This window comes from Rahnella sp. PD4 (assembly GCF_049199325.1).
Taxonomy (GTDB): Bacteria; Pseudomonadota; Gammaproteobacteria; order Enterobacterales; family Enterobacteriaceae; genus Rahnella; species Rahnella perminowiae.
This window is the reverse complement of sequence record NZ_JBLZQF010000002.1, coordinates 230,687-288,357: the sequence shown is the minus strand read 5'-3', so window position 1 is coordinate 288,357 and position 57,671 is coordinate 230,687. Positions and strand designations below refer to the sequence as shown.

The window sequence follows — 57,671 nt, the reverse complement described above, 5'->3', positions numbered from 1 at the left end:
GAAGCGCATGCGGGACTGCTGGATGTGCTTTCTGAACAGCAGGAACAGCATCAGGACTTGTTCAGCAGTAACCGTCTGACTTTCTCGGAGGCGCTGGCGAAACTCTATCAGCGTCTGAACCCGCAAATTGATATGGGTCAGCGTACACCGCAAACTATTGGCGAAGAACTTCTGGATTACCGCAACTATCTCGAAATGGAAGTGGAAGTAAACCGGGGTTCGGATGGCTGGCTGCGCGCAGAAAGCGGGGCGCTGTCAACAGGTGAAGCGATCGGTACCGGTATGTCGATTCTGGTAATGGTTGTTCAGAGCTGGGAAGATGAGTCGAGCCGTATGCGAGGAAAGGATATTTCGCCTTGTCGTCTGCTGTTCCTCGATGAAGCCGCGCGTCTGGATGCGAAATCTATTGCCACACTGTTTGAGCTTTGCGACCGTCTGGAAATGCAACTGATTATCGCAGCACCGGAAAACATCAGCCCGGAAAAAGGGACGACGTATAAACTGGTGCGTAAAGTCTTTGGCAATAATGAGCATGTACACGTCGTTGGTTTGCGTGGATTTGCCGCTGAACAGCCTGCTCTGGTCAATACGGAAGCTGACGTTTCCTGATTATTTTCAGATAAAACAGCTGATTGATTTTAAAAGCCCCGGCCCATGATCGCCGGGGCTTTTTATTAGAATTACCCCCATTTCACTTATATTTGTTTAAAAAACAGTGATGCTCTAAATACCGCGCAAGGCAAAGCTAAAGTGTTGTGTAATTTATAGGCGAATGCTTAAAAACAACTCATAAACACGTAACGGAAGGCTTTATTTAAACTGACAGCTGACTTAGAGTCTTTACGTGACATGCGGGCTCTATTTCATTGAGTTCCTACGCAAAAAAAGAATTCTCTTTATATACTTAATCCAAGAGCTGCAGGCTCAGTTTTGGGGATGAAATTGGGCACCTTATCGGGAGGCAAGGGAAGATGTTAATGAATCAAAGGTCTCTCAGGTTTTTAGTCGCCAGCTGCTTGCTGGCGGGCGGTCTGTCGCCGTGGTTGGCTGCATGGGCTACCGTGCCCACACTGCCATTAGGAAAAACGACACTGTCAAGTGTGCAGAGCATGAGTCAGTTGCAGGCAGAATTATTGCCCAGAGGCATCCGGCCGTTGTATCTGTCTTCTCTGTCTTCGCTTTATGCTGCAAATCATATGCAGCCCATGTGGAACGATCGCCAAACCGTTCAGATATTCCAGCAGCAGCTGGCCGAACTGGCCATATCTGGTATCCAGCCTCAGTTCACGCAATGGGTGAAATGGCTGACGGATCCGCAAGTCACCGGCATGGCCCGTGACGTCGTGTTATCAGATGCGATGCTGGGTTATTTACAGTTTACGAGCAGCGTGGAAGCCAACGGGGATAAGTGGTTATACAGTTCCACGCCTTACAAAATGACGACGCCATCACTGACGGTGATTAATCAATGGCAGCTGGCTGTGCGTCAGGGCAATACGTCACACTATTTGTCGACTCTCGCGCCACAGCATCCTTATTACACCAAGATGCATGATGCGTTGAAGACCATGCTGGCGGATAATCGCCCCTGGCCGGTCATGACAGGATCAGCCAGTTTGCGGCCGGATCAGATCAGTGACGATGTCCCGGCTTTGCGGGAGATCCTGACCCGCACCGGTATGATGGTCGCATCGCCTGAAGAGAACAGGGTGCCTAAACCGACAGATGAAACCATCGCTCCGGACACGCCGGGAAGCGCGGCAAATGACGATCTGTCTGTTGATGAAACCGCCGATAAGGCCCAGCAATCGACGCCAGCCGTCAGCCCTTCTGCAACATCAGTACAAGATGTTCTGCCAACGGTTCAGTCGACAGAAGCGCCAGCAACTCACCCGCCGGTTGCTGTTGCTCACAATCAGTACACGCCGGATTTAGTGGAGGCCGTTAAACGTTTTCAAAAATGGCAGGGACTGGAAGCTGACGGTATTATTGGCGGACGTACCCGTCAGTGGCTGAATGCCTCTCCGCAATTGCGTGCGACCTTACTGGCGCTGAATATTCAGCGCCTGCGCATTCTCCCTGGCAATGTGAACACCGGCATCATGGTGAATATTCCAAACTATCAGCTCACCTATTATCTCAATGGTAATGAAGTGTTGTCGTCACGGGTGATTGTCGGGCGTCCAAGTCGTAAAACGCCATTAATGAGCAGTGCGCTGAATAATGTGGTAGTCAATCCGCCATGGAATGTGCCTACTACGTTAATACGTGAAGATATCGTGCCTAAAGCCATGAATAATCCCGGTTACTTCCAGCAACATGGCTATCAGGTGCTGTCCGGCTGGAGTAATGATGCGGAAGTGATTGATCCTGCAATGATTGACTGGGCAATGGTATCGCCTAACCATTTCCCATATCGCATCCGTCAGGCACCAGGCGTGAGCAATTCCCTCGGTCGGTATAAATTTAATATGCCGAGTTCTGATGCTATTTATCTGCATGACACGCCAAATCATAATCTGTTCAGCAAAGATATTCGTGCGCTGAGTTCAGGTTGTGTGAGGGTGAATAAGGCGTCTGAATTGGCCAATATGTTATTGCAGGATGCGGGCTGGAATGACACGCGGATCTCTTCAACATTGCAGGGGGGGAATACCACGTATGTAGCGATACGCCATCACATACCGGTAAAACTGTTTTATCTGACGGCGTGGGTCGCAGATGACGGTAAGCCTCAGTTCAGAACAGATATTTACAATTATGATTCAACGGTGAGATCCGGCGCACAAATCCTGCCTCAGGCAGAAATTTTGCTTCAATAAATGCAGTAAATCTAATCTGATAAGGGTCAGAGTATTTGGCCATCGGACGAGCGTGAGCCACTGGCACGCTCGTTTTGCTTATATGGGTCCCCTTGACTCGCAGAAAATTGGCAGTTAAGGTTCAAAACGGCTCAGATCAGAGCTTTTTTTTGACTCTCTTACCGGATAGTAAACTGTTCATGAATGAAATCGACACACATCGCCGTAAATGGCTGGCATTAGGCAGTGCCGCTATGGGGATTGCATTACTTCCAGGTCGTGCATTCGCCACTCTTTCCACACCTCGTCCGCGTATTTTAGTGGTTAACAATATAAATACCGGCGAAACCCTCAAAACCGAGTTTTTTGATGGAAAGCGTTACAACAAGGATGAGTTGGCCCGGTTGAATCATCTGTTCAGAGACTATCGTGCGGAAAAGGTAAAATCGATCGATCCCGCGTTGTTCGATCATCTCTATCGTTTGCAGGTGATGCTCGGCGGAACCAATAAACCGGTCCAGCTGATTTCGGGTTACCGCTCACTGGCGACAAACAACAGCATGCGTGAGCCAGGAAGCGGGGTAGCGAAGCACAGTTATCACACCCTCGGGCAGGCAATGGATTTCCACATCCAGGGCATCGAACTGAGCAATATCCGCAAAGCCGCATTAAAAATGCGGATGGGTGGTGTAGGATATTATCCACGAAGTAACTTTGTGCACATCGATACCGGCCCTGCGCGGACCTGGTGATGTGTGTTATTAATGGCCTGCCGGAATGTGCAGGCCATTTTGTGGAGCTCTATGAAAATCCATTTAATTACCGTCACGGCGTTCAGCCAAAACTGTTCACTGATTTGGTGTGTTAAAACCAATCAGGCTGCTATTGTCGATCCGGGCGGTGAAGCCGCAAGGATCATCCAGGAAGTTTCTGCCAAAGGTGTATTGGTTACGCAAATTTTGCTGACTCACGGTCATCTTGATCACGTAGGAGCAGCGGCAGAGCTTGCTGCTCACTATCAGGTACCGGTTATCGGTCCTCAGAAAGAAGATCAATTCTTGCTTGATGCGCTGCCCACCCAAAGCCAGATGTTTGGCCTCGACCATTGTGATCCGTTGACGCCAGATACCTGGCTGGAAGAAGGGGATTCAGTGAATGTCGGCGAGGAAATCTTATCCGTACTCCATTGCCCGGGCCATACGCCGGGGCATATTGTCTTCATCAATGATAAAGCGCGAATTGCCGTTTCCGGTGATGTGATATTTAAAGGTGGCGTAGGCCGCAGTGATTTCCCGCGTGGTGACCATCAGGCGCTTATTCATTCCATCAAAACGAAATTATTGCCGCTCGGCGATGACATGGTATTTATTCCCGGCCATGGCCCGATGTCGGATTTTGGTTATGAGCGTAGAACCAATCCGTTCCTGCAGGATGAAATGCCGGTCTGGTGATGACGTTTGCTGTTTATCAGCAAAAACAAAAAGCCCGTCAGTCCACCTGACGGGCTTTTTTAATTGAGCAACACCACTTATCTTTTAGAGTACCGCGACGATGGCTTCACACAGCGGTGCCATGTTTTCGAGTGTAATGCCAGCAACGTTAATACGGCCAGAGTTGACTGCATACACGCCGAACTCATCGCGTAACCGCAATACCTGCTCTTTGGTCAGGCCGCTGAAAGAGAACATCCCGTTCTGATTGATAATAAAGCTGAAATCTTGCTGAGCGCCTTTTTCCTGCAAGGTACTGACGAACAGCTGACGCATACGATGAATACGCAGACGCATATCGCTCAGCTCCTGCTCCCACAGTGTGCGCAAAGCTTCGTTACCCAAAATCGTGGCTACCACCGCAGCACCGTGTGACGGTGGGTTGGAGTAGTTAGCACGGATAACCGATTTCATTTGACTGAAGGCGCGATCGGCGGTTTCTTCATCGGCCGCAACTAATGTACAAGCACCCACGCGTTCATTGTATAACCCGAAGTTTTTCGAATAAGAGCTGGCGACCAGTAATTCCTTGTGTGTTTCCACGAACAGACGCAGACCGGCCGCATCCTCTTCCAGGCCTTTTGCAAAACCCTGATAAGCGAAATCGAACAACGGTAACCAGCCGTTGCTCACAGACAATTCTGTCAGTTGTGCCCATTGTTCCTGAGTAGGATCGATACCGGTTGGGTTGTGGCAGCAACCGTGGAACAGTACCACGTCGCCTGCTTTAGCTTCGCTCAGACTTTTCAGCATGCCATCGAAATCAAGGCTGTGATTGACGGCATCATAGTAGTGGTATTCCATGACTTCCAGACCTGAAGCAGAGAACACGCCTTTATGGTTCGGCCAGCTTGGATTGCTTACCCACACGCGCCTGGCGCTGGTTTGCGTAGCGATGAAATCTGCTGCGATACGCAGAGCGCCAGTGCCGCCCGGAGTCTGTGCGGTACGTGCCCGTTTATCAGCAATAATCGCGCTGTCCTGGCCAAACAGCAGTTCCTGTGTGCAATGTGCAAAATCAGGCAACCCGTCAATACTCAGATAGGTTTTAGTAGATTCATTTTCCAACAGAAATTGTTCGGCTTTCTTCACGCTGGCCAGAACCGGCGTTTTACCTGTTTCGTCTTTATAAACACCAATCCCCAGATTTATTTTATCTGAGCGATCGTCAGCGCGGAAAAGATCGGTAAGACCCAGAATAGGATCAGCAGGTGCTGCAGTGATTTTTTCAAACATGTCGGAAAATTCCATAGCCTGATATGACGAAAGAGGGCTTCAGGGTAACGCCAGCGCCCCCGTTTGCCAACCGTTTGCGGCAAAAAGAAAGCAGAGTTGTGAGAAGGCGTGGGAGATTAAAATAATTTATGGGCGAGGGTGGAAAAACGATATTTTCAAACATACACAAATGCAAAAGGCAGAGCCGAAGCTCTGCCTTGATATCCACTTCGATGAGCCCGCAGGGGCTCATCGTTAAGCGATATTAGAACTGGTATTGCAGACCAACACCCACAACATCATCGGTAGAAACACCAGCGGTACGGGTATAGCTGTTGTCGTCCAACAGGTTGATTTTGTAGTCAACATAGGTAGACATGTTTTTGTTGAAGTAGTAGTAAGTACCAACTTCTACGTATTTAACCAAGTCAGCATCACCGCCTGCAAAGCCAGTACCCAACGCATTAAGATCTTTACCTTTGGACTGCAGGTAAGCAATGGAAGGACGCAGGCCGAAATCAAACTGGTATTGCGCTACAACTTCAAAGTTTTGAGTTTTGTTAGCAACTTGGTTGAAGTCTCCGCCATAGATGGTGGTGTTCTCGGATTCACCGTAGAATGCTGCCAGGTACAGGTTGTTAGCGTCATATTTCGCGCCCAATGCATATGCGGAAGCTTTGTCACCGTTACCATCAAGTTTCTGAGAGTTAGTACGGTTAGATGAGAAGTAAGCACCACTTACGCTAACGCCAGAGTTGCCGATAGCATAAGCTACCGAAGAACCCCAACCGTCACCATTCTGGTCTTTAGTTGCACTTCCTGGAACACCCAAGTCGGTACCATCAGCAGCAAAGTCATGGCCATCACGATCGTTTTGGTTTTTGCCCTGGTACTGTACTGCGAAGCTCAGGCCGTCAACCAGACCGAAGAAGTTGCTGTTACGGTAAGTTGCCATGCCATTACCACGACCAATCATGAAGTTGTCGTTGTTCTGGTACATAGTGTCATCGCCATAGATTGGCAATTGGTCGGTGTAGGACATTACGTCGTAGATTACGCCGTAGTTACGACCGTAGTCGAAAGAACCTGCATCACCGAATTTCAGACCTGCGAAGCCCAGACGCGTTTTGTTACCTTCGTCGCCAGCGCTTTCTGCGTGGTTAGCCTGAACGTTGTATTCCCACTGGCCGTAACCGGTCAGTTGGTCAGTAATTTGAGTTTCGCCTTTGAAGCCGAAACGGACATAGGTCTGGTCGCCATCGTCGCCAGCATTGTCAGAGAAGGTGTGACGGGCGTCAACTTTACCGTACAGATCCAGTTTGTTGCCGTCTTTGTTATAGATCTCAGCTGCATTAGCTGCACCAGCAACTAACAGAGCAGGGATTACCACTGCAAGAATATTGCGCTTCATCATTATTATTACCCTCATTGGTTTTATTTGGACACCTGCCACTGCCTTAAATAATTCTTTACGGAACTATTCGCGAAAGTTTGGTGTCTCCTGTGTCTGAACGCACTATTCCATCCGTGGTGAGCTTAATCCATAGCGAAAATGCTACTAAATTACTAAATATGTTTCAGTTGGAAAAAATGTATTTCAAAATGTGTATTTTACGGAACTTTGTGACAGGGATCTATCTTTGAAAATGACTAAGGCCAGCAAAGCTGGCCTTAGTTTTGTAACTATTCTGTTAATTAAAAATATTTTAATTAATTAGAAGGTTGCATTACGTGGGGTACGCGGGAACGGGATCACGTCACGCACGTTTTGAACACCGGTCACATAGGCGACTAAACGTTCAAACCCGAGGCCGAAACCTGAATGCGGAACAGTACCGTAGCGACGAAGATCGCGATACCACCAGTAATCTTCTTTATTCAGTCCCATTTCAGCCATACGGGCGTCCAGAACATCCAGACGTTCTTCACGCTGAGAGCCACCAATAATCTCGCCGATGCCCGGAGCCAGAACATCCATTGCTGCGACGGTTTTACCATCTTCATTCATACGCATATAAAAAGCTTTAATATCTTTCGGATAGTTTTTAACCACTACCGGCGCTTTGAAATGCTGTTCTGCAAGATAACGTTCATGCTCAGAAGAAAGATCGACGCCCCATGAAACCGGGTTTTCGAATTTCTGACCACAATTCATTAATATTTCTACTGCGTCGGTATAGTCCACCTGGGCGAAATCGGATGTTACAAATCGCTCCAGGCGCGCAACAGCATCTTTGTCTACACGGTCAGCGAAAAAGGCCATATCATCTGCACGTTCGTCTAAAACGGCTTTGAAAACATATTTAAGCATATTTTCGGCCAGTGCTGCGATGTCATCCAACGTGGCAAATGCGACTTCCGGTTCTACCATCCAGAATTCCGCAAGGTGACGGCTGGTGTTAGAGTTTTCTGCACGGAAAGTCGGACCGAAGGTATAAACTTTTGACAGCGCACAGGCATAAGTTTCGCCGTTCAGCTGGCCGGACACCGTCAGGAATGCTTCTTTGCCGAAGAAATCTTCGCTGAAGTCAATTTCGCCTTTGTCGGTACGCGGCAGGTTTTGCAAGTCCAGGGTGGATACGCGGAACATCTCACCTGCACCTTCGGTATCGGAGGCCGTGATCAGCGGTGTGGATACCCAGAAATAACCGTTTTCATGATAGAAACGGTGAATGGCCTGGGAGAGGGTGTTGCGCACACGGGCAACAGCACCGATCAGGTTGGTGCGCGGGCGAAGGTGAGCCACTTCACGCAGGTATTCGATGCTGTGGCGTTTTGCCGCCATCGGATATGTATCAGGGTCATCCACCCAGCCAACAACTTTGACGGCAGTTGCCTGCAGCTCAAAACTCTGGCCTTCGCCAGGTGAGGCGACAACAGTACCGGTCACTTCTACTGAACAACCCGTCGTCAGACGTAATACATCTTCCTGATAATTGGGCAGAGAATTATTGATGACGGCCTGTAAAGGATTAAAGCAGGAGCCGTCATAAACGGCGACGAATGAGATACCAGCTTTAGAATCTCTCCGGGTACGTACCCAACCGCGTACGGTGACTTCACTGTCAACCGCAGCACGGCCTTGCAGTACGTCGACTACAGGCACAACGCTCATAGATTTCTCTCTTTCTTTATATATGTTGGCTAAGAAATATTGGACACCCTGTAAATAGGGATTTTGCTATGTTACTTAGGCTTTCTCAGGACACAAGCAGAAATCGTCGTCAGCGGCCAAGAATTGTGGCGCAAATGCAGGGAACGGGGGCAAATATTGAGAGGGTGAATAAAAGCCGAGCAGAATTAGATCGCAACTATATAAAGGAAAGAAATCCGAATAAAGCGCCGGATGCATTTCCGGCACTTTAGGGAGAGTCAGGAAGCTTTTTTCACCAGCGGCAGATCGAAAGCTTTACGCAGGGCCTGAACAAAAGCTTTATCCTGACACATTGTTTTGCCCGGGCTGTCCGAAAGTTTCGCGACAGGTTTGCCATTGCACTGCACCAGCTTAATGACAATATTCAGCGGCTTCACGTCCGGAATATTACATGTCAGGCGCGTACCAATTCCGAATATCAGATTCACCCGTTGATGGAAATGGCGATACAGATGTAACGCTTTGTCCAGATCAAGATTGTCGGAGAACACCAGCGTTTTGGTCATCGGGTCGATATCCAGAGACTGATAATGCGCTATCGCTTTTTCGCCCCATTCAAACGGATCCCCGGAATCATGGCGCAGCCCCTGGTAGGCATGAGCGAATTTGCTGCCGAAATCACGCAGGAAAGCATCCATCGTTATGCAGTCGGTGAGGGCAACTCCCAGTTGATCCGGATATTCATCCAGCCAGGCCTGCAACGCCGCACGCTGGCTGTTAGCCAGCACCGGGCTGATTTGCTGATGCGCCTGGAACCATTCATGGGCTTGTGTGCCGACCGGTGTCAGCTGCAATTTATGTGCTAAATCGTAGTTACTGGTGCCGACCAGATAAGGGAATTCATTTTTCAGCGTGCTGACGATGGCTTCCTGAACGTCACCGGAAAAACGTCGACGCGTGCCAAAATCCATCAGACGGAACGCGCGGAGATCAATATCGGCAGCCTGTTGTTTAAAACTGGCGAGGTTTTTACGCAACTGATCCACCGCCATTTGCGCCGTTACGTGTGGTGAGCGCTGGCGATGGACGACCTCACTGATGACCGCGAGCAGCGGCACTTCCCACATGATCACTTCACGCCACGGGCCCTCGATGCGCACATGTAAATGTCCGTTGCGATCGGAAACCATGACATGTTCAGGATTGTAGCGGAAGATTTTCAGCCAGTTCAGGTAATCCTGCGTGAAGAAAGGCAGCCCTGAAAGGTAGGTGAACTCGTCGTCCGTCAGCGCCAGCTGACTCATCATCTGAATTTGCTGGCGGATCTCGCTGGCGTATTCGCCCAGCAGTTCATCACCACGACAACGGAACTCGGCCACGACGCTGATATTGTGGTAGCGATGGTAGACTGCTTGCTGCATATGAAGCTTGTAGGCATCGGTATCTAACAGCGAAGTCAAAATCGGGGAGGCGTATGAAGTCATAGCGCGTTTACAGCATCCTCGTCAGAAACTGAGTGTTTGAACACAAACAACCGTTCCGTAAAAAAAACGTTCGGGATAAAACAGCAAAGTCTGTGAAGTATACCGTATTATCCCGTCAAAGAACCCTCATCACATCATAATTGTCAGGGACTGGTCGAGGCTTAAATGTGCTTAACCATAGGTAATATGGGCAATCTGGTGATTCCCCGGCTTAAAAAAAGCACAAATTGATTACAGAAATTTAATCAACCTGACATTAAGAAAGAAAAAACCGGGGCGATTAAACCCCGTTTTTCTTATGAGTTTTTTGCTACGTTTGTTCACGATAGTAAACGGCCGGAGGTTTTCCGGATAGGTATCGCGGGTTTTAGACCAGAAAATACCGGGGATCAGCATGACGATCGGCATGCTGAATATAATGAAGCTATACGAAAAATGTGCATGACAGTTGTGTCTCTGCGGGATGTGCCAAAACCACAGTTTTAGAGAAATTTCTGTGTTTTGGTTGAAAGGTGCGCATACGCACTCACAAACTGGCAACAATCTGGGATTTCCCGATGCCTGTGTTAGAGTTTAAAGATAAAAAAGTATGAAGGTCGTCCGGTGCGCTGTGCAGCCATTTGCTGGCTGACAGAACCTGCTTCATCAACTTATATCGTCATCACTCTTAACAACAGAAACGTCAAAAGGTTTTTTATGACTCAACTGCCACAAGCCAAATTCCGCCACGATTATCGTGCACCGGACTATACCATCACGGACATTGACCTTAATTTCGAGCTTGATGCACAGAAGACCCTTGTGACCGCCATCAGTCAGATTAAACGACAGGGCGCAGAAGGGGCTCCGCTGGTGCTCAACGGCGAAGATCTGACGCTTGTCAGCCTGAAAATTAACGGTCAGGACTGGCCGAAATATCAGCTCAAAGAAGGCGCGCTGGAAATCACCGGCCTGCCGGAAGCCTTTGAACTGGCGATTGTTAACGAAATTCATCCGGCGAAAAACACCGCACTCGAAGGATTGTATCTTTCCGGCGAAGCACTTTGTACGCAATGTGAAGCCGAAGGTTTCCGCCACATTACTTATTATCTGGATCGCCCGGATGTTCTCGCGCGTTTTACCACCCGCATTGTGGCGGATAAAGCCCGTTATCCGTATCTGTTGTCCAACGGCAACCGTATTGAACAGGGGGAGCTGGAAGGCGGTAAACACTGGATCAAATGGCAGGATCCGTTCCCGAAACCTTGTTACCTGTTCGCGCTGGTAGCCGGTGATTTTGATGTTTTGCGCGATTCCTTCAAAACCCGCTCCGGCCGCGATGTGGCACTGGAACTGTTTGTCGATCGCGGTAATCTGGATCGTGCGGACTGGGCGATGGAATCCCTCAAGCAATCCATGAAATGGGACGAAACCCGTTTCAATCTCGAATACGATCTCGACATCTTTATGATTGTCGCCGTTGATTTCTTCAACATGGGCGCGATGGAAAACAAAGGACTGAACGTCTTTAACTCCAAATACGTGCTGGCGAAAGCGGAAACCGCGACCGACAAAGATTACCTCGGTATCGAAGCAGTGATCGGCCACGAATATTTCCATAACTGGACCGGCAACCGCGTCACCTGCCGCGACTGGTTCCAGCTGAGCCTGAAAGAAGGCCTGACCGTATTCCGTGATCAGGAATTCAGTTCCGACCTGGGATCGCGCTCGGTTAACCGTATTGACAACGTCCGCGTAATGCGTGGCGCACAATTCTCCGAAGATGCCAGCCCGATGGCTCACCCGATTCGTCCGGAAAAAGTTATCGAAATGAACAACTTCTACACCCTGACGGTGTATGAGAAAGGTTCAGAAGTTATCCGTATGCTTCACACCCTGCTGGGCGAAGAGAAATTCCAGGCCGGGATGCAGCTGTATTTTGAGCGTCATGATGGCAGCGCGGCAACCTGTGACGATTTTGTGCAGGCGATGGAAGATGCCTCAAACGTTGATCTTTCTCTGTTCCGCCGCTGGTACAGCCAGTCCGGTACACCCGTACTGACCGTGCGTGACGATTATGACGTGGAAAAACAGCAGTACACCCTGACAGTCAGCCAGAACACCCCGGCAACGCCTGATCAGAGTGAAAAACTGCCTCTGCATATTCCGCTGGATATTGAATTGTATGACCCGCAGGGCAACGTCATTGCGCTCAAGCAAAACGGTCAGACGGTCAGTAACGTGCTGAATGTCACTGAAGCGGAGCAAACGTTCATCTTTGACGACGTGGCATACCCGCCGGTGCCTTCTTTACTGCGTGAATTCTCTGCGCCGGTGAAGCTTGATTACAAATGGGGCGATCATCAGCTGACTTTCCTGATGAAATATGCGCGTAACGATTTTGCGCGATGGGACGCTGCACAAAGCCTGCTGGCAACCTACATCAAATTGAACGTGGCACGTCACCAGCAGAAACAGCCATTGTCTCTGCCGCTGCATGTCGCGGATGCGTTCCGTGCAGTATTGCTGGATGAGAATATCGATCCGGCGCTGGCGGCGCAGATCCTGACCCTGCCGTCTGAAAATGAAATCGCTGAACTGTTCGACATTATCGATCCGCAAGCGATCAGCGCCGTTCACGATGCCATCACCCGTTGTCTGGCCACCGAAATGGCGGATGAATTCCTGGCGGTTTACAACGCTAACCGTCTGCCTGCGTACCGCGTGGTGCATGAAGATATCGGTAAGCGTTCGCTGCGCAATACCTGTCTGCATTATCTGGCCTTTGCCGATGTGGCACTGGCTGACCAACTGATTAAAACTCAGTTTGAGCAGGCTGATAACATGACAGATTCGCTGGCGGCGATGTCTGCGGCAGTTTCCGCACAGTTGCCTTGCCGTGAATCACTGATGGCGGCTTACGATGAGCGCTGGCATCACGACGGTCTGGTCATGGATAAATGGTTTATCCAGCAGGCGACCAGCCCGGCAGCCGATGTACTGGAGAAAGTCCGTTCACTGCTTAACCACCGTTCATTCAGCATGGGCAATCCGAACCGGGTTCGTTCATTAATCGGTGCGTTTGCCTCGGCGAATCCTCATGCATTCCACGCCACAGACGGCAGTGGCTATCAGTTCCTGACTGAAATGCTCACCGATCTTAATACCCGTAACCCGCAGGTGGCGGCGCGTATGATTGAGCCGTTGATCCGTCTGAAGCGTTACGATCAGCACCGTCAGGCGCTGATGCGTCAGGCACTTGAACAACTGAAAGGGCTGGAAAATCTGTCCGGTGATTTATTCGAAAAAATCACCAAAGCGCTAGAGGCGTAATTGCCTGTTATGGCAAGCCTGTCAGAATAAACAGCAGCAAAGCAAAAGGGCGATGGAAACATCGCCCTTTTTTCGTTTTAGATCCACTGAAAGCTGAAATCAGTTCTGCGCGCGTTTCGCTTCCTGAGCCATATTTTGCGCAGTCTGTGGCGTCAGTACGCGTTCCAGCACTTCGGCCTCCAGTTCTGCCAGTCGTGCAGAACCTTTACGGCGCGGACGCGGTAAATCAACCGTTAAATCCATGCCAATCTGCCCCTGATCGATAAGGATCACGCGGTCAGCAACGGTCACGGCTTCGCTGACATCGTGCGTCACCAGCAGCACGGTGAAATCATGTTGCTGCCATAAGCGTTCAATCAGGCTTTGCATTTCGATGCGCGTTAGCGCATCCAGTGCACCCAGCGGTTCATCCAGCAATAACAGCCGGGGACGATGGATAAGTGCACGTGCCAGTGCCACACGTTGTTTCTGTCCGCCGGATAATGCTGACGGCCAGTCGTTGGCGCGATCTGCCAGCCCGACTTCTTCCAGCGCAGCCTGTGCGGCTTCACGCCACGGGCCTTTCAGGCCTAATCCTACGTTATCAATCACCTTCTTCCAGGGCAGCAGGCGGTCATCCTGAAACATCAGACGCGTATCTTCTCGCACCTGACTCAGCGGTGCGCTGGCACTGAGCAATTCGCCTTGCGTGGTTTTCTCCAGTCCGGCCAGCAACCGCAACAGGGTGCTTTTGCCACAGCCGCTGCGCCCGACGACGGCGACAAACTGGCCGGGTGGTATGCGCAGATTGATATCGTTCAGCACGGCGCGGTTGCCGTATTTTTTTGTGATGCCGGACAGTGTCACCGGCGTGCCTTGCGGGATACGAGCGGGGGCATTCATGCGGCATCTCCTTGTTTCTTCTGATAAGCAGGGTGCCAGCGCAGCCAGACACTTTCCAGCAGGCGGGCAAGGACATCGGCCAGTTTGCCAAGAATGGCGTAAAGCACGATGGCGACAACCACGACGTCAGTTTGTAAAAACTCGCGGGCATTCATCGCCAGATAACCAATCCCGGAGTTCGCGGAAATGGTTTCAGCCACAATCAGCGTCAGCCACATAAACCCCAGCGCAAATCGTACGCCAACCATAATTGACGGTAACGCGCCCGGTAATACCACCTGAATAAACAATGGAAAACCGGAAAGCCCGTAGCTGCGCGACATCTCAAGCAGACCACGGTCAATATTGCGGATGCCGTGGTAGGTATTGAGATAAATCGGGAACAGCGTCCCCAGCGCCACCAGGAAAATCTTCGCGGACTCGTCAATGCCGAACCATAGGATCACCAACGGGATCAGCGCCAGATGTGGAATGTTTCGCAGCATTTGCAAAGAGCTGTCGAGCAGGCGCTCACCCCAGCGGGAAAGCCCGGTAATAAAGCCGAGCAGCAACCCGAGGCTGCCACCGATGGCGAAACCAGTCAGTGCGCGAAAGGTACTGATTTTCAGGTTCTGCCAAAGGTCACCGCTTTTGGCCAGCGTCCAGAAAGCTTCCACCACTGCGCTCGGTGCGGGCAGAATGCGGTTGGATAACCAGCCTGCTTCGACAGCCAGCTGCCAGCCACCGATCAAAACCACCGGCACCACCCACGGCGCTGCACGGTTCAGCCAGCGTTGTGTCGTTGTCATTTCTGCTCTCCTCAGTGCTGGCTGGCAGTGCGCTTGGTCGCAAAGTCATGAGCAACCAGTTCGCCACGCGGCAAGATGGCTTTCTTCACGGTACTGTCGTCTTCAGGTTTTGCCAGATCCAGATGCGGGAAAAGCAATTCACTGACGCGATACGCTTCTTCCAGATGCGGATAACCGGAGAAAATAAAGGTATCGATACCCAGATCTGCATATTCCTGCATACGTGCGGCGACTGTCGGCCCATCACCTACCAGCGCCGTTCCTGCTCCGGTACGGACCAGACCGATGCCGGCCCAGAGATTCGGGCTGATTTCCAGTTTGTTGCGGTCGCCGCCGTGCAATGCTGCCATCCGGTGCTGGCCGACGGAATCGGTTTTAGCGAAAGCTGCCTGGGCGCGTTGAATAGTTTCGTCATCCACGTTGGCGATCAGTTTGTCGGCAGCACGCCAGGCTTCTTCGGTAGTTTCACGTACAATTACGTGCAGTCGAATGCCGAAACGCACGGTGCGGCCTTTTGCAGCCGCTTTGGCGCGGACCTGCTCAATTTTTTCTTTCACCAGCGCCGGAGGCTCGCCCCAGGTCAGATACAGTTCAACCTGCTCGGCAGCCAGATCCTGCGCTTCGTCAGAAGACCCGCCGAAATACAGTGGCGGACGAGGGTATTGGACCGGTGGATGCATCAGACTCGCGCCCTTTACCTGAATGTGTTTGCCTTCGTAATCGACGGTTTCGCCTTCCAGAACACGACGCCAGATACGGGTAAATTCCGCTGACGCTTCATAACGTTCCTTATGGTTGAGGTGTAAACCTTCTGCGGCCAGTTCAGCCGGATCACCACCCGTCACCAGATTAAACAGGGCACGCCCCCCTGAAAGCCGGTCGAGCGTCGCGGCCTGACGGGCTGCCAGGGTAGGGGAAATAATGCCCGGGCGCAGTGCGACCAGAAATTTCAGCCGCTGCGTGACGGAGATCAGCGAGGCGGCTACCAGCCATGAATCTTCGCATGAACGGCCGGTCGGTAGCAGCACACCGCCGAAACCTAAGCGATCAGCCGCTTGCGCGATCTGTTGAAGATAACCGTGGTCGACGACGCGGGCTCCTTCTTCAGTGCCTAAATAGCGGCCATCGCCATGGGTAGGTAAAAACCAGAATACGTTCAGACTCATCTTTATGTTCCTCTCAAAGTTTGCGATTCGTTACCGCTCAGCGGCGGCTATATAGCTATTCAGTTAGCTTGTACGGCCGGTTTCCAGATGCGATCTTTAATCTCAACCGGCTTAGGTAAAATGTGGTTCTGATAGAACAAATCGGCGGTTTGTTGCTGGCGTTTCTCTGTTTCGTTGCTGACCGGCGTGATAGGCATATCCGGCAGATGATCCAAATAGGACGCCACTACCTTTTCCGGCAGTCCCATTGACAGGGAAAGCAGTTTGATACTTTGCTCACGGTCGGTTTTGGTCAGCGCATTCGCCTGCGTCAACACCTCCAGAACCTGGCTGATAAACTGAGGATTGGCTTCGGTATATTTTTTCGGTGCCAGATAGAAGGAGCCGGTCTGATGCAGTGTCGAGCCGTCGGTCAGAACACGGACATCACCCTCAACAAGGGCAGCCGAATAGTACGGATCCCAGATGGCCCAGGCATCCACGTCATGTTGCTGGAAGGCGGCGCGCGCATCAGCAGGCGTCAGATACACCGGCTGGATATCGCTGAATTTCAGGCCTGCCTGTTGCAGGGCGCGCAGCAAAAGGTTGTGAGAGCTGGAACCTTTCTGGAAAGCGACTTTATGGCCTTTAAGATCTGCCACGGTTTTGATCGGGCTGTTGCTGTCGACCAGAATGACTTCCGCTTTCGGTTTCGGCGGTTCAGAGCCGATATACAGCAAATCCGCGCCCGCGGCCTGCGCGAACAACGGCGGCAAATCACCGGTACCGCCCAGATCAATACTCCCGACGTTCAGGGCTTCAAGGATTTGGGGGCCGGCAGGAAATTCTACCCAGCTGATTTTGGTGTCCGGGAAACGTTTTTCCAGCAACTGATGAGATTTCGCCAGCACCAGTCCGACAGATCCTTTCTGGTAGGCAATACGCAATTGCGCCGGATCCTTTTCCTGAGCCGTGGCGATACCGCTGAGCAAAAGGCTGGCCAGCAGGCTGATCACAACAGGGAAGCGGCGTAATAAAGAGACAGAAGCAGGCATGATTAAGTCCTTTTTAACTCAGACACGCAGGGCTTGCGCAGAAAGTGATGCAACAGAGGGTTGCTGCGGACGCCGGCGGCTCAGCGCCAGATAGAAATTTTCCAGAGATTCAATCAGACGCTCTTCCAGTGCGGGGGCCAGCGTGGCGGGGAATGTCTGATAGTCAGTAATCAGGCTGTCATCGGCGAAAACGCCCTGCAAAACTTCCTGTGCTTTCAGCGAGGCAAGAACCGGTTTCAATGCGTAATCGACGGCCAGCATATGGCCGATGGATCCGGCGGTGGCCAGCGGCAGCACTACCTTATGATCAAGTGCGCGTTCAGGCAGTAAATCGAGCAGAGTTTTCAGTGCTCCGGAAAAAGAAGCTTTATATACCGGTGTGGCGACGATCAGGCCATCTGCTTGTGCCAGTTCCGCATTCAACTGCTTCAGCTGCGGGCTGCCAAAATTAGCGAACAGCAGATCGTCAGCTGAGAAATCCTGAATATTATAGGTGAAGACTTCAACACCACGACTTGCCAGCCACTGGTGGCTGAGCGCCAGCAGCGAAGAGGAGCGGGAGGGTTGTCGCGGGCTACCGGCCAGGGTGACTACACGCATTTGCTTATTCCTTATAACAATCTGTTATAGAACTATCATTTTTATTAACGAAGTGAGGTAAACCTAGCAGGCAGAGGCGGCGGAGCGGAAATCTCAATTTTGGCTATAGAAAGTTTTAAATCAGATAAAGTGCGTGTTAAGTGCGCTGCGCAGCGATGGCGGGAAAGAGAAGAAAAGTGAAGTAAAGGTAACTAAAAAGTAATCGTTTGCTTAACGGAGCAATTATTTAGCCAATATGCCGGTTATCATTTCCAATTGTCCGGCGCTTAGTCAATAATACCGCCCCGTCTAGCCACCGGGAATCCAGGAGTCTCCATGTATTATCCTCTTGTCAGGAAAGCACTGTTTCAGCTCGATCCAGAGCGAGCCCACGAGTTAACCTTTCGTCAGCTGAGCCGTATTTCCGGCACCCCCTTTGAATTTTTAATCCGCCAGTCAGTGCCGGCCAGGCCCGTGACCTGCATGGGATTATCCTTTAAGAACCCTCTGGGGCTGGCTGCTGGCCTGGATAAAGACGGCGAATGTATTGACGCGCTCGGGGCAATGGGCTTTGGATTTATTGAAGTCGGTACCGTGACTCCGCGTGCGCAGGCCGGAAATGATAAGCCACGTTTATTCCGTATTGTTGAAGCTGAAGGCCTGATTAATCGCATGGGTTTCAATAATCATGGCGTGGATAATCTGGTGAATAACGTCAAAAAATCACACTTTGGCGGCGTCCTGGGGATTAATATTGGCAAGAATAAAGATACACCGGTCGAGCAGGGTAAAGAGGATTATCTGACCTGTATGGAAAAGGTATATCCGTACGCAGGTTATATTGCGGTGAATATTTCATCACCTAACACCCCCGGATTACGCTCACTGCAATACGGTGAAGCGCTGGATGATTTGCTGGCAGCGATTAAGAATAAACAGCTTGAGCTACAGCAACGCCACCAAAAATATGTGCCTGTTGCCGTAAAGATCGCGCCGGATCTTTCTGAGGAAGAACTGATCCAAATAGCTGACAGTTTAGTCCGTCATAATATGGATGGCGTCATTGCGACGAATACCACACTCGATCGTAAACTCATTCAGGGGCTGAATCATTGCGACCAGGTCGGTGGCCTGAGCGGGCGCCCGGTACAACTTCGCAGTACAGAAATCATCCGCATGCTCTCTAATGAATTACAAGGACGCCTGCCTGTTATTGGTGTTGGCGGTATTGATTCATTAACTGCGGCGCGTGAAAAAATGGCGGCAGGCGCTTCCTTAATTCAAATCTATTCCGGCTTTATCTTTAAAGGCCCGGGCCTGATCAAAGATATTGTTACCCATCTCTAATATTTTTTATCCTGAAGACGAGTCAGGGGTTTATTTATTAACCCGGCTCGTCTATATTTTGTCCACTGACCGTAATTCAGGCTCAGGATTTGTCTGATATCGTTTCAGTACTGAAAAATCTATTCTTACAGATTAGGCGGTAATGAACCCAGACAGAAGGCACGAGGGCAAACAGGATGACGAAATGAAGATTAAACCCGATGATAATTGGCGTTGGTATTTTGATACGCAACATGACCGGCTTATGCTGGATCTCGCCAATGGTATGATTTTCCGTTCCCGTTTCCCCGCTAAAATGCTAACCCCTGATGCCTTTGGAAATATGTCATTTTGTGTCGATGATGCGGCGCTCTATTTTGATTTTGAAGAACAGTGCAAACATATTCGTCTCGCGGCTGAACAACGTGCTGAATTAGTGTTGAATGCTTTAGTCGCTTACCGTTTTTTAAAACCGCTGATGCCAAAGAGCTGGCATTTTAGTCAGCAGATGCGTCCTTTCCAGCCCGCTAACGGTCAGCTTGCTCAGGTGCAGGTGATGGAAAGCGGTGAACAGGCCACGTTGCTGGTAGTGGAATCGGGTGATAATGCCAGTCTGTGCCTGCTGGCGCAGGAGCGACTGACGGTGGCAGGGCGTGGCATGGTGCTGGGTGACGCAATCAAAGTGATGCATGACCGGTTAATGCCAGCGGCATTCCGGGTCGACAGTGATGTCTACGATCAGGCAGTATAAATTACCCTTCATATTTCAAGTTGCAGATGCGTTGGCTGCGCACAGTCACCCGAATCACTTACCTGTGTAAGCTCATCGGGATTCCTTCTCTTGCCGTTTTCCTGTCACCCGACCTGTTTTGGGTAATTGCGGAATATTTTTAGCCGAGCACGATATCCGAGGCCGGAATACAGCTGCACGACAATATCGTTCCGTCTTTTCCCACCGCACTCTCTTTCAGCGGCGAGACTTTCCCTGCTTTCAATGTCATTCTGCATGCGCCACAAATTCCGGCACGACAGGAATAGGGGATACGTAATCCTTGTAATTCCAGCTGTTCGAGCAAAATCTGCTGATTATTGCCGGTAAACTGCGTTCCCTGATAATCAATACTGATGTTCTGCGCGGTGGTTTTTGGTGCTTGCACATTTTCAATAACGTCGCCTGCGCTATACGGACGTGGCGGCTTGGTTGCCAGCACCTGAACACTGTCGCCTGTGCGTATCACGCCACCGTTGCGGGCGATCATGTTTTGACCAAAATCCACATCGCCGTCGCTGGCTGTACGGTAGCCCTGCAAGGTTCTCAGGGGTTCGCCACGCGGATGTTTGCGACCTTTTTCGATGCTGACAGTGGTCAGGATACAACGGCTGCATGGTTTCACCAGATCAAAAACAACGTCCCCGATGCGTATCGTCTGCCAGGTGTCTTCGGCATAGGCTGGCGCGTCGCTGACCACGATGTTTGGGCGGAACTGTTCAATCCTGACCCCGCCCGGGCAGCGGTGCTGTAAATCCTGCATCGAGGCTTCATTGATGAGCAAATACGGGAATCCGTCAGCGAACGACAGCGGCACTTCCGGATGTTTTTTCACCCGGCGTGTGGGTTCTTCGCCAACCCAGCGCAACTGTACGTCATGATTTAAATAACCCGTTAACCAGCGATTTACAGGTTCCGGCGCGATGAGTGAGGTAAACTGATTGCCCCAGACTTCTGTCGGCGAACTAACGCCTGCGAAATCTCGAAATTTGACGGTGATACTTTCGCCTTCCGGGGCTGAAATCATCAGACCATCGGGTAATAAAACCGGCGTGAACAGGACCAGATTCGGATACTGGCGGGCTGTAATGAACATGCCTTGCGGATCGGTAATCATGAACTGGCGATCAAACGCCAGACCGGTTGCCGTAACCAGCGAGTGTGAAACCTGCAGGCCACGCATTGACTTGACCGGATGAACAAATAAACGTGAAAGAATGGGCACTGAAGACTGCCTCTCAGCATGTAAAGTCTTATGAACAACCAGAGACTTTATGACAAGAGGCGGGGATTAGCTATAATGCGCAACAATTTTATTTTTGGTGATATGTCGATATGAACTCTTTGTTTGCCAGCACGGCGCGTGGACTGGAAGAACTGTTAAAAAGCGAACTGGAAACGCTGGGTGCGCAAGCCTGCAAAGTTGTGCAGGGAGGGGTGCATTTTGAAGGTGACGATCGCCTGCTATACCGCAGCTTACTTTGGAGCCGTCTGGCTTCGCGCATCCTGTTACCGCTGAACGAATTTAAGGTTCACAGCGATCTGGATCTGTATCTCGGCGTGATGGCGATTGACTGGCCGTCCGTCTTTGGCGTGGAAAAAACCTTCGCCGTGCATTTCAGCGGTCTGAATGACGAAATCCGTAACAGCCAGTACGGCGCATTGAAAGTGAAAGACGCCATCGTCGACAGCTTTACCCGCAAAATGGATGAACGGCCGAATGTGGCGAAACAGCAACCGGATATCCGCGTAAACGTCTTCCTGCAACGTGATACTGCCAGCGTCGCACTGGATCTCAGCGGCGAAGGCCTGCATCAGCGTGGCTACCGTGACCTGACCGGCCAGGCACCGCTGAAAGAAAACCTGGCGGCGGCTATTGTTATGCGTTCCGGCTGGCAGGCAGGTACGCCGATGGTCGATCCGATGTGCGGTTCCGGTACGTTACTGATCGAAGCGGCAATGATCGCTGCCGATCGCGCGCCGGGTTTGCATCGCCAGCACTGGGGGTTTACCGGCTGGAACAAATTTGACGCAGAATTGTGGCGCGAACTGACGGCGGAAGCGCAGGTGCGTACCCGCCGTGCCGTGCAGGAAACGACATCCCGTTTCTTCGGTTCTGATATCGACCGTCGTGTAATCGAAATGGCGCGTGCCAACGCCCGCCGTGCCGGTGTTGCCGAGCTGATTAGCTTCGAAGCGGCAGAAGTCGGGAAACTGGTGAATCCGCTGCCGGAAGGCCCGGCAGGTACTGTAATCAGTAATCCGCCATACGGCGAGCGTCTGGAAAGCGAACCTGCCTTGATTGCGCTGCATAATATGCTTGGCCGCATTATGAAGACTCAGTTCGGTGGCTGGCAGCTGTCGCTGTTCAGTGCGTCACCGGAATTGCTGAGCTGTTTGCAACTGCGTGCTGAACGCCAGTTCAAAGCTAAAAATGGCCCGCTGGAATGTGTGCAGAAAAACTATCAGCTGGCAGAAAACCCGACGGGTGCGGCCGGTACGCAAATGGCGGAAGATTACGCTAACCGCCTGCGTAAGAACGTCAAAAAACTGGAAAAATGGGCCAAACAGCAGGGGATTGAATGTTATCGCCTGTATGACGCTGATTTGCCAGATTACAACGTCGCGGTTGACCGTTACGGCAGCAAAGTTGTGGTGCAGGAGTACGCGCCACCAAAAACCGTCGACGCGCAAAAAGCCCGTCAGCGCTTGTTCGATGTGATAAACGCCACCCTTTCTGTGCTGGATATTTCATCCAGCCAGTTGATCCTGAAAACCCGTGAGCGCCAGAAAGGCACCAGTCAGTATGAAAAACTCGCGCAAAAGGGCGAGTTCCTGCTGGTCGAAGAATTCAACGCTAAACTGTGGGTTAACCTCACGGATTACCTCGATACGGGTTTATTCCTTGATCACCGCATCGCACGTAAAATGTTGGGTGAAATGAGCAAAGGTAAAGATTTCCTTAACCTGTTTGCTTATACCGGCACCGCGAGTGTTCATGCCGGTTTGGGCGGCGCGCGCAGCACAACCACGGTAGATATGTCCCGCACTTATCTGGAATGGGCAGAAAAGAATCTGCGTGCTAACGGTCTGACTGGCCGTCAGCATCGTCTGATCCAGGCGGATTGCCTCTCTTATCTGGGCATGTGTGACGAACAGTTCGATGTGATCTTTATCGATCCACCGACCTTCTCTAACTCGAAACGTATGGCCGACAGTTTTGACGTACAGCGTGATCATCTGGCTCTGATGAAAGATCTGAAACGCATTTTACGTCGCAACGGCACTATTATGTTCTCCAACAACAAGCGCGGTTTCCAGATGGATCTCGAAGGACTGAGTAAACTGGGGCTGAGCGCGAAAGAAATCACCAGCCAAACCCTGTCACAGGATTTTGCCCGTAATCGTCAAATTCATAACTGCTGGCTGCTCTCCCATGCCGGCGAGGAAAAATAAAGTTTATGTCGTTAATTAGTATGTCAGGTGCCTGGCTGTCATTCAGTGACTCGCCGCTGTTGGATAACACCGAATTACACATCGAGCCGAATGAGCGTGTCTGTCTGGTCGGCCGTAACGGCGCCGGTAAATCGACGCTGATGAAAATTCTGAACCGCGAAGTACCGCTTGATGACGGGCGTATCGTGTACGAGCAGGATTTGATTGTGGCGCGTCTGCAACAAGATCCGCCACGCAATGTAGAAGGCACCGTGTTTGATTTCGTCTCAGAAGGCGTATTCGAGCAGGCTGAACATCTGAAGGCGTATCACGCCATTTCGCATCTGGTCGAAACCGACCCGAGCGAAAAGAATATGAATAAACTGGCCCAGGTCATGGAGATCCTTGATCACCAGGGTCTGTGGCAACTGGACAGCCGTATCAACGAAGTGCTGTTGAAACTGGGTCTGGATGCGGATACTGAGCTGAAATCGCTCTCAGGCGGCTGGCTGCGTAAAGCAGCGCTTGGCCGTGCGCTGGTCAGTGCGCCGCATATTTTGTTGCTCGACGAACCCACGAACCACCTGGATATCGAAAGCATTGCGTGGCTGGAAGATTTCCTGAAAGAATTCCAGGGCAGCATTATCTTCATTTCCCATGACCGTTCCTTTATCCGCAATATGGCCACGCGCATTGTCGATCTCGATCGTGGCAAACTGGTGTCTTATCCGGGCAATTATGAAGCCTATCTGCTGGCCAAAGAAGAAGCGTTACGCGTTGAAGAGCTACAGAATGCTGAGTTTGATAAAAAACTGGCGCAGGAAGAAGTGTGGATCCGTCAGGGGATCAAAGCCCGTCGTACCCGCAACGAAGGCCGTGTCCGTGCATTGAAAGCCCTGCGCCGTGAGCGTTCAGAACGCCGCGAAGTGATGGGCACAGCGAAAATGCAGGTGGTCGAAGCCGCAAGTTCCGGCAAGATTGTCTTTGAAATGGAAGACGTTTATTACAGTGTCGCTGGCAAACAACTGGTGAGCAACTTCTCTGCGCAGGTCATGCGCGGTGATAAAATTGCGCTGATTGGCCCGAACGGCTGTGGTAAAACCACATTGCTGAAACTGATGTTAAGTAAGATTCAGGCAGACAGCGGCCGTGTTCACTGTGGCACGAAACTGGAAGTGGCGTATTTCGATCAGCATCGTGCTGAACTTGATCCTGAACGGACCGTGATGGATAACCTGGCTGAAGGTAAGCAGGAAGTGATGGTGAATGGCCGTGCACGCCACGTGCTGGGCTACTTGCAGGACTTCCTGTTCCACCCGAAACGCGCCATGACACCGGTGAAAGCGCTGTCAGGCGGTGAACGTAACCGTCTGCTGCTGGCAAAATTATTCCTGCGCCCAAGTAACCTGTTGATCCTCGATGAACCGACCAACGACCTGGATGTGGAAACCCTCGAGCTCCTGGAAGAGATGATCGACAGCTATCAGGGCACGGTCATGCTGGTGAGCCATGACCGTGAATTCGTGGATAACTCGGCAACAGAATGCTGGATTTATGAAGGCGACGGCGTGATCAACAGCTATGTGGGCGGTTACCATGATGCGCAGCATCAGCGCCGTCACCAGAAGCCAATCCGTCAGGCGGTTGCTACGGAAAATAAACCCGCGGCACAACCTAAGGCAGAACAGGCCAAACGTGTTGCGAATAAGCTCAGCTATAATCAACAACGCGAGCTTGAACAATTGCCTGCGCAAATCAGCACGCTGGAAGAAAGAATTGAAGCGCTGCAACAGAAAATGAGTGATGCGAATTTCTTCACACTTCCTCATGAAGAAACTCAGCAGGTTATCACCGCTTTAGCTGCCGCAGAGCAGGAGTTAGAGCAGGCGTTTGAACGTTGGGAAGCGCTGGAAGCACAGAAGAACGCTTAATACTGCATCATGATGGGCAGCCGGACAAAGGGAAGACCGGCTGCCGATATTCGTTGTCTTTTCGCTGTTGAGGAGCTGATAGTGTGTTCTGACGCCCATGCCCATGGCCCGCACATTTTATGCCCCCAATGCGACATGCTGGTGGCAATACCTGGCCTGAACATCGGGCAAAAAGCGGTGTGTCCCCGTTGCCACACTACGCTGACATCCCGCTGGAATGAGCCCCGCAGACGTCCGGTCGGTTACGCCATCAGTGCATTATTCATGCTTTTGCTGGCCAACCTCTTTCCTTTCGTCAATATGAATGTCGCCGGGCTGAGCAGTGAAGTCACTCTGGTGCAAATCCCCCAGGTTCTGGTTTCAGAAGACTACGCCAGTATGGCCTCGTTATTCATGATCGTGGTGCAACTGCTCCCGGCGATCTGCATGCTGTCAATTATCGTGCTTTGTCAGGGCATTAATATTCCGGTTCATTGGAAAGTCAGTATTGCCCGTACATTGTTCCGGCTGAAAAGCTGGTGCATGGTGGAAATTTTCCTTGCCGGCGTGCTGGTCAGTTTTGTGAAACTCATGGCTTATGGCGACGTCGGCGTGGGCACCAGCTTTTATCCTTACGTCCTGTTTTGCCTTCTGCAATTACGTGCCTTTCAGTGCACTGATCGCCTGTGGATGTGGCAGCATATCGAACCAGCCCCGGCGGTCATTCAGCCAGTGCGCGTTGGCGAAAGCGGGCTGCGTCAGGGGCTGCGATCCTGTCATTGTTGTATGGCGATTTTACCGGTTGATCAGAAAGAATGTGATCGCTGTAAAACCCGTGGATATGCACGGCGTAAAAACAGTCTGCAGTGGACAATGGCACTGCTGGTGACCTCTGTTTTGCTCTATATTCCGGCAAATCTGCTGCCTATCATGATCACTCAGGTACTGGGTAATCCGATGCCGTCTACGATTATGGCCGGTGTGGTGCTCTTATGGAGTGATGGTTCCTATCCCGTGGCGCTGGTGATTTTGATCGCCAGTATTATGGTGCCCACGCTCAAAATGATCGCTATTGCCTGGCTATGCTGGGATGCGAACAGTAATAAAGAGATCGACAGGGAACGATTGCATGTCATTTACGAGGTGGTGGAGTTCGTTGGCCGCTGGTCAATGATCGACGTGTTTGTTATTGCGGTACTGGCGGCGCTGGTGAGAATGGGGCAACTGATGAGTATTTACCCCGATATTGGCGCGCTGCTTTTCGCCAGTGTAGTTATTCTCACCATGTTTGCCGCAACGACATTTGACCCAAGGCTCATTTGGGATCGTGCTGGAATGAAGTCTACAAAGGAGCCACAAGATGGCAGGAAATAACATGGCAGAGCACGACGGAACTGCCAAGGTAGAAAAAATTAAACGCTGGTCGCCGGTGTGGATCGTACCGATCGTCACTGCGCTGATTGGTGCGTGGATCCTGTTTTATCATTACAGCCATCAGGGCCCGGAAGTCACACTGATCACCACCACCGCTGAAGGCATCGAAGGTGGCAAAACTACCATCAAAAGCCGTAACGTTGATGTCGGTAAAGTAGAATCGGTAACGCTGAGCGATGATTTACAACAAGTCATCATTAAAGCGCGGCTGAATACCGGTATGGAAAAAATGCTGCGTGAAGACTCTGTCTTCTGGGTAGTGAAACCGCAGATAGGGCGCGAAGGCATTTCCGGACTGGGCACGTTATTATCCGGCGCTTATATCCAGTTGCAGCCAGGTAACAAAGGTGGAGAAAAAACAGAATATAAACTGGATGATTCACCGCCGCTGGCTTCGCCGGATGCGAAAGGGATCCGCGTGATCCTGGAAAGCGAACGTTCAGGCCAACTGAATCCCGGTGACCCGGTGCTGTTCCGGGGGTTCCAGGTTGGTACAGTGGAAACCAGCCATTTTGATCCGAAAGCACGTAACATTAAATACCAGCTTTTCATCCGTGCGCCTTACGACACACTGGTGACTGACAATGTCCGTTTCTGGAAAGACAGCGGCGTAAACTTTGACATGTCTGCCGCCGGCATGCGTGTCGAAATGGGCTCCCTGACGACCTTATTCAGCGGCGGCGTCAGCTTTGATATTCCAAATGGCTGGACGCAGGGCAATGAAGCCAAAGATGGCGACAATTATAAGCTCTTCGATGATCAAAAAAGCATTCAGGAATCACTGTATACCCGTCACATGGATTACGTGATGTTCTTCTCAGATTCTGTTCGTGGTCTGCAACCCGGTGCACCGGTTGAATTCCGCGGTATTCGTCTGGGGACGGTGGCCGAAGTGCCTTATCCGATGAATGTTCTTAACCAGCAGATGTCGGATGATTACCGTATTCCGGTGCTGATCCGCATTGAGCCAGATCGCTTTGCTCAACTGTTGGGCAGTAATTTCAATATTGAAGATCATATCCGTGACGGTATTGCGCATGGCCTGCGTGGCTCAATGAAATCCGCCAACCTGTTAACGGGGGCGATGTATATCGATCTGGATTTCTATCCGAATGAGAAACCGTGGAAAGGGCCGCTGGAAATCGCCGGGAATAAATTATTGCCGACCGTGAGCGGAGGCTTTGCGCAGATTCAGCAGAAGCTGATGACCACGCTCGATAAGATCAATAATCTGCCAATCGAACCGATGATGCGTGAAGCGACAAGTACGCTGGCGGAAAGTCAGAGAACAATGAAGGCAACGCAAAAAACGATTGAATCTCTGAACGCGATTGTCAGCAGTAAAGAAATGAAAAATCTGCCACAGGATATGCAGCAGACACTTATCCAGCTGAACCGCAGCCTGAAAGGCTTCCAGCCAGGTTCACCGGCGTACGGCAATCTGGTCGGTGATATGCAGAGCCTGGATAAAACTCTGCGTGAGCTGCAACCGGTATTGAAAACGCTGAACCAGAAAAGTAATGCACTGATTTTCGCCGCCCCAGGGCAAGATGATCCTCAGCCGAAGAAGGCCAAATAATGATGAAATGGATACCTGTCGTCTTAGCATTATTCCTGACTGCCTGTAGCAGCAGTGATCAGAAAACTTACTACCAGTTGCCCGTGCTAAACAGCACTGCGACAACCGGCAGCGCGATGTCAACGGGCGCCGTACAACGGCACCTGTGGGTTGAGCGGGTGAGTGTTGCTGATTATCTTGCAGGTTCCGGGCTGGTGTATCAGACCAATGATGTGCAGTACACACTGACCCAGAATAATCTCTGGGCCAGTCCGCTGGATCAACAGCTTCACCAGGCGCTGGTTACCTATTTACGCCGTGACTTGCCGGGCTCGCTGGTTTCCTCACAGGCGGCCAATACCGATGATCAGGATGTACTGAATGTTAATGTGACCGGTTTCCATGGTCGTTACGATGGGATTGTCGTGGTCAGCGGCAGCTGGAGCCTGACACGAGACGGCCAGGTCATTCAGCGTGATTTCGCCCTGAATCTCAGGCAAACCGAAGATGGATATGATGCACTGGTCAGAACGCTGGCAGCGGGGTGGCAGCAAGAAGCGGGCCAGATCGCCGCGCAAATAAGATGACGTTTTTTTAAACTTAATATTTTTTAAGCTAAACGTAAAAAATCCCGGTTTCTGATTTAACAGAGGCCGGGATTTTTTTATGGTGATCAGCCAGATGGGAAACCGACCGGCACGATTAGCTCGCGCGCAATCCAATAATATAGCTCACCAATGTGACATTGGCGTGAATTTTGCGCATTGACCTCCCTACATAATGCAGCTATTTGTTAGATGTGGACGCAGAAGCGGACCACTGTTTTCTTTCCACCTGACCTGAATAATGAGGGATACAAGGCATGAAGAGACAAAAACGCGATCGCCTGGAACGGGCACAATCACGTGGATATCAAGCAGGTATTGGCGGGCGCTCAAAAGAGATTTGTCCGTACCAATCGTTAGATGCCCGATCACATTGGCTCGGGGGTTGGCGACAAGCCATGGAGGACAGGGCTGTTACCGCTTAAGCGGCTCCCCCTGTCAGAATAAGGAATAACCTCCGCTGCGCGCGGAGGTTTTTGTTTCTGCGAAAAATAAAGGTTTTTCATCTTTGCCACAGACGTAAAAAAGGCGAGCCCTGAGGCTCACCCTTTCTTCAGACGTTGTATCGGACTTTTTAGAAAGCCGCAGCGTCTTTGAACAAACCCACTTTGAGGTCAGTTGCGGTATAAATCACAACGCCGTCAACCAGCACTTCACCATCAGCGACGCCCATGATCAGTTTACGGTTGATAACACGTTTGAAATTGAGGCGGTAGGTGACCAGTTTTGCCGTTGGCAGAACCTGACCCGTGAATTTAACTTCACCCACACCCAATGCGCGGCCTTTGCCTTCACCACCGAGCCAGCCCAGATAGAATCCGACCAACTGCCACATGGCGTCCAGGCCCAGACAACCCGGCATTACCGGGTCGCCGATAAAGTGACAACCAAAGAACCACAGATCAGGGTTGATATCTAATTCAGCTTCAACATAGCCTTTGCCATGGGTGCCGCCGTCTTCTTGCATCTTTACGATACGATCCATCATCAGCATATTGCCTGATGGTAATGGAGGGCCGCCAGCACCGAACAGTTCACTGCGGCCAGAAGCTACGAGGTCTTCTTTCGTATAGGAATCGCGTTTATCTACCATGTTCTCTGTAAGCCTTATTTTGATGAAGGGCGAAGTTTAGCGAACAGCTGTAAGCTGAACAACTCCGATCAGCTGCGGTTGAACCAGTTCAACCAGCGAAGAGGCCACGGATAACGCGGGCTGCCTTGCGATGTTACCAGCGCAATACGCTGCTGAATTAATCCCAGCAGACTCGGACGCTCTTCTTCAGCTTCTTCTTCGTTTGTGTAAATCAATCCGGTCAGGATAGGCAGCGCTTCGGCTGCGTTATCAACTGCCCATAAGTGAAACTGGCCTTCGCGAACGGCGTCCAGAACCTGCGGATGCAGACAAAGGTTGCGCACGTTGCTGGTTGGCAGAATGACCCCTTGCTTGCCGGTCAAACCGCGACGCTGACAAACTTCGAAGAAACCTTCGATCTTCTCGTTTACGCCACCAATAGGTTGCACATTCCCAAACTGATCGACTGAGCCCGTGACCGCAATTTGCTGGCTGATCGGCTGCATCGACAACGCACTGATGAGTGCGCACAGTTCAGCAAGGGAAGCGCTGTCGCCGTCCACTTCTCCGTAGGATTGTTCAAAGACAATTGATGCGGAGAAGGGCAGAGGCTGGTCGAGTTCTAACTCGGAAATCAGAAAGGCCTGCATAATCATCATGCCTTTAGCATGCAAATTACCGCCTAACTCGGCTTTACGTTCAACGTCGGTAAATTCACCGTCGCCGGTGTGTACGACACAACTAATTCGGGAAGGTTCACCCAGCGCACGTGGATGCCCAGGATATTCCAGCACTGACAGACCGTTAATCTGTCCGACAACTTCACCTTCTGTTTCAATGCGAATTTGTCCAAGCTCGATTTCATCCTGCATACGTTCCTGCAGATAACTCTCACGCCATGCACGGGCATTGGACGCCGCTTCAAGAGACTTGACGCTCAGCAACTCATCTTCATTATAGAGTGCCGCTTCGCTCAGCTGCGCATTCAGCCATACCGGATCGAGGGTCAGACTGCCCTGATCGGTGCTGTGGCGAATAGCCATCTTCAGAAATTCGGGCCATGCATCGGCGGCCAGACGTGGGATCTCAAGCTCATCGGCCAGTGTATTGATATAACCACACCAGGTTTCCATATCGCTTTCTTCCGTCAGCGGCAGGTCGGCTTCGAATTCACCATAAATAGCAGAATCCACCAACTCAGGCTCCATCTCACTGAGATCGCCAAGCGACAAACGGTCACCAACCAGAATCAGGCGGATATCCAACGGCATCGGAGGAACTGTAACAGGCAAAGGCGTGGTCTCATCCGGTGAGACCCAATGATATTGACCTTCGGTGATCATCTGTTTCAGACGTAACCACATCAGAGGTTGTGCAATGAGGGTACGGATGGAAAGCACCAGCACACCGCCATTGACCTGATGTACTAATCCCGGCTCGAGCTGGATCTGGTCTTTATAAATACGTACGCACCCGAACAGCTGTTCAGGCTCAATCCATTCACGATACAGGCAGGTCGATTTCGCTGCGAATGCATCTTCAGCAGATTTCGCTGCCAGCAGCGTGACCTTATTGCCTTCAATATGATAACGGTTACCCGTGACTTCAGCCGTTTCAGGCATTAAGTCGCTGACTACCTGCGCAATACGTGACAAGTATTCGCGATTTTCCTGCGCCTTGAGCGTCATAAAACGCGGGCGTGAGCGGGGGTGACAAAACAGTGTTAAACCATTTTCCAGCCGAGGCTGAGTTCCTGCGAAATCTACAGGGGCTAACTGGGCAGCCGTTGCAAAGATTGCCTCGTAAGGCGCGGAGTCGGGCAGTAAAAGCTGCCAGTCAAGTCGGTTATTGGTCAATGTGTTAGCTGTTTTCTATAAAAAGGGAAAGTGCGATTATACAAGAATAAATCCGGCTGCATACAATGAGAGTCGTAGCGGAATTGGTCTTAGTGCACATTGCTGTACGGGTGGGCAAAAAACAATCAAAATAAGCGTCTTTATTTGGGGTGAAAATTGAATTAAAGCTGTTATGCTTAGTAAAGTTACGTGGTCACCGAAGAGTTCACGATGAAATATCAGCAACTGGAAAATCTCGAAAGCGGTTGGAAATGGAAGTACCTGGTGAAAAAACACCGCGAAGGTGAGCGGATCACCCGCCATTTGGAAAACAGCGCTGCCCAGGAATCCGTGAATCAACTTCTCAGCCTGGAAAACGAGCCGGTCAAAGTATCCGACTGGATTGTGAATAATATGCACCCGGCTTTGGAAAACCGTCTTAAGCAAACTATCCGTGCCCGCCGTAAGCGGCATTTCAATGCCGAGCATCAGCACACGCGTAAAAAATCCATCGATTTAGAATTTCTCGTCTGGCAGCGTTTAGCGGGACTCGCGCAACGCCGTGGTGCAACACTTTCTGACACTATCATTCAGCTTCTTGAAGATGCTGAGCGTAAAGAGAAATATGCGAATCAGATGTCTTCACTGAAAGAAGATTTAGAACAAATCCTTGGCAAGAAAGATTTCGGATAAATTTGGTTTCGTGCCTCAGTGAGTCATCTGTTTTGCCTGACTGAAGACATAAAAAAACCCCGCCAAAGCGGGGTTTTCAGTATCTGTAGTAAAGCTAAAGAGTGTTATTAAGCCTGTGGCTGAGTAACAGTATCTTTGTAGCCTTTAACTTCGATTTCTACACGACGGTCTGGTGCCAGGCAGTCGATCAGAGCAGCACGGCCTTTAACGGTGTCACAGGTAGAACCAGTAACCGGGTTAGATTTACCCTGGCCTTGTGCAGAGATCTTGTTAGCAGGGATACCTTTAGATACCAGGTAATCTACTACGCTCTGAGCACGTTGCTCAGACAGTTTCTGGTTGTATTGTTCTGAACCGATACGGTCGGTGTAACCCAGAACGATAACAGAACCGTCTTTAGGATCGATGGAGCTCAACTGGCTGTACAGCTGATCCAGAGCCTGTTGGCCTTCTGGTTTCAGAGTCGCTTTGTTGAAGTTGAAGAGAACGTCAGATTTCAGAGTGAATTTCTTAGTCTCTACAACTGGAGCCGGAGCTGGTGCTGGAGCAACAACTGGAGCAGCTGCTTCATCTTGACCGAAACGGTAAGAAACACCAACAGACAGCATTGCGTTATCAGGACGTGCACCAACGGTAGCCGCGTCACCAATGTTGTTAACCCACTGGTAATCCAGACGGGTAGCCCAGTTTTTGGTTACTGCGTATTCAAGGCCTACGGCTGCCAATGGAGAAACACCTGTGTCATGATCACTTACGCGACCATTAGCACCGTTGTTGAAGTTACCATTAGCGTCTGCACGCCAAACCATACCACCCAGACGGGTGTACAGGTCCAGATCGTCAGTCAGCGGGTAGCTCAGTTTAGCAGCCAGCTGAACGCCTTGTGCTTTGAACGCGCCGTTATTTACGCTGCCTTTGTAAGGCATACGGCCAAGCCAGTCATATCCCATTTCAAAGCCCAGGTATTGGTTTGCTTGGTAACCCAAGAACGCACCTGCACCCAGTTGGCTATCGTGGGTAGGGCCGTTGCCGATACCGTTGTAAGCATTTGCGAAACCAGTGTCATGGTATTGGGACCAGCCCAATTTACCACCGGTATACCAGGTGTTATCTTTAGGGGCGGCTTGCGCTACGGTAGCGAAACCTGCCAGTGCCACTGCTAATGCGATAGCTGTCTTTTTCATTTTGCGCCTCGTTATCATCCAAATAGGCAATTGAGCTTTAAGCTTTTTAAGCCCTTGGTTAAAATCCTTACGCCAAGATTATTGCTTCATTTCAGAACTTGCCACTTTACGTTGGCATTATCGAGCAACCTTGGCGTTGTAAAGTCTACAACGTGGCGCGAAACTTACAAGCTTGATGTGTTAACACCGTGGAAAAAAAGGGAAAAACGGACATATTTCTTAACGGCTTTGGCAATTTACTGACAAATTCTGGCAATTATCTGCATTCTGGAAGCCCGTTTTTACTGGCTTGCCGCCATTATTCAGCACAAATCACTAAGTTCCGCATTATTTTCATAGGAAGATTCCTATTTTGAACTAATGGTATACGGAAGAGTGAATTTTTACTGTCGAATGATGTCCACAAGGTGAATTCTGCTCATTTGTGGGTTTCATTATGAAGCCATAAGCCCCTCCCTGACGGGCTGCAATTTGCAACCTTTCCCTCTCAGCATCATTCAAATCCGGAAGCCATCCCAACACGACACTGTAGTTTCCCGTCTGCAATGCTTTCTCCATCGCATCTACCGTCGACATTGCCGTAATTTGATTGACTTGCACCATTTTATCCACCGGCAGGCCAGACTGCGTTAACCAATGGCGGCTCAGTTTTTGCTGAGGTGTGAGCCATAACAACCAGCGGGACTGCATACCTAAGTGTTGCAGTAAGGGCAGCAGTAACTGTGCAAAAGCTGGTTGGCTCGCACTATAGACGAACTCAGTGATCAGACCATTATTCAGAGATGCAGACGTATTTACCTGTGACAGAGTGACGGGCAAAGCAAGCTGACTAAAATGATGATTTGTACGGTGTTGAGTTCGCATAAGGATGTATCCCAGTGAGTTACTGTATGCATGTACAGTACTCTGGCGGTGAGCAAAGATCAACCCAATTTTTCCAAGATATCTCGCAAATTTTGAAGGCAACGGGCTGTAACGACATTTTATGTTTGTTGCGGTACATAAGATTGCGTATTTTGCTTTTAGCTGTTTTGGTAACTCAAAATGGAAGCAAGGAATTAACGTGAAAAGGATAACGCAATGATAAACAAATCAAAAAAAAGAGTGATTGAGTGTCTGGAAATTTTTGCCCCGTTGGGCAATATTCGTTCCCGCACCCAGTTTGGAGGGATGAGCTTGTCCGCTGACCGCGTCATGTTCGCCCTTGTCTCTGATGGTGAACTCTATCTGCGAGCGACCGGCGAAACTGAAGTGCATTTTTGCCGCAAGAAGATGGAGAGGCTGATCTACCGCAAGCGGGGCATGGATGTGCAGCTGCGTTATTTCAAAGTGAATGCCCGGCAATGGAGTGACCCTCAGGCGCTATGCGAGCTGGGCAGATTATCGTTGCAAGGCATGCTGCGGGATATCGAGTTGAAAAAAAACAGCGAAGCCGCCCGCCTGAAAGATTTACCCAATCTCTCGCTGGCGCTGGAAAGGATGCTCTGGCAAGTCGGCATTGAAAACTCGGGGGATTTACGGTTACAGGGGGCCTGCCATACCTATCTCAAACTGTGTGCCATTAAAAAAAAGAATCTCGGGATTAACTTACTGATGGCATTGGAAGGGGCAATTTTGGGCTTTCATGAAGCCGCCTTGCCGATGGCATCCAGGGAGTTATTAACTCACTGGTTTAACCATCACCAAGAGCAGCTATCAAGGGCGATTCACTAAATTTGCTTACGTTGTCTGCAGCTAGAGCTGATTCTGTACCGGCAGGATTTTAGTATTAAGACTGGTGAGTTCAGGCAAATGAGCCACCAGTAATCCAATTTGCTGAAGCACGAGTTGCTCTTTACTGTCGATATCAGTGGTTCGTAACTGAATACGTGCAGTCAGTTGTCCGAGCGCATTTTGAATGCGTTCTGCTTCAGAAGGCAGATGATGCAAGGCTCCGTCAACACAGCATACTGCATCATCCAGCAACCTCAGGGTTTCCGCATCATTGAGTTTCTCGCGATGGGCCCCTAGCGCTGAAATGTAACTTAGCATCGTATGATTAAGACATAACAGGCGAAACGCCGCTTCGAGGGTCGCCGGATCGTTATTCCTCTCAGAACTCATATTCGAGACAACAGATGCCAGTTCGGCATCGCAATTATGCGCATCACGACGAGCCAGACGGTAGTCGAGACTGTTGTCTTTCCCCTGATGGTATTGCACCAGAATGGCATCAAGGTAACGGCAGTTAGCATCGAACGTTTTGCTGACCACCTTATCCAGTTGTCTGAATTTCCAGTCGGGCCATATAAAGGTCACTGCCGCCCAGGCGATACCGCAACCAATCAATGTATCGATAATTCGCGGGATAGCGATTTCAAATCCTTCGCCCAGCAAATTAAAGCATAACAACACCAAAAGGGTGATGAACATCGTGGCCTGCGCGTACTGCACTGTGCGGAACGCAAAGAACAATAATCCGCTGATGACGATCAGAATCATTTGCCCGTCAACGGAGGGAACGAAATAGAGGATAGGGATCCCGAGTGCAATGCCGGCCAGCGTGCCGATTATTCTCAGCGCTAATCTCCGGCGGGTCGCACTGTAGTTTGGCTGACAGACAAAAAGGCTGGTGAGCAAAATCCAATAGCCGTGATTTAAGCCGCTGACCTGAATGAAAACATATCCCACAAAGAGCACCACAGACATACGGATTGCATGGCGGAATAACACTGACTGCGGTGTGAAATGGCGGGAAATGCGTAGCCAGATATCGTCAAGGCCCGTCAGACGGTCTTCCGCAAACGGGCTTTTACCGGTCTGGTTTTCAGGCAGAGACTGCTCCGATTCGATATTTGCCAGTTGCGCGTCAATTGCATGCAGATTACGTAAAAGATGGCGCAGCGCCTGCAACGTCTCACGGTGTTCGTTGTGAGACTCCAGACGTTTGAGTGCTTCTTCCAGCCGTGAAAACGCCCGTTCAAACTGGCTGTTATGGATATATTGCTGGCGATAAAGAATACATTGCGACAGTTGTAAACAGGCCCGTGCCTGCATGCTCATCAGGCGCTGAAAGCGGAACAGAATATCACTGTGATGGAATTGTTCACTGAGCTTGAGGTATTGCACGTGAGACGAACTGGCACGCTCATGAATATCCTGAACCACGAAATAATAATGTAATGTCCGGCGCGTTCCTTTCTGCCCGCGATCACCCTTCAGCCGGGTCTGTAGCGTATTTTTCGTTTGATTTAGTGTGGAGACCAGCTGACCGTTGGCCATAGCCAGCTCAACAAGTTGCTGGTTGTTATCTTCCTGATCGGGATCAAACAGAGTGGCTTTGGCTTCAAGATAAGCCGCCAGTTGCGTGAAACAACGCGAAATCTGATCCTGTAACGGGCGGATGGGGAAAATAATATGGCCAGCCAGCGTCAGCAGGTTATACCAGATGGCACCTGCAAGCAGGATCAGCGGTTGCTGATACCAAATATGATACATGCTGGTACCGAGCATCGTATAAATGGCGATCAGTAACGCGCCGAAGGCAATGGTGGCATACCGCTGACCCAGTGCGCCCAGCAGGATGAATCCACAGGTTGAAATCATCAACCCTGGTGCAAAAAGCCATGGATAAGGGAAAAGTAATTCTATTGATGCTGAGGCAATGAAAAAACAGATAAGGGTAATCAGCAAATTGCGCAGACGGCCGGCGAGACGATCATCAAGGTCGGCAAGAGCCGCTGCAACCACGCCGAGTGTCAGGGGAATTGTCAGCGTGATCTGACCCAACCACCACGGCAATGCTGCAGCGCCAGTCAACGCAATGAAAATCCTGATGTGATAAAGAACATTGCTGTTATAGGCATAACGCCGTAAACCCGGTGCAATAGAAAGCACGAAAAAACCCCACCTTAAAATTCAAAAATGATGAAACATCACAATCAGCGGATGCGTCCGTTTTCTCTCAGACGGCTTGCATTCGCTTCACGAACCTGTTTTGCCAGTTCGACGGAAACGACCCGGCGTCCTACCGGCCAGAGTGCAATGGCAGCGATTTTAAAGTTTGCAATGCCCACCGGAATACCAATTATGCTGATACATTGCGCAATACCGACAACGATATGCGACACGCATAACCACCAGCCGAAAAATATAAACCAGAAGATATTCAACAGGGTACCCCCGCCGGACAGCAACACGTTACGTTTTTCCGGATACAGTTCATCGACATGCACGGCTTCATTGCCAAAGGGCAGCAATGAAAGACGGGTGATTTCCCAGCAAGATCGGGTCAGTGGCAGGGTAAAAATCAGCACAATACTGACCAGCGTAGCAAGCAGCCATGAAAGCGTGGTGAAAAAACCACCTAAAAAAAAGTTAAGAATATTGAGCACAGTACGCATGGCAACTCTTCCCGCAGAAATTAAAAAACTGATAAATTTCATGTTCACTTAATGTAAACACACCTCTTATTCTACTCTGTTTTGCAGTGTGGATCGCCTGCGCTTATCAAAGGTAAACTCTTAAATGCGCTTGCATGTAAGATATCAGGAATTAAAGAGAGAACACGGTGTGATGATATGGAATTGAAATCGACCTCATTCGGGAAACATCTGGCGCAGCATCCTTATAACCGGGTGCGACTGCTTAATGCAGGCGTGGAAGTCAGCGGCGATAAGCATCATTACCTGATCCCTTTTAACCAGCTTATCCGCATCCGTTGCAAACGCGGCATCGTCTGGGGAGAGCTCGAATTTGAATTACCGGAGCAGAAAGTGGTCCGGTTACACGGCACTGAATGGCAGGAAACACAGCGGTTTTATCATTACCTTCTCAATATATGGCAAACCTGGAGCCTTGAGATGAGCGAGGTCAGCGCCGGGGTATTGCACGAGCAGGTTAAAAAAATTACGCAGATTGAACAGCAAGACAAATGGTTCAAACGTGTTGACCTGGCTGATGTGCAAAAAGACATTGCTGAAGCATTTTCTGCCATTCCGGTGCCTGTTGAACGTCTTACTGAATTTGATAACTGTCGGGAAGACTATCAGATCTGTCTGCGCTGGCTTGAGCAGGGTAAACGCAGTGTCGACCAGCGTAATCTGGCATGGACGGACAGAGTGATTGCTGATAACCGTGACTTTTTTGATACCGTTGAAGTGTCGCCGCTCAATGACAGCCAGTGCCGCGCAGTGGTGAACGGTGAAGATGCGGTGCTGGTACTGGCCGGGGCGGGCAGTGGTAAAACGTCGGTGCTGGTAGCGCGTGCTGGCTGGTTGTTGCGCCGTCAGGAAGCGCAGCCTGAACAAATTTTATTGTTGGCTTTCGGTCGTCAGGCGGCGGATGAAATGAACGGGCGTATTAAAGAGCGTCTGCATACTGAAGGCATCAAGGCGAAGACGTTCCATGCGCTTGCTTTGCAGATTATCCAGGAAGGAAGTAAGAAAACGCCCAAAATCAGTAAACTTGAAACCGACCCGAAAGCCCGGCGTAGCTTACTGATTAAGACATGGCAACAGCAGTGCGCAGAGAAAAAAGTGCAGGCCAGCGGCTGGCGGCAATGGATGACCGATGAACTGCAGTGGACGGTTCCTGACGGTGATTACTGGAAAAATAAATCTCTGGCGGAGCGTCTCGCAAGTCGCCTTGAGCGCTGGCTGAGCCTGATGCGTATGCACGGTGGCAGTCAGGCTGAAATGATCGAAAGCGCACCAGAGGAAGTCAAAGACCTGTTCACCAGGCGCATTCGCCTGATGGCGCCGCTGATGAAAGCCTGGAAAACCGCGCTGAAAGAAGAGGGCGCAGTGGATTTTTCGGGGCTTATCCATCAGGCGGTCAATATTCTGGATAAAGGGCGTTTTGTCAGTCCGTGGAAGCATATTCTGGTTGATGAATTCCAGGACATATCTCCTCAACGTGCTCTGCTGCTCTCTGCCTTGCGTAAACTTAACAAGCGTACCAGTTTGTTTGCCGTGGGGGACGACTGGCAGGCGATTTACCGTTTCAGCGGTGCTGAACTGACGCTGACCACGGCGTTTGCGGACAATTTTGGTGAAGGAGCGCAATGTGCGCTGGACAGCACTTACCGGTTCAATGATCGCATCGGTGAAATCGCCAATAAGTTTGTGCAGCAAAACCCTAATCAGCTGAAGAAGCCGCTGAACAGTCTGACCAAAGGCAACAAGAAGAATGTCGTGATCCTGCCTGAGGACCAGATGGAGAAATTGCTGGATAAACTCAGCGGTTATGTCACCGCCGATGAACAGATTCTGGTGCTGGCGCGTTATCATCATCTTCGCCCGCAAATTCTGGAGAAAGCCGCGACCCGCTGGCCAAAGCTTAATCTTGATTTTATGACGATTCACGCCAGTAAAGGACAACAGGCTGAATACGTCATTATCGTCGGATTGCACGAAGGCAATGACGGTTTCCCCGCGCCCGCACGAGAATCTTTACTGGAAGAGGTATTATTGCCTGAACCTGAAAATTTCCCGGATGCAGAGGAGCGGCGTTTATTGTATGTGGCGATGACGCGTGCTAAGCATCAGGTCTGGTTACTGCAGGATAAAGAACGTCCTTCTGTTTTTGTCGAACAGCTCGAAGATATCGGCGTGCCGGTCCAGCGAAAACCGTAATTCATATACAGAAAAACCCGGCCATTGCCGGGTTTTTTAACGGAAAAAATCAGCCATTTGAAGCGTTATTCTTTCAGGCGTGACCACAGATAACGCTGATAATCTGGAATAGTGATATCGACTTCAGACCGGAACAGCGGGGACTGGATCAGGAAGTCAGCCGTGGACAGATTGGTTGCCACCGGAATATTCCACACGGTCGCCAGGCGCAGCAGGGCTTTCACATCCGGATCATGCGGAACAGCATTGAGTGGATCCCAGAGGAAAATCAGCATATCAATTTTGCCTTCGGCAATCAGCGCACCTACTTGTTGATCGCCGCCCATCGGGCCGCTCAGCATGCTTTTGACATCAATCCCCGTATTACGCTGAACCAGATTGCCGGTCGTGCCGGTGGCATAGAGAATATGCTGCGAAAGTTCCGCAACGTTTTTATCAACCCATTTCAGCAGGGTGCTTTTGCAGTGGTCATGCGCCACCAGAGCAATATGTTTTTGTTTTGCAATCGTGCGGGTTGTGTATTCCATCTAATTCCCTTCAACGCGAAAGTAAAAGTGGATCACAGAATACTGAAACTGCGTTTTACTGCATAGCTCAGGCGGGATAATTCGGCGTGAAGAAGAGGGAATGCGTGATGCAGATTACGTTATGACGCCCGTTCCTGATTATCCGGTAGTCTTAACCAGAATAACAACCGCTCAAAGCCTGCATTCGCGGCCAGACGTGTCCACAACGGATGAAGATAAACGAGAGAAATTTGAGACGTTGCGTCGGTGGATAACGCCGTTTTTTTCTCTGTAATACCTTTGGCGAATGAGGGAACTGCTGCACGTGCGCCCGACAAATTGTAGGTTATCATCAATTTTTCAGCGTCTGCGGAATGTCCGGGATTAAACCTATTGAGGATGTCACGTTGCGTGGGTATCTGACGGCCTTGTTCATCAACGAGCTGATAATTCATCTGCTGGCTAAATTGTGCCGTTTCACTGTCGTTGCTCAGTTTTGGCAACACGAAAGAAACGGAACGATTACGTTTAGCATTGAAAGTGACGATAAGCGCAGGCGAATGGTAGGTTACCGGCACCTGTTGAGCGACGGAACTGACATTTTTGCTGACCTGAAACAGAATCTGATGCTGACCGCCATCCAGTTCCAGGCTATCCGCGCCTTTAAGGATTGCGCCTGACATCTGTTTGCCATCAATCACCAGAACATCGACATCGGGGGACAATTTAAGGGAGGTCGCCGAAGCTGACACCATCAGGCTGAGACTCGCTAATGCGACCAGCGCATGACAGATTTTCATTCTTCTCTCCTCAGACACAACGTTGTTCACTCTCTATTATTCAGGAATGACGATTGTGTGTCAAAGTTTTACAAAATGTTTTAATTTCCCTCTGAGATGATCCTGCTCGCGTTTCTTTTTCTCGCCGGGGCTGTCGGAATGGTCAGGCTGCGTTACACTTAATGCAGACAGGCCAAAGGAGATAAACCCATGCAAGACAACGATATTCGCAAGATTCTTGAAGAAGTGAAAACCATCGCGCTCGTGGGTGCCAGTGATAATCCCGGACGTCCAAGCTACGGCGTCATGGCATATTTGCTTTCTCAGGGCTTTGAGGTGATCCCGGTCAGCCCGAAACTGGCAGGGCAGGCGCTGCTGGGTCAGAAAGCTTATGGTTCGCTGGCAGAAATCCCTCATCCGGTAGATATGGTGGATGTGTTCCGTAATGCTGATGCTGCTTATAGCGTCGCGCAGGAAGCGATCGCGATTAAAGCGAAAGTGTTGTGGTTGCAGCTGGGCGTCATTAATGAACAGGCCGCTGTGCTGGCAAAAGAAGCCGGGCTGAAAGTGGTCATGGATCGTTGTCCTAAAATTGAGCTCCCGCGTCTGGGCATGGAAAAGTGACCTTCTGTGGATCCTGCCTGTAAAAAAACCGGCTACTGGCGCCGGTTTTTATTTTTCATTTCGTCAGGAGAAGGCCAACGTTTTAGTTACGCAGACGCGGGGCCTGTAACTGGTGGCGGATTGACGCCGCCAGCTCATCCAGCGAGGCTTGTTCCGGATGGGAGCGGGCTATTTCATGATCGATCTGAATTTCAGCCAGATAGGTATGAACCGGCTGGCCTTCTTCATCTTCCATGACAACATGGTACCAGGGAGCGGTACGCATTGATTCATTAGCAGCAACCTCATCAACTTCAGGCTTATCGAGCGAATATTCGGCATCAACATCAATGACCACGCCCAGATAACCTAACAGCCTGTGCCGGACCTGTTGTCCGATACCGTATTTACTGGCAATCATAGTGACCTCCCAAAATAATTCATTAATCCCTATATGGAGATAAAACGGGCTATTTCAAGTTTTGACCACGTAATCTGCTTAAAATTCGCTGGCATGCCGTCACAACAGCACACCGCGCTTATTTTGTCAGTTTATTACCAGACAGGCGAACCCTTTCAGATATAGCCCTTCAGGGTAAGCGCCAGTAACCGGATGGTCGGCTGCCTGACGGAACTGCTCGACGAACTGGATCTCACGACCAGCGTCCAGCGCAGCATCAGCCAGAATTTTCTGGAATAAATCTGTTGGCAATAAACCTGAACAGGAGAAACTCAGCAGAATACCGCCCGGACGCAGCAGTTGCAGCGCCAGCATATTAATATCTTTGTAACCGCGACAGGCGCTGGCCAGCTGGTTTTTGTTCTCAACGAATTTTGGCGGATCCATCACGATCATGTCGAACTGCTGGCCTTCGGTGCGGTATTTGCGCAGCAACTGGAAGACATCTTCGCGCACGAACTCTGCTTTCGACAGATCCAGTTTGTTCAGTTCAACGTTCTGACGGGCCACATCGAGCGCCGCCTGAGAGGTATCCACGTTGGTGACTTTGGTACAGCCGCCCATCAGCGCAGACACCGCAAAAGCGCCGGTGTAAGAGAAGCAGTTCAGAACGTTACGACCGGCGGCATAATTGCGTGCGGCAAGACGGCTGTCACGCTGGTCAAGATAGAAGCCTGTTTTGTGGCCTTCTTTAATATCCACCAGCAGGCTCATACCGTGCTCCTGAATCGGCAGCAGGGCAGGAGGCTCTTCGCCCAATACATGTCCCTGAGTCAGTTCCAGACCTTCTTTTTTACGCACGGCGACGTCGGAACGATCCCAGATAGCGCATTGCGGATAGCAATGTTGCAGTGCAGCAATCAGCGGGGCACGCTGATATTCTGCACCGGCTGACAGCAATTGCAGCACAAGAAAATTCTGGAAACGGTCGATCGTGATGCCGGGCAGGCCATCAGATTCGCCGGCAATCAGGCGGTATCCGTCCAGTCCGTCACGTTGTGCAATATAATCGCGCCAGCGCTGTGCCTGCTGTAAACGGTGGATGAAGAACTCAATATCAATGTCTTCATCTTGTTTGAATGTCCAGACGCGTGCACGGATCTGCGAGGACGGCGAATAGGCGCCACGCGCCAGCCATTTTCCCTGACTGTCTACAATATCTATAGTCTCGCCGGAATGGGCTTTACCTTCGATGCGCGAAACAGCGCCGGAAAACACCCACGGGTGGCGACGAAGAAGTGATTTTTCACGGCCTTTGGCCAGCATTAAACGTGCAGTCATAAAATTAGGTTCTGTCAGTTCGGAGACAAAAAAGAGCGACATTGTCCGGTCATGCAGGTCAAATTGCAACGAACCATACCGCTAACGGAGAGAATATTATGGCAACAGTCAGTATAGCCGCCTATGTATACGGCATGGTGCAGGGCGTTGGTTTTCGTTTTGCGACTCAACACCAGGCCACGGGTTTAGGTCTTACCGGTTACGCAAAAAATCTTGAGGATGGCAGCGTCGAAGTGGTGGCATGCGGGGAACAGGAGAAAGTGGATCAGCTTTTAGCCTGGCTGAAGCAGGGCGGACCGAAACATGCACGCGTTGATCGCGTGCTTAGCGAGCCGACCGCGCCTGGCAATTACAGCGATTTTAAAATCAAATACTGAAATTTTTCACAGGCACTTCACCGGTTTTGGCAGGCCCGCAATTTTCGTGGCCTGTTTGGCCGGACCTTTGGGGAACAGCCGGAACAGATAGCGGCTGTTGCCTTTTTCTTCGCCGTATTTTTGCGCCATTGCTTTTACCAGCATGCGCACGGCAGGAGACGTGTTGAATTCGAGGTAAAATTCGCGCACAAACCGCACCACTTCCCAGTGAGCATCAGTCAGAACTATCCCCTCTTCTTCCGCCAGCAGTGGCGCCATACCTTCCTGCCACTCATGACTGTTTTTCAGGTAACCCTGAGCGTCGGTTTCAATAACCTGACCTTCAAACTCCAGCATATAACCTCAGCCTGTAAAAATGCGGCGGTCAGTTTAACAAAAACACCGGTCAGACAAAATAAAAAGCCCCGCACTCGGCGGGGCTTCCCTTCACAACAGGCATTATCAGTTACGCGATGACATGCCCAGAATGCTTAACAGGCTGACAAATATGTTGTACAGCGAGACATACAGGCTGACGGTCGCACGAATATAGTTGGTTTCGCCACCCTGAATAATATTGCTGGTTTCCCATAAAATGGCCCCTGCGGAGAACAAAATAAACAGGCAGCTGATCGCCAGCGACAGCGCCGGAATTTGCAGGAACAGGTTAGCGATTACCGCCACCAGCAGCACCACAAAACCCGCCATCATCATACCGGACAGGAACGACATGTCTTTGCGCGTGGTCAGCACGTAGGCTGAACAGCAGAAGAACACCAGGGCAGTGCCGCCCAGGGCCAGCATAATAATGTCACCGGCACCGGCTGAAAGCAGCGAGCTCAGTAACGGCCCCAGCGTGTAACCCATAAAGCCGGTCAGTGCGAAGGCAGACAAAATCCCCGCAGGACTGTTAGCCGTGCGGTAGGTCAGGAACATCAGGCCATAGAAGCCAACGATGGTCAGCAGAAAACCGGGAGACGGCAATCTCAGAACCGTACTCGCCGTCGCTGTAATCGCTGAAACGCCGAGGGTCAGTGCTAACAGAAAATAAGTATTACGCAGCACCCGGTGCGTACTTAGCAACGAGCCAGCGCGTGATGACGTAGAGGCAACGATACGATTCATACGGTCCATAATAGAATTCTCACTCTTAACAAAAAGTTGGAGTCGGTGAAAATACAAACAGATTGGAGTGTAAGTCGTTGTCGTACGTGATGAAAGACGTTTTACCCTTCTTTACCTGTTCAGCGCGGGCAGGGTGCGGCATCCGGACGTCAAAGTCACCGAAACGATGCTTAAATCGCCGTTTGCGAACCGAATGCCTGTTTTTCAGGCAATCGGACTGCATCAGGCTTTACAAGCGGATCGGCACTGTTTATAGTTCGCTTCGTTGCGGAGGGGTGGCCGAGCGGCTGAAGGCACCGGTCTTGAAAACCGGCGATGGGAAACCATTCGAGAGTTCGAATCTCTCCTCCTCCGCCATAAACAACACAAGAAAGCTGCTAAGTCATTAGCGGCTTTTTTTGTGTCTGTCATTTATGCACGACTTTGTGCATATGATTTAAATGCTCATAAAATCAACAAACTAGACTGAAAATAATGTTTGCATCTTTTTTCCGGTCTTGTATACTACGCCCCGTACTGAACGACTGAAGTCGTAAAGTACTTGTTGTTTACGGAGGGGTGGCCGAGCGGCTGAAGGCACCGGTCTTGAAAACCGGCGATGGGAAACCATTCGAGAGTTCGAATCTCTCCTCCTCCGCCATAAACAACACGATAAAGCTGCTAAGCCATTAGCGGCTTTTTTTGTGCCTGAAATTCATGCCTTTTCAACATTTCTGTTTTCAGTCAGCCCGTTTCCCGCTGGCTGTACTGCCGGGGTGAGCATCCCAGCGTACGCTTAAACGCGGTGCTGAAGGCGCTTTCAGATTGGTAACCGAGCGACAGCGCCACAGCGGACACCGGTTCTTTACTGTTCGCCAGCCGGTCTCCGGCCAGTAACATCCGCCAGCGCGTAAGGTATTCCAGCGGCGCGCTGCCTACGGCCAGTTTAAATTTCTGTGAGAACACCGAACGCGACATACCTGCACGTTCCGCCAGCGTCTGCACCGTCCAGCGCTGCGCCGGGTTTTCATGCATGGCATTCAGCGCCCTGGATAACTTCTTATCGGCCAGGGCGGCAAACCAGCCGCTGCCTTCACCTTCCGCTGCATTATCCACGTACATCCGCAACGCCTGCACCAGCATCATATGTGCCATATGCTGAGCGATAAGCAACCCGCCCGGCCGCGGGTCACGCAATTCCTGCATCATCCGTTCAACCGCCCAGCGCAAACTTTCTTTGTCGGATTCTTTCGAGATATGCACTACCGGCGGTAACATCGCCAGCAACGTGGTGGCGTCAGGGCCACTGACCGCAAACCGGCTGCCGGTGAGGAAGAAATCGTGGCCGCCGTTGCAGGAAACGGTCCCGCCATCCTGTGACTGTTGGAAAATATGCCCGGCATCGACCGGCTGAATGTTCAGATCGCTGGCCAGCCGGAACGGGCGGCCGCTGGGTAAGACAAAGCAGTCACCGGCTCTGAGATGCACCGCACCGGGCACCGAATCGACTGCCAGCCAGCACTCGCCGGTAATGATCGCGTTACATTTAATCGACTGATAATGCTCGGGAAATTGCACCGACCAGGCCCCTCCGGCTTCAAAACCTTTGGACATATAACTGCGTGGCTTCAGCAGCGCTAACACATCAGAAAGAGGATCCACCAACCACTCCGGACGATTGCAAAGATAATGCGGACATTAGCGCATAGATCGTCTTTTCTCCAGCGCCTATATTTTGTCACGTAAAACATGCTTATTTTCAGCCACAACTGAATGGCCAATAACAGGGGAATTCGAAATGCGTGTATTCGTGACAGGTGCAACAGGTTTTGTCGGTTCTGCGGTGGTGCAGGAATTGCTGCGCGCCGGTCATCAGGTGCTGGGACTGGCCCGCTCGGATGCGGCGGCACAGGCGCTGACCGACGTGGGGGCGGGTGTGCATCGCGGCAGTATTGAAGATCCGGAAAGTCTTACATCCGGCGCGGAGCAGGCCGATGGCGTGATCCATATGGCGTTTATCCATGATTTCTCCAGGTTTGAGGAGAACTGCGAAAAAGACCGGCAGGCGATTGGCGTCTTAGGTGCTGCGCTGAAGGGAACAAATAAACCGTTGATCGTCACCTCCGGCACCGCGACCGCGCGGGTGAACACAGGACGTCTGGTGACTGAAAACGATTTAGCGGATCCACACGGGCAAAATTTCCGTGTGGCGTCCGATCTTGCTGTCGCTAAGCTGGCTGAGCAGGGCGTGCGGGTGTCTCTGGTACGTCTCCCGCCGTCGGTGCATGGCGAGGGTGATCATGGCTTTGTACCGCTGATTATTGCGATGGCGAGGGAAAAGGGGGAATCGGCGTATCCCGGTGATGGCGAAAACTGCTGGCCTGCGGTTCACCGTTTTGATGCTGCACGGGTATTTGTACTGGCGCTGGAGAAAGGTGCACAGAATGCCATTTATCACGCCAGCGCAGAAGAAGGCGTGCCATTTCGTGAGATCGCCACAATGATTGGCAAACATCTGAATCTGCCGGTAGTCAGTAAAAATGCGCAAGAGGCCGCTGCACATTTTGGCTGGTTTACCCACTTTGCCTCGCTTAACAATCCGACTTCCAGTCAGATCACCCGCGATGTTCTGGGCTGGAAGCCTGAACATCAGGATTTACTCACGGATATCGATACCGCCGGATATTTTAAATAAACGTCGTATAGAGACAGCTAAAACAGGTCATTCAGGTGGCCTGTTTTGTGTTTTAGCTGTGGTTTTTATGGTGTTAATTACCTAAAAAACGCCCCGACTCACAAATCGGGAAGATAAAAAAATTACCCCATTGCCTGTCAGATGTTATGCGCTATGTTGATTTTTAGTTTCCCAAATGTAACTAGAGGTTAACAATAATGACCAACAAATTACGATTCTCTCTGATTGCTGCGGCTGTGATGATGTCTTCCTCTGCAATGTCTGCATTACCTCAGGGCTACCCGGCCGACTATCAGAAAATCGTCGATGCGGCGACCAAAGAAGGCAAAGTGGTGGTTTATTCCACCACAGATACCAAAGCAGCCGGTCCGCTGATTCAGGGTTTCGAGGCGACATATCCGGGTATCAAAGTTGAATATAACGACATGAACAGTACCGAACTGTACAACCGTTACATCAGCGAACAGGCAGCGGGCGGCACCAGCGGCGACGTGGTGTGGAGCTCTTCAATGGACACCGCATTGAAACTGGCGACCGACTACGCGCAGGAGTATAAATCCCCCGAACAGGGCCAGCTGCCAAAATGGGCGGTGTGGAAAGACAAAGCCTACGGCACGACATATGAGCCTGTGGTATTTATCTATAACAAACGTCTGATCCCGGCCGGTGATGTTCCCGATTCCCATGCGGCACTGGCAAAACTCATCGCCAGCCAGACCGAAAAATTCAACAAAAAAGTGACTACTTACGACATTGAGAAATCCGGCCTCGGTTTTATGTTGTCCGTGCAGGATTTCAAAGCTGATCCGAATTATTTCAAAACGCTGGCTGATGTGGCCAAAGGCGGCTTAGCGGTGCAGTCCTCTACCGGCACCATGATGGAGCGCGTCTCTTCCGGCGAAAACCTCATCGGCTTTAATATTTTGGGTTCCTACGCCGAAGCCCGTGCTAAAACCGACCCGTCATTGGGGATTTCCTATCCGAAGGATTACACCCTGGTACTTTCCCGCGTTTCCTTCATCAGTCAGGAATCGAAAAACAGCAACGCGGCCAAACTGTGGCTGGATTATGTGCTGTCTGAGAAAGGGCAAAGCATTCTGGCTAATCAGGCTGATATCCCGTCCATCCGTAACGATATCGAAGGCAAAAACGATATTGACGGTATGACCAAAATGCTGGGCAATGCGCTCAAGCCTATCCCGGTGGATGAGACTCTGCTGGAATATTTGCAACAGAAAAAACGCCTCGATTACATCAAACAATGGCGTACCGCTGCTGCCAAGTAGTGACATATCGAAGCGCGGCCTTTTCCGTCGCGCTTCCTTTTTCCTGCCTGATTTCGCTCTCCTTGTTTCTAACCGAAGGGAAGTAACATGAATGCATTGCGCAGAAAGTGGCAAAGCCTGCCGCGCGGCATTGTGGTGTTGATAACGGCGCTGGTTATCTACATTCCGTTGTCGTTTATCGTGATACAGAGTTTCCTCTCCGCGCCGTTCTTTTCACCGTCAAAAGAATGGAGCCTCGAATCCTTTGGATTCATATTTACCGATCCGGACTTCTACAAGGCGCTGAAAAGTGGCTTTATTCTGGCTTTCGGGCTGGTCGTTATCGCAATCCCGCTCGGCGGTATCCTGGCGTTCCTGATGGTGCGTACGGATTTACCGGGCCGACGCGTGATTGAGCCGCTGATCCTGGTGCCGATTTTTGTGTCACCGATGGTATTAGGCTTCGGTTACGTGGTGGCCGCCGGACCGGTCGGGTTTTTCTCGCTGTGGGCCCAGTCGGTGCTCGGGTTTGTGCCATGGAATATCTACGACATGTCGAGCATCGTGGTGATTGCCGGACTGACGCACGTTCCGCACGCCTATCTGTACATCTCCTCGGCACTGCGCAGCGTCGGGTCGGATGTTGAGGAAGCGGCGCGAACCGCAGGTGCCTCGCCGCTACAGGTGATGACCGCTGTCAGCCTGCCGATGGTTCGTCCGTCGATCCTTTACGCCACCGTTTTGCTGTTCTTCCTCGGGCTGGAAGTTTTTGGCCTGATGCTGGTGCTGGGCGATCCGGAAGGCAACATGGTGCTGGCAACCTATCTTTATCAGCTGACTAATAAACTTGGTACGCCGTCTTATCATCTGATGGCCGCCGTGGCGGTGGTGCTGATATGTATCACTATTCCGCTGGTGATGTTACAGCGCCGTCTGATGCGTACCGCGAACCGGTTCGTCACGGTGAAAGGTAAAGCCTCGCAGGCGCGTGCCCTGCCGCTCGGCAAATGGCGCTGGGTGGCCGGTGCCGTGGTGGCGTTCTGGCTGACCGTAACCATCGGCGTTCCGCTGATAGGTGTAATACTGCGGGCGTTTATCTCCAACTGGGGCGTCGGGGTTTCCCTCTGGGATGAACTGTCGCTCAATACGTTCCGTACGATCTGGGAACAGCCGAACCTGCTGCGCGCCATCGTCAACTCGATGGCCATCGGCGTCATCGGCGGCGCGCTGGCAGTAGCCTGTTATTTGTTTATCGGTATTGCAATGCACCGTAAACCGGACGGCATCACCCGTTTCCTCGATTACAGCGTGCTGGTGCCGCGTGCGGTGCCGGGGCTGCTGGCCGGTCTGGCATTCTTATGGGTGTTTCTGTTCCTGCCGATGTGGCTGGATAACGCGCTCAAATCCGGCTGGCTTTCCGGCATGCCGTGGTCGCAATGGTTGCGCGATAACCTGGTGGTCTGGCTGCGATCGTTGCGCAGTACCATTTTCAGCGTCTGGCTGGCCTATACCGTGGTGTGGATGGCGTACGGGCTGCGGTTGATTTCCTCAACACTGTTGCAGGTCGGGCCGGAGCTGGAAGAGGCCGCGCGCAGTACCGGTGCAACCCGCGGGCAGATCACCCGCCATGTCACCATTCCGCTGTCACGTTATGGCCTGATTGGTTCCTGGCTGTTGATGTTCCTGATTTTCGAACGCGAATATTCCACCGGGGTGTATCTGCTTTCGCCGGGTACGGAAACCATCGGCTCGATGCTGGTTTCTCTGTGGGCGGCGGGGGCTATTGATATCGTTGCCGCGCTTTCCTTTATTAACATCCTGCTGGTGGTATTAGGTCTGGGTATTGCCCTTCGTTTCGGAGTGAAATTACATGATTGAATTATCGGTTGACAACCTGCACTTAACTTATGGTGACAATCCGGTGCTGAAGGGCGTTTCCATGGAGCTCAAACGCGGTGAAGTGGTATCGTTGCTCGGGCCTTCAGGCAGTGGCAAAACGACATTACTGCGTGCAGTCGCCGGGCTGGAAAAGCCGGTGAAAGGCACCATCGTCATTGGCAAAAACAAAGTGTACGACGGCACACCGCGCAGCGAAATTCCGGCCGAAGAGCGCAACCTCGGGTTAGTGTTTCAGTCGTACGCACTGTGGCCTCACAAAACCGTGTTTGAGAACGTGGCCTATCCGCTGAAATTACGTAAGGTTTCGGCGGATGAAATCACCCGGCGCGTACAGGATGTGTTGAATCAGCTGGGTCTCGGGCATCTGGGCAAGCGTCATCCGCATCAGCTTTCCGGCGGTCAACAACAACGCGTGGCAATTGGCCGGGCGCTGGTCTACAACCCGCCGGTGATTTTGCTTGATGAGCCGTTGTCGAACCTCGATGCCAAACTGCGTGAGGAGGCGCGGGTATTCCTGCGCGAACTGATCATTAAACTCGGGCTGTCGGCACTGATGGTGACGCATGATCAGAACGAAGCGATGGCGATTTCAGACCGCATTCTTTTGCTCAATAACGGTAAAATAGAGCAGCAGGGTACGCCGCAGGAAATGTACGGTTCGCCAAAAACGCTGTTTACCGCCGAATTTATGGGCAGCAACAATCGCCTGCACGGCAAAATCACCGAAGTGCGTGAGGGTAAAGCGCGTATCGAAGGCAGCGACTGGGTGTTGTGGGGGCTGGCGGGTGAGGGAGTGCAGGCAGGGCAGGAGGGGACAGCGGTGATCCGTGTTGAACGCGTGGTGCTGGCAGACGGGCCGGGCGAGAATCAGCTGGAGCTCCCCCTTCTGACCAGCATGTATCTGGGTGACCGCTGGGAATATCTGTTCCGCACATCTGGCGATGATTTTGTGATCCGTGCTTACGGTACAGATGTGCGCGATCCGCAGCATTGTCATCTGAAGTTACCCGAGCAACATGTCTGGATTTTCCCGAAATAATATCCGTCATATGCCAGGCGGCAGATGCGCTGGCGGCGTTCTGGGACCCGAAACACAGACTTATGTACGTTCATCGGGATCTCCTGACCCGTCGCCTTCCTGCCGCTTTAATTAAGTAGGCTACTATGCGAAGTCAGGTCAGTTCATTGAAATATTATCGTCATTTTCCGCGCGTAAAATTCTGCTTCTTCTCTAAATAATGCAGAATAATCATGATTTTAACATCTCGTTTACTTACTGGTAAAATGCGATTCAACAAGTTGTTTCGATTCGATTTCATCAAACGCCCCCGGGGAATTCTTTTCGGGGTCATTTGCGTTATCACGCTGTTTTCTGCTTTACAAATCTTCTCCACCGTAGTGCTCACCAAAATCCTGCGGGATGCACGTAACAACGTTATTGCCACCGAAAGTCTGCGTCAGCAGCAAGGCGTAATGGATAAAGCCCGCATGGAATTGCTGATGGCCAGTGACAAGCTGAACCGCGCCGGCATTTATTACATGCAGGATAAAGAAACCGGCTCGGTCGGCAGCTGGAACAGCCTGCTGGAAGAGTCGCTGGGTTCGCTTGCCGCGTCACAAAAAGCGTTTGCACAATTCGAAAGCATGACGAAAAACGCCGATACGGCCGCCACCGGGCTGAAAGCCAGCTATCAGATGTTCTACGATGGCTTACGGGAACAGGCTGATGGTCTGCAAAAAAATAGCAATATCGACGTATTCTTTGAAGTGCCTGTCCAGGCCTTTCAGGATGATTTCAGTCAGAAATATTATGCGTATCTGGCAGTTAATGAGCACATTGCGGTGTCACTGAGTGACCGTTTACTCAACGCGCTGACGCAGGCGAAAACGCTGTTTATGGCGGCACTGGTCATTCTGGCAGTAATTGCGGTGCTGGTCTGGCGCGGCGTCTCGGCGTGGATTATCCGTCCGCTGCAACGGATGATTGGTCATATCAGCGTTCTGGCAGCCGGGGATTTATCGCGGGATGTCCCGGCTGACCCGGCGCGGGTGACTGAAATGTGCGAACTGGGCGTCAGCCTGCGAAATATGCAGCGTGGTTTGCAAAAACTGGTCAGTGAAGTGCGCGATGCCTCGTCACATATCATGCTCAATATCAATCAGATGGCGAAAGGTAACGAAGAGCTGTCGTCGCAGGCTGCCATTCAGAACGAAGAGCTCAGAGCTGCCACTGAACATATCTCCCATCTCAATGAACGTGTGAAAGAAAACGCCATCCATGTGCAGCAGGCCCGTCAGCGTGCTGAGCAGGCAAGAGGCGTGGCGATGCGCGGCGGTGAAGTGATGGGGCAGGTGGATACAGCGATGAACGAAATTGTCAGCCAGTCTTCAGACATGAGCAATATTGTGTCGATTATCGACAGTGTGGCGTTTCAGACTAACATTCTGGCGCTGAATGCGGCCATTGAAGCGGCGCATGCCGGGCAGCACGGGCGCGGATTTGCCGTGGTGGCGAAAGAAATCGGTGTGCTGGCGCAGAAGAGCAGCCATTCGACGCGCGGTATCCATCAGCTGATTGACGATTCCGTGCAGCAAATCGGCCGGGGTTCTGCATCGGTCACAGTGCTGAGCCAGAATCTGGAAGAGATCATTAATATCTTCAATAGCCTCAGCACATTAGTGAATGAGATTTCAGACGCGACGCAATCTCAGGGGCAAAATGTTCATGAGGTCTCGGAGCGTATCACCGTGCTTAACCAGGTGACGCTGCAAAACGGCAAACTGGCGGATCATGCAGCAGCAACTTCCCTGCAGTTACTTGAACAATCGCAGCGGCTGGAAAAAGCCGTGGCACGTTTCACCCTGACTGCTGCGTGATGTGCGGTCATTTCTGATGCCAGACCAGCATGCTGCCTTCGCTGTGTCCGGTTACCGGATCTGTCGCGGGCAGCGGGACGGCGTTCACCGCTTTGGTGCGCGCCGCCAGTTGCGGCAGTTCGTCGTGGCATAAATCGGCTTTGATACCCGGCGGATACGCGCCGACCAGCATAAAGTTTTCATCGGCGGAAATTTGTTTATGGCCGATACCTGCAGGGAGCAATAACACATCACCGATATTCACCTCAATAATATTACCGTGCTCACCGCCCAGTTGCAGTTTTGCCGTACCGGCATAAACACCCAATACTTCAGGTGTATTGGAATGAAAATGCGTAAAGGTATACACGGGATAACGCCACTGGGGCGGCCAGCCGTTGGCACGGAAGAGGTGTTCAAGATATTCGGCATTATCGGGGATATCAGGCGGAATGACGCGGTGATAAATCAGCACCGGTAACCTGTTATTCGGCACACCGCCGTCGGGTTTGTCGAGCAGCAGAGTATCCATGGCAACCTCCCGGGGAGTCGCGAAACCCGTTTGGGCTATCGGCATCAGGGCAATAACACCCAGCAAAGTAACGAACCTGCGTCGATCCAAATGCATCAGGAATGGCTCCTTGTCGCGCATTCAATGGCTTATCTGTTTCATGTATAGATCAAAAAGCCCTGAATATCCTCTTTTGTACTGAGAAAAAATGTCCATCCGGCTGCGCCAAAACAGCCATTTGCCGTTATCAGAAAAAACTTAAAACAGGGTGTAATCAACAAACAGAAGTCATATCCGCTGGCGAAATCCCTTACGTCTTCTATGATTAACAAGACAAAAATACTCAGGAGGAGAAGTTATGAACAAGAAAATGTTACTGGTGGTTGCTACAGCAGTTTCGGTACTGGCAGGGTGTCAGACTTATGACCGTGCAGCGAGTTATGTGAAAGAGCCGGTCGTCAGCGACGTGAAAGTCGGGATGACCAAATCTCAGGTTCGTGCTATTGCAGGGCCACCGTCAACGGAAGCGACGCTGATTCATGCGAAAGGGACATGTCAGACTTATGCGGTCGCGCCGCGTGATGGTAAAGCCCAGACTTATTTCGTCAGCTTTAACGACACCGGTCATGTGATGAACAAAGGCTATCAGTCTTGTTCTGACTACGACAAAGACCCGCAGGCTGGTCAGTAACACAACCTCTGTGCCGCCCCGTGCGGCACAGACTCCCGTCGTGAAAAAGTCGCGTTAAAAGCCCGTCACCATAAATCCCCCAAATTCTTCTTTTAGTTTAGCCTCCGCACCCGTTGAGGGTGAACCGCCGTTGGCCAGTACTGAAAAATATTGCCGGACCTCCTGGAGCAGTGGCATCTCAGAGGCTTGTCCGGGAGATTTTAGTCCAATAAGTTGTGCCAGGCTTGAGGGATTTTGTAAGGTGTGGTTCAGTTCTTTTACATTGGCAAATGTATGGGGTGCCCCCTGCTGGAATGAAACTGAAAGGCTATCGTTTGCGTTCTTCACACTCAGCGCCTGGAAAACCAGCTTCAGATACTTACGCGTAGCCCGCAACAAGGGATTCTGGTTCATCAGTTGTTCAACCTGGCGGATGTTACTGAAGTCAATGGTTGAAGCATCGTTGAAGAGTAAGTCATAAGCTTGATGAACATAGGTGTTCGGATTACTTATGGCACTGATGAATTCATTCATTGTCTGCGGTGCCTCACGGCTTTTGCTGGCACCGTTTACGAAGCGTTGTAGAGAATCAGAAAGTTGTTCGGTTTGCAGTGTTCTCACCACAAAGGCTTTGATGTCATTATCTTTTGAGATAACGTCCGCATTCTTTTCCTGCTCATTGTGCCCCTCCGCCGTATTTCATGCCTGAGCCACACATTACTCCCGCGAAGGGTTTACCAGAGTTATTCAACCGGGTATTAATCTGTTCTTTTGAAAGGGCGAACGTCTAACCCGGAACTCAACATGGGCGTATTGTCGGGTATTCTTACCGGGGTTCTGGCGGGAGTCTTATATAATCGCTATCAGAATATCCGTTTACCCGAATATCTGGCTTTCTTTGGCGGCAAACGGTTTATCCCGATTGCGACAGGGCTGAGCTGCCTGCTGCTGGGTATGGTGCTGGCGTGGGCGTGGGCACCGGTTCAACACGGCGTAAACACTCTGGGAAACTGGCTGGTTGCGTCGGGGCCGGTGGGGCCATTTGTTTACGGCGTCCTGAATGTGATTTTCCGTGTAGTTGGCTTGCACCATATTGTTAATTCGCTGGTCTGGTTTGTGTTTGGCACCTTTACTCCTGAGCAGGGTGCGGCGGTCACGGGTGATATTCACCGTTTCAATCTTGCGACGCCGGGCAGGGGGGAAGAGAATGAATCTGCCAGTCCCTTCATTAACTCCTCACGGCTTGCCGCTGCCTATCTCGATGCTTTGGGCGGAAAGAAAAATCTGATACGGGTTGATGCCTGCATAACCCGCTTGCGCCTTGAAATTGTCGACAGGGATATGATTCAGGAGCCAGCGTTAAAAAAACTGGGTGCGATGGGAGTGATAAAGCGTGGAGATTCAGGCCTGCAGGTCATCATCGGTACGCAGGCGGAAATTATTGCCAGTGAAATTCGTGAATTATTAAATCAATAAGGACATCTCTCTCATGACAAAGAAACGATTACTGGATTGTTGTGCTTCGGATGTCGTTAACATGGACCGCGAGACGCTTCTCTATGCTATCCGTGCCAGCGAAGGTCGCGTGTTAGTCAGTGAAACGATCGCCATCACTCAGCCTTTACTGAACAATGTCAGCAATGCGGAGCTCGCCGCGTCACAGGGTGCAGATGTTGTTCTGATCCCTGCTCCGGGGACTGTTCCGGGGATGAGTCAGGAAAAAGTCACGTCGCTGATTGCCTGTGCACATGCGCACGGGGCGCTGGCGATGACAACCATCGGGACGTCCCAGGAAGGCGCTGATGTCAGTACGGTGCGGCAAATTGCGCTGATGAGCAAAATGGCCGGGGCTGATTTGCATCACATTGGCGATACAGGTTATATGGGGATTGCACTGCCCGAGAATATCATGGCTTACAGTATTGCGATCCGCGGTGTACGCCATACGTATACCCGCATGGCGAGATCGATTAACCGCTAATCTGAACAAATCCCGGTGTGAGACCGGGATTTGTATTATCTGGCGGAAACTTTCGATAAAACTACTTTTCAGGCCTTCTGCGTTACAATCCTGACACCGACTTTGCTTACCCGGTTCCCCTCCATTTCCGCAATTGTCCACGTCAGCCCGTCCCATTCGATATGGTCACCGATAACCGGTTCGCCACCGAGCAGATTGATCACGAAATGCCCCAGGGTTTGCGACTGATCGACCGTCTCTTCCAGATTCAGACCATACAGCTGGGAAATGGCATCCAGCGGCGCATCAGCCTGCAAAATGAAATCACCAAAGAAACGGTCATCAAGCACCACTTTATTGCTGTCACTGAACAACTTGCCGAGCTCCGGTAAGTCTTTTTCCTGGCCGATCACACAAAGAATATCGCCTTCCTTCAGACGCGTACT

At 51.0% G+C, this 57,671-nt stretch carries 52 protein-coding genes and 2 tRNA genes (2 of these 54 running past the window's edge); 28 read left to right on the top strand and 26 right to left on the bottom strand.

Going from position 1 to position 57,671, the window contains the following annotated elements:
- The 4 genes from mukB to ACOZIO_RS06045 all read left to right on the top strand — a co-directional run.
- Positions 1–609, top strand: the 3' portion of a protein-coding gene (mukB, locus tag ACOZIO_RS06060) for a chromosome partition protein MukB (RefSeq protein ID WP_421595094.1). The gene continues 3,840 nt to the left of window position 1, outside the view; the window shows 609 of its 4,449 coding nt (coding positions 3,841–4,449); the start codon falls outside the window, past its left edge; the stop codon is at positions 607–609.
- Positions 610–971: 362 nt separating this feature from the next.
- Positions 972–2,822, top strand: coding sequence for a L,D-transpeptidase (ldtD, locus tag ACOZIO_RS06055; RefSeq protein ID WP_129991190.1), 1,851 nt, complete (start codon positions 972–974; stop codon positions 2,820–2,822).
- A gap of 179 nt (positions 2,823–3,001) precedes the next feature.
- Positions 3,002–3,553 (top strand): YcbK family protein, encoded by a 552-nt coding sequence (locus ACOZIO_RS06050; protein WP_129952503.1) that lies wholly within the window; start codon positions 3,002–3,004, stop codon positions 3,551–3,553.
- A gap of 51 nt (positions 3,554–3,604) precedes the next feature.
- A complete protein-coding gene (locus ACOZIO_RS06045; protein ID WP_129952504.1) occupies positions 3,605–4,252 on the top strand; it encodes an MBL fold metallo-hydrolase in 648 nt (215 codons plus the stop codon).
- 84 nt (positions 4,253–4,336) lie between these two features.
- On the opposite strand, the gene ACOZIO_RS06040 is transcribed toward ACOZIO_RS06045, so the two are convergent.
- The 4 genes from ACOZIO_RS06040 to pncB all read right to left on the bottom strand — a co-directional run bounded on the left by ACOZIO_RS06040 (position 4,337) and on the right by pncB (position 10,084).
- Positions 4,337–5,527, bottom strand: coding sequence for an amino acid aminotransferase (locus tag ACOZIO_RS06040; RefSeq protein WP_421595091.1), 1,191 nt, complete (start codon positions 5,525–5,527; stop codon positions 4,337–4,339).
- Positions 5,528–5,771: 244 nt separating this feature from the next.
- A complete protein-coding gene (ompC, locus tag ACOZIO_RS06035; RefSeq protein ID WP_269154561.1) occupies positions 5,772–6,920 on the bottom strand; it encodes a porin OmpC in 1,149 nt (382 codons plus the stop codon).
- A gap of 300 nt (positions 6,921–7,220) precedes the next feature.
- Positions 7,221–8,621, bottom strand: coding sequence for an asparagine--tRNA ligase (gene asnS / locus ACOZIO_RS06030; RefSeq protein ID WP_129952506.1), 1,401 nt, complete (start codon positions 8,619–8,621; stop codon positions 7,221–7,223).
- Between the two features lie 257 nt (positions 8,622–8,878).
- The gene (gene pncB, locus ACOZIO_RS06025; protein ID WP_129991189.1) at positions 8,879–10,084 is read right to left on the bottom strand and encodes a nicotinate phosphoribosyltransferase; all 1,206 of its coding nucleotides are present in this window, start codon (positions 10,082–10,084) and stop codon (positions 8,879–8,881) included.
- 696 nt (positions 10,085–10,780) lie between these two features.
- Between pncB and pepN the strand changes: the two genes are divergently transcribed.
- Complete coding sequence (gene pepN / locus ACOZIO_RS06020) at positions 10,781–13,396, top strand: aminopeptidase N (protein WP_421595088.1); 2,616 nt, start codon at positions 10,781–10,783, stop codon at positions 13,394–13,396.
- 99 nt (positions 13,397–13,495) lie between these two features.
- Here the strand turns inward: pepN and ssuB are convergent, their stop codons facing one another.
- The 5 genes from ssuB to ssuE are packed head-to-tail and all read right to left on the bottom strand — an operon-like array spanning position 13,496 to position 17,866.
- Positions 13,496–14,278, bottom strand: coding sequence for an aliphatic sulfonates ABC transporter ATP-binding protein (gene ssuB / locus ACOZIO_RS06015; RefSeq protein WP_129952509.1), 783 nt, complete (start codon positions 14,276–14,278; stop codon positions 13,496–13,498).
- A complete protein-coding gene (ssuC, locus tag ACOZIO_RS06010) occupies positions 14,275–15,066 on the bottom strand; it encodes an aliphatic sulfonate ABC transporter permease SsuC (RefSeq protein WP_129952510.1) in 792 nt (263 codons plus the stop codon). Before ssuC ends, ssuB begins: the two co-directional genes overlap by 4 nt.
- A gap of 11 nt (positions 15,067–15,077) precedes the next feature.
- On the bottom strand, positions 15,078–16,232 hold the full coding sequence (gene ssuD / locus ACOZIO_RS06005) for an FMNH2-dependent alkanesulfonate monooxygenase (RefSeq protein WP_129952511.1): 1,155 nt from the start codon (positions 16,230–16,232) through the stop codon (positions 15,078–15,080).
- A 59-nt stretch (positions 16,233–16,291) separates the two neighbouring features.
- Positions 16,292–17,266: a sulfonate ABC transporter substrate-binding protein gene (locus ACOZIO_RS06000; protein ID WP_258453624.1), complete on the bottom strand. Its 975-nt coding sequence runs from the start codon at positions 17,264–17,266 to the stop codon at positions 16,292–16,294.
- A gap of 18 nt (positions 17,267–17,284) precedes the next feature.
- Positions 17,285–17,866 (bottom strand): NADPH-dependent FMN reductase, encoded by a 582-nt coding sequence (gene ssuE / locus ACOZIO_RS05995; protein ID WP_129952513.1) that lies wholly within the window; start codon positions 17,864–17,866, stop codon positions 17,285–17,287.
- A gap of 315 nt (positions 17,867–18,181) precedes the next feature.
- On the opposite strand from ssuE, the gene pyrD reads away from it, so the two are divergent.
- Positions 18,182–19,192, top strand: a complete 1,011-nt coding sequence (gene pyrD, locus ACOZIO_RS05990) for a quinone-dependent dihydroorotate dehydrogenase (RefSeq protein ID WP_129952514.1) — start codon at positions 18,182–18,184, stop codon at positions 19,190–19,192.
- 184 nt (positions 19,193–19,376) lie between these two features.
- A complete protein-coding gene (locus ACOZIO_RS05985) occupies positions 19,377–19,922 on the top strand; it encodes a cell division protein ZapC (protein WP_129952515.1) in 546 nt (181 codons plus the stop codon).
- Between the two features lie 139 nt (positions 19,923–20,061).
- On the opposite strand, the gene ACOZIO_RS05980 is transcribed toward ACOZIO_RS05985, so the two are convergent.
- On the bottom strand, positions 20,062–21,165 hold the full coding sequence (locus ACOZIO_RS05980) for a YcbX family protein (protein WP_129952516.1): 1,104 nt from the start codon (positions 21,163–21,165) through the stop codon (positions 20,062–20,064).
- Positions 21,166–21,275: 110 nt separating this feature from the next.
- Between ACOZIO_RS05980 and rlmKL the strand changes: the two genes are divergently transcribed.
- From rlmKL to rmf, 6 genes are all read left to right on the top strand, one after another.
- Positions 21,276–23,396 (top strand): bifunctional 23S rRNA (guanine(2069)-N(7))-methyltransferase RlmK/23S rRNA (guanine(2445)-N(2))-methyltransferase RlmL, encoded by a 2,121-nt coding sequence (rlmKL, locus tag ACOZIO_RS05975; RefSeq protein ID WP_129952517.1) that lies wholly within the window; start codon positions 21,276–21,278, stop codon positions 23,394–23,396.
- A 5-nt stretch (positions 23,397–23,401) separates the two neighbouring features.
- On the top strand, positions 23,402–25,306 hold the full coding sequence (locus tag ACOZIO_RS05970; RefSeq protein ID WP_129952518.1) for an ABC transporter ATP-binding protein: 1,905 nt from the start codon (positions 23,402–23,404) through the stop codon (positions 25,304–25,306).
- 81 nt (positions 25,307–25,387) lie between these two features.
- Positions 25,388–26,659 (top strand): membrane integrity-associated transporter subunit PqiA, encoded by a 1,272-nt coding sequence (pqiA, locus tag ACOZIO_RS05965; protein WP_129952519.1) that lies wholly within the window; start codon positions 25,388–25,390, stop codon positions 26,657–26,659.
- Complete coding sequence (gene pqiB, locus ACOZIO_RS05960; protein WP_129952520.1) at positions 26,646–28,298, top strand: intermembrane transport protein PqiB; 1,653 nt, start codon at positions 26,646–26,648, stop codon at positions 28,296–28,298. The genes pqiA and pqiB overlap by 14 nt, the downstream gene beginning before the upstream one ends.
- Entirely contained in the window at positions 28,298–28,864 is a 567-nt protein-coding gene (gene pqiC / locus ACOZIO_RS05955) for a membrane integrity-associated transporter subunit PqiC (protein ID WP_129952521.1), read from the top strand. The genes pqiB and pqiC overlap by 1 nt, the downstream gene beginning before the upstream one ends.
- A 275-nt stretch (positions 28,865–29,139) precedes the next feature.
- The gene (rmf, locus tag ACOZIO_RS05950) at positions 29,140–29,307 is read left to right on the top strand and encodes a ribosome modulation factor (RefSeq protein ID WP_013574871.1); all 168 of its coding nucleotides are present in this window, start codon (positions 29,140–29,142) and stop codon (positions 29,305–29,307) included.
- A 149-nt stretch (positions 29,308–29,456) separates the two neighbouring features.
- On the opposite strand, the gene fabA is transcribed toward rmf, so the two are convergent.
- Both fabA and ACOZIO_RS05940 read right to left on the bottom strand, forming a co-directional pair.
- Entirely contained in the window at positions 29,457–29,975 is a 519-nt protein-coding gene (gene fabA / locus ACOZIO_RS05945; protein ID WP_013574872.1) for a bifunctional 3-hydroxydecanoyl-ACP dehydratase/trans-2-decenoyl-ACP isomerase, read from the bottom strand.
- A 68-nt stretch (positions 29,976–30,043) separates the two neighbouring features.
- Positions 30,044–31,810 carry an AAA family ATPase gene (locus tag ACOZIO_RS05940; RefSeq protein WP_129952522.1) on the bottom strand — a complete coding sequence of 589 codons (1,767 nt, stop codon included), beginning with the start codon at positions 31,808–31,810 and terminating at the stop codon, positions 30,044–30,046.
- Between the two features lie 210 nt (positions 31,811–32,020).
- On the opposite strand from ACOZIO_RS05940, the gene matP reads away from it, so the two are divergent.
- Positions 32,021–32,482, top strand: coding sequence for a macrodomain Ter protein MatP (gene matP, locus ACOZIO_RS05935; protein WP_129952523.1), 462 nt, complete (start codon positions 32,021–32,023; stop codon positions 32,480–32,482).
- Between the two features lie 107 nt (positions 32,483–32,589).
- On the opposite strand, the gene ompA is transcribed toward matP, so the two are convergent.
- On the bottom strand, positions 32,590–33,666 hold the full coding sequence (ompA, locus tag ACOZIO_RS05930) for a porin OmpA (RefSeq protein ID WP_129952524.1): 1,077 nt from the start codon (positions 33,664–33,666) through the stop codon (positions 32,590–32,592).
- Positions 33,667–34,023: 357 nt separating this feature from the next.
- A complete protein-coding gene (gene sulA / locus ACOZIO_RS05925) occupies positions 34,024–34,530 on the bottom strand; it encodes an SOS-induced cell division inhibitor SulA (RefSeq protein ID WP_421595084.1) in 507 nt (168 codons plus the stop codon).
- A gap of 216 nt (positions 34,531–34,746) precedes the next feature.
- On the opposite strand from sulA, the gene ACOZIO_RS05920 reads away from it, so the two are divergent.
- Positions 34,747–35,379 (top strand): TfoX/Sxy family protein, encoded by a 633-nt coding sequence (locus tag ACOZIO_RS05920; protein WP_129952526.1) that lies wholly within the window; start codon positions 34,747–34,749, stop codon positions 35,377–35,379.
- Between the two features lie 21 nt (positions 35,380–35,400).
- On the opposite strand, the gene yccS is transcribed toward ACOZIO_RS05920, so the two are convergent.
- Together yccS and ACOZIO_RS05910 are read right to left on the bottom strand one after the other, a co-directional pair.
- Positions 35,401–37,542: a YccS family putative transporter gene (gene yccS / locus ACOZIO_RS05915; protein ID WP_421595083.1), complete on the bottom strand. Its 2,142-nt coding sequence runs from the start codon at positions 37,540–37,542 to the stop codon at positions 35,401–35,403.
- Positions 37,543–37,586: 44 nt separating this feature from the next.
- Entirely contained in the window at positions 37,587–38,048 is a 462-nt protein-coding gene (locus ACOZIO_RS05910) for a YccF domain-containing protein (RefSeq protein ID WP_129952528.1), read from the bottom strand.
- Positions 38,049–38,225: 177 nt separating this feature from the next.
- On the opposite strand from ACOZIO_RS05910, the gene helD reads away from it, so the two are divergent.
- Positions 38,226–40,280, top strand: a complete 2,055-nt coding sequence (helD, locus tag ACOZIO_RS05905; protein ID WP_421595082.1) for a DNA helicase IV — start codon at positions 38,226–38,228, stop codon at positions 40,278–40,280.
- Positions 40,281–40,345: 65 nt separating this feature from the next.
- Here helD and ACOZIO_RS05900 read toward each other — a convergent pair whose 3' ends face one another.
- Positions 40,346–40,807: a methylglyoxal synthase gene (locus tag ACOZIO_RS05900; RefSeq protein WP_129952530.1), complete on the bottom strand. Its 462-nt coding sequence runs from the start codon at positions 40,805–40,807 to the stop codon at positions 40,346–40,348.
- A gap of 119 nt (positions 40,808–40,926) precedes the next feature.
- Positions 40,927–41,586, bottom strand: a complete 660-nt coding sequence (locus ACOZIO_RS05895; RefSeq protein ID WP_129952531.1) for a DUF2057 family protein — start codon at positions 41,584–41,586, stop codon at positions 40,927–40,929.
- 189 nt (positions 41,587–41,775) lie between these two features.
- Between ACOZIO_RS05895 and ACOZIO_RS05890 the strand changes: the two genes are divergently transcribed.
- Positions 41,776–42,189 carry a CoA-binding protein gene (locus tag ACOZIO_RS05890; protein WP_421595080.1) on the top strand — a complete coding sequence of 138 codons (414 nt, stop codon included), beginning with the start codon at positions 41,776–41,778 and terminating at the stop codon, positions 42,187–42,189.
- An 82-nt stretch (positions 42,190–42,271) separates the two neighbouring features.
- Here ACOZIO_RS05890 and hspQ read toward each other — a convergent pair whose 3' ends face one another.
- Together hspQ and rlmI are read right to left on the bottom strand one after the other, a co-directional pair.
- The gene (hspQ, locus tag ACOZIO_RS05885) at positions 42,272–42,589 is read right to left on the bottom strand and encodes a heat shock protein HspQ (protein ID WP_129952533.1); all 318 of its coding nucleotides are present in this window, start codon (positions 42,587–42,589) and stop codon (positions 42,272–42,274) included.
- A 126-nt stretch (positions 42,590–42,715) separates the two neighbouring features.
- Positions 42,716–43,909, bottom strand: coding sequence for a 23S rRNA (cytosine(1962)-C(5))-methyltransferase RlmI (rlmI, locus tag ACOZIO_RS05880; RefSeq protein ID WP_421595078.1), 1,194 nt, complete (start codon positions 43,907–43,909; stop codon positions 42,716–42,718).
- 98 nt (positions 43,910–44,007) lie between these two features.
- Between rlmI and yccX the strand changes: the two genes are divergently transcribed.
- The gene (gene yccX, locus ACOZIO_RS05875; RefSeq protein ID WP_013574886.1) at positions 44,008–44,286 is read left to right on the top strand and encodes an acylphosphatase; all 279 of its coding nucleotides are present in this window, start codon (positions 44,008–44,010) and stop codon (positions 44,284–44,286) included.
- A gap of 6 nt (positions 44,287–44,292) precedes the next feature.
- Here the strand turns inward: yccX and tusE are convergent, their stop codons facing one another.
- A complete protein-coding gene (gene tusE, locus ACOZIO_RS05870; RefSeq protein WP_129952536.1) occupies positions 44,293–44,622 on the bottom strand; it encodes a sulfurtransferase TusE in 330 nt (109 codons plus the stop codon).
- Between the two features lie 105 nt (positions 44,623–44,727).
- Entirely contained in the window at positions 44,728–45,390 is a 663-nt protein-coding gene (gene yccA, locus ACOZIO_RS05865; protein WP_129952786.1) for an FtsH protease modulator YccA, read from the bottom strand.
- A gap of 269 nt (positions 45,391–45,659) precedes the next feature.
- Here yccA and ACOZIO_RS05860 point away from each other — a divergent pair.
- Positions 45,660–45,747: transfer RNA gene (locus ACOZIO_RS05860), tRNA-Ser, on the top strand.
- A gap of 195 nt (positions 45,748–45,942) precedes the next feature.
- Positions 45,943–46,030 (top strand) — tRNA-Ser (locus ACOZIO_RS05855).
- A gap of 83 nt (positions 46,031–46,113) precedes the next feature.
- On the opposite strand, the gene ACOZIO_RS05850 is transcribed toward ACOZIO_RS05855, so the two are convergent.
- The gene (locus ACOZIO_RS05850) at positions 46,114–47,031 is read right to left on the bottom strand and encodes an AraC family transcriptional regulator (RefSeq protein WP_217158355.1); all 918 of its coding nucleotides are present in this window, start codon (positions 47,029–47,031) and stop codon (positions 46,114–46,116) included.
- A gap of 136 nt (positions 47,032–47,167) precedes the next feature.
- On the opposite strand from ACOZIO_RS05850, the gene ACOZIO_RS05845 reads away from it, so the two are divergent.
- The 5 genes from ACOZIO_RS05845 (at position 47,168) to ACOZIO_RS05825 (ending at position 54,105) form a co-directional block, all read left to right on the top strand.
- Positions 47,168–48,064: an SDR family oxidoreductase gene (locus ACOZIO_RS05845; RefSeq protein ID WP_129952538.1), complete on the top strand. Its 897-nt coding sequence runs from the start codon at positions 47,168–47,170 to the stop codon at positions 48,062–48,064.
- A 197-nt stretch (positions 48,065–48,261) separates the two neighbouring features.
- Positions 48,262–49,350, top strand: a complete 1,089-nt coding sequence (locus ACOZIO_RS05840; protein ID WP_129952539.1) for an ABC transporter substrate-binding protein — start codon at positions 48,262–48,264, stop codon at positions 49,348–49,350.
- An 87-nt stretch (positions 49,351–49,437) separates the two neighbouring features.
- Positions 49,438–51,207, top strand: a complete 1,770-nt coding sequence (locus ACOZIO_RS05835; protein WP_129952540.1) for an ABC transporter permease — start codon at positions 49,438–49,440, stop codon at positions 51,205–51,207.
- On the top strand, positions 51,200–52,267 hold the full coding sequence (locus tag ACOZIO_RS05830) for an ABC transporter ATP-binding protein (protein WP_217139108.1): 1,068 nt from the start codon (positions 51,200–51,202) through the stop codon (positions 52,265–52,267). The genes ACOZIO_RS05835 and ACOZIO_RS05830 overlap by 8 nt, the downstream gene beginning before the upstream one ends.
- A 245-nt stretch (positions 52,268–52,512) precedes the next feature.
- Complete coding sequence (locus ACOZIO_RS05825) at positions 52,513–54,105, top strand: methyl-accepting chemotaxis protein (protein ID WP_421595076.1); 1,593 nt, start codon at positions 52,513–52,515, stop codon at positions 54,103–54,105.
- A gap of 7 nt (positions 54,106–54,112) precedes the next feature.
- On the opposite strand, the gene ACOZIO_RS05820 is transcribed toward ACOZIO_RS05825, so the two are convergent.
- The gene (locus ACOZIO_RS05820) at positions 54,113–54,712 is read right to left on the bottom strand and encodes a cupin (RefSeq protein ID WP_421595075.1); all 600 of its coding nucleotides are present in this window, start codon (positions 54,710–54,712) and stop codon (positions 54,113–54,115) included.
- A gap of 241 nt (positions 54,713–54,953) precedes the next feature.
- On the opposite strand from ACOZIO_RS05820, the gene osmE reads away from it, so the two are divergent.
- A complete protein-coding gene (gene osmE, locus ACOZIO_RS05815; RefSeq protein ID WP_129952544.1) occupies positions 54,954–55,286 on the top strand; it encodes an osmotically-inducible lipoprotein OsmE in 333 nt (110 codons plus the stop codon).
- A 54-nt stretch (positions 55,287–55,340) separates the two neighbouring features.
- On the opposite strand, the gene ACOZIO_RS05810 is transcribed toward osmE, so the two are convergent.
- Complete coding sequence (locus tag ACOZIO_RS05810) at positions 55,341–55,799, bottom strand: hypothetical protein (RefSeq protein ID WP_421595073.1); 459 nt, start codon at positions 55,797–55,799, stop codon at positions 55,341–55,343.
- Between the two features lie 270 nt (positions 55,800–56,069).
- On the opposite strand from ACOZIO_RS05810, the gene ACOZIO_RS05805 reads away from it, so the two are divergent.
- On the top strand, positions 56,070–56,741 hold the full coding sequence (locus ACOZIO_RS05805; protein ID WP_129952546.1) for a PTS transporter subunit EIIC: 672 nt from the start codon (positions 56,070–56,072) through the stop codon (positions 56,739–56,741).
- Between the two features lie 13 nt (positions 56,742–56,754).
- Positions 56,755–57,246: a hypothetical protein gene (locus ACOZIO_RS05800; protein ID WP_129952547.1), complete on the top strand. Its 492-nt coding sequence runs from the start codon at positions 56,755–56,757 to the stop codon at positions 57,244–57,246.
- A gap of 68 nt (positions 57,247–57,314) precedes the next feature.
- Here ACOZIO_RS05800 and ACOZIO_RS05795 read toward each other — a convergent pair whose 3' ends face one another.
- A protein-coding gene (locus tag ACOZIO_RS05795; RefSeq protein WP_129952548.1) for a potassium/proton antiporter crosses the window boundary here: on the bottom strand, positions 57,315–57,671 show its 3' end. It continues 1,371 nt past the right edge of the window; 357 of the gene's 1,728 nt are visible here — the last part of the coding sequence; its start codon lies off the right edge, out of view; it ends in the stop codon at positions 57,315–57,317.

Excerpts from the sequence above, each read along its gene's own strand:
- ldtD (WP_129991190.1), top strand. The coding sequence starts at position 972 with ATGTTAATGAATCAAAGGTCTCTCAGGTTTTTAGTCGCCAGCTGCTTG.
- ACOZIO_RS06050 (WP_129952503.1), top strand. The coding sequence starts at position 3,002 with ATGAATGAAATCGACACACATCGCCGTAAATGGCTGGCATTAGGCAGT.
- ACOZIO_RS06045 (WP_129952504.1), top strand. The coding sequence starts at position 3,605 with ATGAAAATCCATTTAATTACCGTCACGGCGTTCAGCCAAAACTGTTCA.
- ACOZIO_RS06040 (WP_421595091.1), bottom strand. The coding sequence starts at position 5,527 with ATGTTTGAAAAAATCACTGCAGCACCTGCTGATCCTATTCTGGGTCTT.
- ompC (WP_269154561.1), bottom strand. The coding sequence starts at position 6,920 with ATGATGAAGCGCAATATTCTTGCAGTGGTAATCCCTGCTCTGTTAGTT.
- asnS (WP_129952506.1), bottom strand. The coding sequence starts at position 8,621 with ATGAGCGTTGTGCCTGTAGTCGACGTACTGCAAGGCCGTGCTGCGGTT.
- pncB (WP_129991189.1), bottom strand. The coding sequence starts at position 10,084 with ATGACTTCATACGCCTCCCCGATTTTGACTTCGCTGTTAGATACCGAT.
- pepN (WP_421595088.1), top strand. The coding sequence starts at position 10,781 with ATGACTCAACTGCCACAAGCCAAATTCCGCCACGATTATCGTGCACCG.
- ssuB (WP_129952509.1), bottom strand. The coding sequence starts at position 14,278 with ATGAATGCCCCCGCTCGTATCCCGCAAGGCACGCCGGTGACACTGTCC.
- ssuC (WP_129952510.1), bottom strand. The coding sequence starts at position 15,066 with ATGACAACGACACAACGCTGGCTGAACCGTGCAGCGCCGTGGGTGGTG.
- ssuD (WP_129952511.1), bottom strand. The coding sequence starts at position 16,232 with ATGAGTCTGAACGTATTCTGGTTTTTACCTACCCATGGCGATGGCCGC.
- ACOZIO_RS06000 (WP_258453624.1), bottom strand. The coding sequence starts at position 17,266 with ATGCCTGCTTCTGTCTCTTTATTACGCCGCTTCCCTGTTGTGATCAGC.
- ssuE (WP_129952513.1), bottom strand. The coding sequence starts at position 17,866 with ATGCGTGTAGTCACCCTGGCCGGTAGCCCGCGACAACCCTCCCGCTCC.
- pyrD (WP_129952514.1), top strand. The coding sequence starts at position 18,182 with ATGTATTATCCTCTTGTCAGGAAAGCACTGTTTCAGCTCGATCCAGAG.
- ACOZIO_RS05985 (WP_129952515.1), top strand. The coding sequence starts at position 19,377 with ATGAAGATTAAACCCGATGATAATTGGCGTTGGTATTTTGATACGCAA.
- rlmKL (WP_129952517.1), top strand. The coding sequence starts at position 21,276 with ATGAACTCTTTGTTTGCCAGCACGGCGCGTGGACTGGAAGAACTGTTA.
- ACOZIO_RS05970 (WP_129952518.1), top strand. The coding sequence starts at position 23,402 with ATGTCGTTAATTAGTATGTCAGGTGCCTGGCTGTCATTCAGTGACTCG.
- pqiB (WP_129952520.1), top strand. The coding sequence starts at position 26,646 with ATGGCAGGAAATAACATGGCAGAGCACGACGGAACTGCCAAGGTAGAA.
- pqiC (WP_129952521.1), top strand. The coding sequence starts at position 28,298 with ATGATGAAATGGATACCTGTCGTCTTAGCATTATTCCTGACTGCCTGT.
- rmf (WP_013574871.1), top strand. The coding sequence starts at position 29,140 with ATGAAGAGACAAAAACGCGATCGCCTGGAACGGGCACAATCACGTGGA.
- fabA (WP_013574872.1), bottom strand. The coding sequence starts at position 29,975 with ATGGTAGATAAACGCGATTCCTATACGAAAGAAGACCTCGTAGCTTCT.
- matP (WP_129952523.1), top strand. The coding sequence starts at position 32,021 with ATGAAATATCAGCAACTGGAAAATCTCGAAAGCGGTTGGAAATGGAAG.
- ompA (WP_129952524.1), bottom strand. The coding sequence starts at position 33,666 with ATGAAAAAGACAGCTATCGCATTAGCAGTGGCACTGGCAGGTTTCGCT.
- sulA (WP_421595084.1), bottom strand. The coding sequence starts at position 34,530 with ATGCGAACTCAACACCGTACAAATCATCATTTTAGTCAGCTTGCTTTG.
- ACOZIO_RS05920 (WP_129952526.1), top strand. The coding sequence starts at position 34,747 with ATGATAAACAAATCAAAAAAAAGAGTGATTGAGTGTCTGGAAATTTTT.
- ACOZIO_RS05910 (WP_129952528.1), bottom strand. The coding sequence starts at position 38,048 with ATGCGTACTGTGCTCAATATTCTTAACTTTTTTTTAGGTGGTTTTTTC.
- helD (WP_421595082.1), top strand. The coding sequence starts at position 38,226 with ATGGAATTGAAATCGACCTCATTCGGGAAACATCTGGCGCAGCATCCT.
- ACOZIO_RS05900 (WP_129952530.1), bottom strand. The coding sequence starts at position 40,807 with ATGGAATACACAACCCGCACGATTGCAAAACAAAAACATATTGCTCTG.
- ACOZIO_RS05895 (WP_129952531.1), bottom strand. The coding sequence starts at position 41,586 with ATGAAAATCTGTCATGCGCTGGTCGCATTAGCGAGTCTCAGCCTGATG.
- ACOZIO_RS05890 (WP_421595080.1), top strand. The coding sequence starts at position 41,776 with ATGCAAGACAACGATATTCGCAAGATTCTTGAAGAAGTGAAAACCATC.
- hspQ (WP_129952533.1), bottom strand. The coding sequence starts at position 42,589 with ATGATTGCCAGTAAATACGGTATCGGACAACAGGTCCGGCACAGGCTG.
- rlmI (WP_421595078.1), bottom strand. The coding sequence starts at position 43,909 with ATGACTGCACGTTTAATGCTGGCCAAAGGCCGTGAAAAATCACTTCTT.
- yccX (WP_013574886.1), top strand. The coding sequence starts at position 44,008 with ATGGCAACAGTCAGTATAGCCGCCTATGTATACGGCATGGTGCAGGGC.
- tusE (WP_129952536.1), bottom strand. The coding sequence starts at position 44,622 with ATGCTGGAGTTTGAAGGTCAGGTTATTGAAACCGACGCTCAGGGTTAC.
- yccA (WP_129952786.1), bottom strand. The coding sequence starts at position 45,390 with ATGAATCGTATCGTTGCCTCTACGTCATCACGCGCTGGCTCGTTGCTA.
- ACOZIO_RS05845 (WP_129952538.1), top strand. The coding sequence starts at position 47,168 with ATGCGTGTATTCGTGACAGGTGCAACAGGTTTTGTCGGTTCTGCGGTG.
- ACOZIO_RS05840 (WP_129952539.1), top strand. The coding sequence starts at position 48,262 with ATGACCAACAAATTACGATTCTCTCTGATTGCTGCGGCTGTGATGATG.
- ACOZIO_RS05835 (WP_129952540.1), top strand. The coding sequence starts at position 49,438 with ATGAATGCATTGCGCAGAAAGTGGCAAAGCCTGCCGCGCGGCATTGTG.
- ACOZIO_RS05830 (WP_217139108.1), top strand. The coding sequence starts at position 51,200 with ATGATTGAATTATCGGTTGACAACCTGCACTTAACTTATGGTGACAAT.
- ACOZIO_RS05825 (WP_421595076.1), top strand. The coding sequence starts at position 52,513 with ATGCGATTCAACAAGTTGTTTCGATTCGATTTCATCAAACGCCCCCGG.
- ACOZIO_RS05820 (WP_421595075.1), bottom strand. The coding sequence starts at position 54,712 with ATGCATTTGGATCGACGCAGGTTCGTTACTTTGCTGGGTGTTATTGCC.
- osmE (WP_129952544.1), top strand. The coding sequence starts at position 54,954 with ATGAACAAGAAAATGTTACTGGTGGTTGCTACAGCAGTTTCGGTACTG.
- ACOZIO_RS05810 (WP_421595073.1), bottom strand. The coding sequence starts at position 55,799 with ATGAATGAATTCATCAGTGCCATAAGTAATCCGAACACCTATGTTCAT.
- ACOZIO_RS05805 (WP_129952546.1), top strand. The coding sequence starts at position 56,070 with ATGGGCGTATTGTCGGGTATTCTTACCGGGGTTCTGGCGGGAGTCTTA.
- ACOZIO_RS05800 (WP_129952547.1), top strand. The coding sequence starts at position 56,755 with ATGACAAAGAAACGATTACTGGATTGTTGTGCTTCGGATGTCGTTAAC.